The organism is Georgenia soli (assembly GCF_002563695.1).
Taxonomy (GTDB): Bacteria; Actinomycetota; Actinomycetes; order Actinomycetales; family Actinomycetaceae; genus Georgenia; species Georgenia soli.
Genome location: NZ_PDJI01000004.1, coordinates 3,637,123 through 3,694,793, shown reverse-complemented (window position 1 = coordinate 3,694,793; position 57,671 = coordinate 3,637,123). Strand labels below are relative to the sequence as shown.

Below are 57,671 nucleotides of genomic sequence, written 5' to 3'. Positions count from 1 at the left end.
GCCTGCTGTGGAAGATGCAGGGCTTCCACTGGGGCTTCGGGCTCGCGGCCCTCGGCATGGCTGCGGGTCTGGTGCAGTACCTCATCCTGCGCCGCTCGACCATCGGGTCGGCGGGCCACGAGGTCACCAACCCGCTGCCCACGAACCAGCGCGTGCGGTACGCGGGCGTCGCGATCGCCGTCGTCGTGGTGGTCGCCGCCCTCTCCCTGCTCGGTGTCATCACCGCTGAACGTCTCGCCGCGATCGTCGTCGTCCTGACGCTCCTCGCGGCGGTGGCGCTGTTCACCCTCATGCTGCGCTCGCGCAAGATCGACGAGATCGAGCGCGGCCGCGTCGTCTCGTTCATCCCGATGTTCATCGCCAGCGCCGCGTTCTGGTCGCTCTTCCAGCAGCAGTTCACGGTGGTCTCGGTCTACGCCGACCAGCGCCTGGACCGCACGTTCTTCGGCTGGACCATGCCGCCGAGCTGGGTGCAGTCCATCAACCCCATCTTCATCATCATCTTCGCCGGCGTCTTCGCGGCGATGTGGCAGCGCATGGGGCCGCGCCAGCCGACCTCCCCGTGGAAGTTCGCGATCGGGACCATGGTGATGGGCGTCGCGTTCCTGCTCTTCATCCCCTATGCCGGCGGGGGCGCGAACAGCACGCCGCTGCTCTGGCTGGTGCTGATCCTGTTCCTGTTCACGATGGCCGAGCTGTTCCTCTCGCCGGTGGGGCAGTCACTCTCCACGAAGCTGGCGCCCCGGGCGTTCCACACGCAGATGATCGCGCTGTTCTTCCTCTCCGTCGCCGTCGGCTCCGCCGCCGCCGGCTGGCTCGCACGGTTCTACGACCCGAACAACGAGGTGCCCTACTTCCTGTTCCTCGGCGGTACCTCCATCGTCATCGGCATCGTGATCGCCGTGATGAACCGGTGGATCACCCGGAAGATGGCGGGCATCCACTGACCGTCTCGGGCGGGTCGGCGGGCAGCAGCACGGTGGCGAGGATCCGCCGCCTCCTCCCCTGCGCCGGCGGCAGCTCGCGGTAAGGGGCGACGACGGCACGCAGGTCGGCGACGAGCCGCGCGGTCTCCTCGTCGCTCAGGTGGAGGGCGGCGCGGCGGTAGCCCACCTGGTCGCGCGCCAGGTCGACGTCCTCCCCGGCGACGTACCGGTCGTGGTCCGCGACGAGCCCGAGTGCGAACGTGAGGAACGCCTGCTCGTGGTCGCGCCGGCTCATGCCCTGCGCGTCCTCCGAGCCGACCGCGACCGGCGCGTCGGCGGCGAGCCGGTAGGTCCGTTCGACGGCGCCGCGCACCGGCCGTTCGGCGACCGTCTCGAGCACCCCGCCCGCCACCAGCGCCGCGACCTGGCGGTACAGGGTGGCGGCCGGGACCTCCGGAAGCTCCCGGCGCAGGTCAGCCGTCGTCAGCGAGCGTCCGCCGAGGAAGGCGTGGACGACCTGCAGCCGGACGGGGTGCAGAAGGATCTCCGTCGGGCGCACGAGCCCATCTCCTCCTCGGGAACGATGACACCGTTCTCACTTGTGGGAACGATAGCAGCGCCAGACCGGCGGCGCCCGAGCCGCTGGCACTCCCCGAAGGACCGACATGACCGCGACACGGACCGACACGGCCGAGATCAGCATCCGCTCCGGCGAGCACATCCTGGCCGGGACCCTCACCGTCCCGGAGGGGGCGGGCCCGTTCCCGGCGGTCCTCCTCGTTCCGGGCTCCGGCCCCGTGGACCGGGACTCCAACGTCAAGAGGCTTCCCCTGGACGTCACCGGGCAGCTCGCGCGGGCGCTGGCCGGCGCCGGCCTGGCGACCCTGCGCTACGACAAGCGCGGCGTGGGCGCCAGCACCGGGGAGTTCCGCAGCGCCGGGTTCCTCGACGGCGCGGACGACGCCGAGGCCGCGCTCGAGGTGCTCGCCGCCGCGCCCGGCGTCGATCCCGAGCGCGTGCTGGTGCTCGGTCACAGCGAGGGGGCGCTGCTCGCCGGCATGGTCGCGGCACGCTCGGGCGTGCCCGCCGGGGTGGTTCTCCTCTCCGGCTCGGCGACGCCCGGGGAGGAGCTGCTGCGCTGGCAGGCCCGCCAGATCGCGCCGACGCTGCCCGCTGCGGTGCGTGCGGTCCTGCGACTGATGCGCACCGACCTGGAGAAGCGGGTCGCGAAGAACCACCGGACGATCAGGGCGACGACGACGGACGTGGCCCGCGTCGACGGCACCCGGCTCAACGCCCGCTGGCACCGGGAGTTCATGGCCTACGACCCGCGCGTCGACCTCGCCCGCATCCACGTCCCCGTCCTGGCGGTCACGGGCACCAAGGACCTCCAGACGCCGGTCGGCGACCTCGCCACCATCGCGAGCACCGTGCCGGCTGCCGTGGAGACGCACGAGGTCCCTGACGTCACCCACATCCTGCGCCGTCAGGACGGACCTGCGTCACTGAGCGCCTACAAGAAGGAGGTGCGCCGGCCGCTCGACGACCGCGTGGTCAGGCTGGTCACCGACTGGGCCGTCCGGCAGGTCGGGGCCGCCGTCGGCCGAGGCTGACGCCACGTCGGGGGCGCCCTCGGGCCGGACCTGACGGCGCGGCGCCGACCGAGGCGGCCCGAGGGCGTGCCGCGCTCAGCGGCGGCCGGCCCGGCCGACGAGGACGCCGGCCGCGAACCCCGCGACCCCGACGGCGAGCGCCCCCGCGTACCGCTGGAGCAGCACGGGCAGGACGGCGGACCCGAGGTCGATGGCGTCGTCGCCCGGCGGCGTCGCGGTCGGTTCCCGGCGCGGCGCGGAGGAGGGCGCGGGACGCGGGGCGCCGTCGGCGGCGCGCTGCGGTCGCTCCGCCGGCGCCGCCTGCGGCGAGGGTGACGGGGCCGCCCGCGGCGGTGACGTCACCGGAACGCCGTCGGACGCCGCCGCGTCCGACTCCGCGCCCGTCCCGCCGTCCGGCTCCGCGGTGGCACCGTCCCCGGCGCCGGCGGAGACGGCAGCCGGCACCGCCGGACGGGTGCGCGTGGCCTCACCGTCGCCGCTCTCCGCGAACTGACCCTCGATGCAGGCGACGAACTGCCCGAGCAGCTTGTCGGAGACGTCCTGCATCACGCCCCGGCCGAACTGGGCCGGCTTGCCCGTGACCGACAGGTCCGTGAGGACCTCCGCCCGGGTGCCGTTGCCGTCGCCGGTCAGCGACACCGTCACCGTCGCCGACGCGGTGCCGTTGCCGCGCCTGTCCTTGCCCCGGGCCTCGATGACGGCCCGGTGTCCGGCGTCGTCGCGCTCGACGAACTTCCCGGACCCCGCGTACGTCAGGGCGATGGGCCCGAGCTTGACCTTGACGGTCCCGGAGAACTGCTCGGCGTCGGCCTCGGTGACCGTCGCGCCGGGGAAGCAGCTGCCCACCCGGTGCAGGTCGGTGAGCAGCTGCCACGCCCGGTCCGGGTCGGCCGGGACGGTGAAGGAGTGCGTCAGCTCCATCGGCTCAGGCTCCCGCGCCCACGGCCGACAGGACAGCCCTGCGCGTGAGCACGCCGGCGAGGTGCCGGCGGTAGTCGGCGTCGCCGTTGAGGTCGGACGGTGGCTGCGTCCCCTCCCCCACCCGCGCGCAGATGTCCCGGAGGTTCTCCGCCGTGGCCGCGACGCCGAGGAGTGCGCGTTCGACGTCGTGGGCGCGCACCGGCGTCGAGCCCATGTTCGTCAGCGCCACCCGCGCCTCCGCGATGGTTCCGCCCTCGGCGCGGGCGGTGACGGCGACCCCGACGATCGCCCACTGGTGGGCGACGCGGACGAACTTCTCGTACGCGCTCCCCCAGCCGGTGTGCTTGGGGATCTCGATCGCGACGAGCACCTCCCCCTCGCCGACCGCCGTCTCGAAGAGGTCGACGAAGAACTCGGTCGCGGGCACCCGCCGCTCGGCCCCGCCGGGCCCGCCGATGACCATCGTCGCGTCGAGGGCGAGGACCGGGGCGCCGACGTCACCGGCCGGGTCCGCGTGGGCCAGCGCCCCGCCGAGCGTGCCGCGGTGGCGGATCTGCGGGTCGGCGACCGTGGTGACCGCCTTGACGAGGACCCCTGCGTGCTCGGCCACCGAGGGGTCGTCGAGGAGCTGCTGGTAGGTGGTCATCGCCCCGACCCGCAGGTGGTCGCCGGCGTCGGTGATCCCGGCGAGGCCGGGCACCCGGCTCAGGTCCACGAGCACCTCAGGGGTGTTCAGCCGCATCCGCAGCACGGGCAGCAGTGACTGCCCGCCGGCGATCACCTTGGCGTCGTCGCCGTGCTCGGCCAGCGTCGCGAGAGCCTCCTCGAGGCTCGCGGGCGCCACGTAGTCGAACGTCGCGGGGATCATCGCGCACCACCTTCCGGGTCGTCCTGGTTGGGCTGGCCGGGCGCGAAGTGCGGTGGCGCCTCGGGCCGGCCGGGGTCGTCGGGCGCGGTGCCGGCGGTCGGTCCGGCCGGGGCGGCTCCGGAGTCCGTGCCGGCCGTCGTGCCCGCGCGGATCGCTTCGGCCATGGCGTCCGGTCCGTCCGCCGCGCTCGCCCGCGCCGCGGAGGCCCCGACGGCGGAGGCTCCGCCGTCGGCGTGAGCGCCCTTTCCGGTGGCACCGGCGTCCTGGACGGCCCGCCACACCTTCGCCGGGGTGAGCGGCATGGTGATGTCGTCGACCCCGAGGTGCCGGACGGCGTCGAGCACGGCGTTGACGACGGCGGGGGTCGAGGCGATGGTGCCTGCCTCGCCGACGCCCTTGGTGCCGAGATCGTTCGTCGTCGACGGCGTGACCGTGTTGTCGGTGACGAAGGAGATCGTGTCGGCCGTCGTGGGGAGCGTGTAGTCGACGAACGAGCCGGTCACGAGGGTGCCCTGCTCGTCGTAGACGGCCTCCTCCCACAGCGCCTGCGCGATGCCCTGCACCAGCCCGCCGTGGATCTGTCCCTCGACGAGGAGCGGGTTGACGATCGTGCCGACGTCGTCCACGCAGACGTAGCTGCGCATCTTCGACTGCCCGGTCTCGGTGTCGACCTCCATCGCGCACAGGTGGGTGCCGTGCGGGTAGGAGAAGTTCACCGGGTCGAACGTGGCGTCGGCGTCGAGGCTCGGCTCCATCCCGTCGGGCAGGTCGTGGGCGCCGAAGACGGCCAGGGCGAGGTCGGTCAGCCCGATCGCGGTGTCGGTGCCCTTGACCTGGAACTTCCCGCCCGCGAACTCCAGGTCCTCCTCGGCCGCCTCGAGGACGTGCGCGGCGAGCGGCCGCGCCTTCTCGATCACCTTGTCGGCGGCCTTGACCACGGCCTGGCCGCCGACGACGAGGGAGCGGGAGCCGTAGGTGTCCAGCCCCTTGTGGGAGATCTGGGTGTCGCCGTGCAGGACCTCGACGTCGTCGAACGGCACGCCCAGCCGGTCGGCGACGATCTGGCTCCAGGCGGTCTCGTGCCCCTGGCCGTGCGGGGAGGACCCCGTGATGACCTCGACCTTCCCCGAGGGCAGCATCCGGATGGAGGCGTGCTCCCAGCCGCCGGCCCCGTAGCTCAGCGCGCCGAGCACCCGGGAGGGCGCCAGCCCGCACATCTCCGTGAAGGTGGAGATGCCGATGCCCAGCTGGACCGGGTCGCCGCTCGCCCGCCGCTCCGCCTGCTCCCGGCGCAGCCCGTCGTAGCCGAAGAGCTCCTTGGCCCGCGCCGTCGCCGCCTCGTAGTTGCCCGAGTCGTACTCCAGCCCGGCCACGGTGGTGAACGGGAACTCCTCGTGCCTGATCCAGTTCTTCTCCCTCACCTCCAGCGGGTCCATGCCCAGCTCGACGGCGAGCTCGTCCATCATCCGCTCGATCGCGAAGGTGGCCTCGGGCCGGCCCGCACCGCGGTAGGCGTCCGTCCACGTCTTGTTGGTGAAGACGTTGGTGCAGGTGAAGTGGTACGCGGGGAACTTGTAGATCGCGTTGAACATGAACGCGCCGAGGATGGGCACCCCCGAGGTGACGAGCCCGAGGTAGGCGCCCATGTCCGCGGTCAGCTCCACCTTCAGGCCGGTGACGGTGCCGTCCTTGCGCGCGGCGAGGGTGAGCTTCTGCCACTGGTCGCGGCCGTGGTGGCCGGAGAGCAGCGACTCGCTGCGCGTCTCGGTCCACTTGCACGGCTTCCCGGTGTGACGGGCCGCGAGGAAGGTGATGACCTCCTCCGGCGTGACCTGCAGCTTGCCGCCGAACCCGCCTCCGACGTCGGGGGCGATGACCCGGACCTTCGACTCCGGCACGCCCAGGGTGAGGGCGAGCATGAGCCGCAGGATGTGCGGCACCTGGGTGGCGGACCACATGGTGAACTGCTCGCCCGTGGGGTCGACGACCGTGGAGCGTGGCTCCATGTAGGACGGGATGAGGCGCTGCTGGCGGAACTCCCGCTCCACGAGCACCTCGGCGTCACGGATGGCGTCCTCGACGTCCGAGCCAGTCCCGGCCTGCGCGGAGTCGAACGTCCACACGGCGGAGACGTTGGTGCCGAGGTCCGGATGGGCGAGCACCGCGCCAGCTGCCGCCTCCTTGAGGTCGACGGCGGCGGGCAGCTCCTCGTAGTCGACGTCCACCAGCTCCGCCGCGTCCCGGGCGGCGGCCGCGCTGCGCGCGACCACCACGGCGACGATCTCGCCGGCGAAGGCCACGCGGTCGACGGCGACCGCCGGGTGCGGTGGAGCCTTCTGGTCCGGGGTGATCGGCCAGGCGTTGGGCAGAGAGCCCTGCACGTCGGCCACGTCGCGCCCCGTCAGGACGGCGACGACGCCGTCGGACTCCCGGGCCGCGGCGGTGTCGACCGACGTGATCCGCGCGTGCGCGAACGGGCTGCGCACCATCGACAGGTGCAGCATGCCGGGCAGCACGATGTTGTCCGTCCAGCGGGTGCGGCCGGTGATGAGCCGGCGGTCCTCCTTGCGCTTCCGGGCGGCGCCGACCTCGGTGGTCGGGCGGTCCTCGACGGCGGTCACGGCTGCACCTCCATGACGGGCACGGGGCGGGCGGCCGCCTGCTGCACGGCCTTGACGATGTTGTGGTAGCCGGTGCACCGGCAGAGGTTGCCCTCCATGCCCTCGCGGATCTTCTCCTCGGTGAGGTCCTCGGTGTGGGCGATCAGGTCGGCGGCCTGCATGATCATGCCGGGCGTGCAGTAGCCGCACTGCAGGGCGTGGCAGTCGTGGAACGCCTGCTGGACGGGGTGGAGCTCGCCGTCGGTGGCGAGCCCCTCGATGGTGGTGACCTCGCGCCCGTCGGCCTGGACGGCGAGGACGTTGCAGGACTTCACGGAGCGGCCGTCGAGGTGGACGGTGCAGGCGCCGCAGTTCGAGGTGTCGCACCCGATCACCGTCCCGGTCTTCCCGAGCGTCTCACGCAGGTAGTGGACCAGGAGCGTCCTGGGTTCGACCTCGTCGGTGTACCGGGTGCCGTCGACAGTCACGCTGATGCGGGTCATGGATCCTCCAGGTAGGGACGTCGTCGTCACCTCGGATCATGTCGGGCATCGCCGGAACGGGCAAGCATTTCGGTGACCCGGATCACACACGACGGTCACGAGCGGGTCATGGCGCCGTCGTCGTCCGGGTCACGGTCGTCGTCGTCCGAGGCCGCCTCCGCGACGGCCGCGAGCTCGGCCTCGTCCTGGATCGCCGCGAGCTCGGCGTCCTCGTCGAGCCGCGGCTCCGCGTCGTCCACGAACGCCGCCGCGTGCTGGTGGATCGGGCCGGAGGTCTCGGTGAGCCGCTCGCCGTCGCCGCCCCACTGCAGGGCGATGATCTCCGCGGCGATGCTCACCGCGGTCTCCTCCGGCGTGCGCGCCCCGAGGTTGAGCCCCACCGGGGAGGAGAGCCGGGACAGCTGCTGCTCGGTCAGCCCGTTCTCCCGCAGCCGCCGCAGGCGGTCGGTGTGCGTGCGGCGGCTGCCCATCGCCCCGACGTAGGCGACGTCCGGCCCCGTCAGCGCGGCGGTGAGCAGCGGGACGTCGAACTTCGGGTCGTGCGTGAGGACGCAGACGACCGTGCGGGAGTCGACCCGGCCGGCCGCGATCTCCTCCGCGAGGTACTCGTGCGGCCAGCGCACCACGACCTCGTGGGCGTGCGGGAACCGGGACGCGGTGGCGAAGACGGGGCGCGCGTCGCACACCGTGACCTGGTAGCCGAGGAAGGCCCCGATCCCGGCGACGGCGGCCGCGAAGTCGATCGCCCCGAAGACGAGCATCCGCGGGCGAGGGGCGTAGGAGGAGACGAACACGCGCATGCCCTGGCCGCGACGCTCGCCGTCGGGCCCGTACTCGAGGGTCTCGGTGCGTCCGGCGGCCAGGAGGCCCCGGGCGTCGTCGGTCACGGCGTCGTCGGCGCGGTCCGACCCCAGGCCGCCCTGGACGGGGGCGCCCTCGGGGCGGATGACGAGGCGGCGGCCCACGCGGCCCGGGTCGGGGTGCGTCACGACGGTGGCGACGGCGACGGGCCGCCCCGACCGCACGTCGTCGGCCACGTCCCCGAGCTCGGGGAAGTCGGCCTGCGAGACCCGTTCGACGAAGACGTCGAGGATGCCGCCGCAGGTCAGCCCGACGGCGAAGGCGGACTCGTCGCTGACGCCGTACCGCTCGAGGGTCGGGGTGCCGGAGGCGATCACCTCCTCGCCGGTGGCGTAGACGGCACCCTCGACGCAGCCGCCGGAGACGGAGCCGACCGCCTCCCCGCCCGGACCGACCAGCATCGCCGCACCGGGCGGCCGCGGCGCGGAGCTGAAGGTGGCGACGACGGTCCCCATCGCCACCTCCTTGCCGGCCTGCCACCACCCCAGGAGCTCGTCGAGAACGTCACGCACTGCCCACCACCTCCAGCAGCTCGGTGAAACTGGCCAGCGAGTGGCCGGGGACGAAGACGTCGACGTGCGGCAGGGCCGCGACGATACCGGCCTGGACCGGCCGGTAGCCCGGCCTTCCGCGGTGCGGGTTCGCCCACACGACCGTGTGCGCGAGAGCGTGCAGGCGGCGCATCTGCTCGGCGAGCAGGTCCGGGCCCTGCCGCTCCCAGCCGTCCGAGCAGATGACGACGACGGCCTGGCGCGCGGTGCCCCGCCGGCCCCACCGGTCCAGGAACGCGCCGAGGGTCTCCCCCAGGCGGGTCCCGCCGGACCAGTCCGGGACGGCCTCGCCGGCCGCGGCGAGGGCGCGCTCGACGTCGCGCTCGCCCAGGGCGGCGCTCACCCGGGTCAGCCGCGTGCCGAGGGTGAAGACCTCGGTGGTGCGCGGGGCCGCGCGCACCATGGTGTGGGCCAGGCGCAGCAGCGAGTCGGCGTAGGGGGCCATCGAGCCGGAGACGTCGAGCAGGACGACCACCCGGCGGGGCGTGGTCGACCGGCGCCGGTGGTGCACAGGGCCGGGCTCGCCCATGCGGCGCAGCTGCGCCCGCAGGGTGGCCCGCCCGTCGACGGCGCCGGTGCGCGCGGGCACGTGCCGGTGGGCGCGGCGAGCCGGCGGCCGGGGCCGCAGGGTGGCGAAGAGTCGGGCGAGCTGGGCCCGTTCGGCGGCGGCGAGCGTGGCGACGTCGCGGTGGCGGAGCACCTCGGTCCCCGACGCGGCGGCGGAGAGCGGCTCCCCCGCCCCGCCCTCGCCGTCGGCGGTCGGGGTCAGGGACGCCTGCGGCGTCGTGGACGACGGCGGACGCGGGCGCGGGGTCAGGTGCATGGCGGTGCCGCCGAACCAGGCGGTGAAGACCTGGTCGTAGACGGGGGCGTCGGCGGGGTCGGCGGTCATCGTGGCGCGGCCGGCCCAGTACACGCCGGAGCGGTCGTCGAGGGTGACGAGGGCCGCGGCCTGGAGGAAGGAGCGTTCCCGGTCGGCGGTGACGGGCAGCCCGGCGGCGCGCAGGGCACGGGCCAGGCCCAGCAGGGTCTCGGTCGCGGTCCACATGCCGGCCTACCGGGTGAGCATCTTGTCGAGGAGCTGGCGGACCCGTTCGGCGTCCTCCCGGTACTTCACGGCCGTCCCGAGGGTCCGGGCCGCCGACTCCACGTCGACCTCGCTGGTGCCGAGCGCCGCGAGCGCGCGGGCCCAGTCGAGCGTCTCGGCGACGCCCGGCGCCTTGATGAGCTCGCCCTGGCCTCGCAGTGCCTGGACCAGGTTGACGACCTGCTCGCACAGGGCGGGGTCGACCCCCGGCAGGCGCGTCCGCACGATCGCCAGCTCGCGTGCCAGGCCCGGGTGGTCGATCCAGTGGTAGAGGCAGCGACGCTTGAGGGCGTCGTGCAGCTCGCGGGTGCGGTTGGAGGTCAGCACCACGAACGGTGGCCGCGCGGCGGCGACCGTGCCGAGCTCCGGGATGGTCACCTGCCACGTGGACAGGACCTCGAGGAGGAAAGCCTCGAACTCGTCGTCGGCGCGGTCGATCTCGTCGACGAGGAGCACGCAGGGGCTCTCGCGCAACGCGCGCAGGACGGGCCGGGCCAGCAGGAACCGCTCGTCGAACAGCTCGGCCTCGAGGTCCTGGGCGGTGGGCGGGGCGGGCGCGCTATCGGTGAGGTCGTCGCCGCTCCGGCCGTTGACGGGGACGGCCCGCGCGCGGGCGGCGGCGAGCGCCTCCACGGCGCGCAGGTGGAGGATCTGGCGCGGGAAGTCCCAGTCGTACAGCGCCTGGGTGGCGTCGATGCCCTCGTAGCACTGCAGGCGGATCAGGGGCCGGCCGAGCACCTCGGCGAGCGCCTCGGCCAGGGCCGTCTTGCCGGTGCCGGGCTCGCCCTCCAGCAGCAGCGGCCGGGAGAGCTGGTGCGCGAGGTACGTGACGGTGGCCAGACCCGGGTCGGCGAGGTAGCCGGTGGTCTCCAGAGCGGTCGTCACGGCGGACGGGCTGGCGAAGACCTCCGTTGGCTCCATGGCCCGAGCATGCCGACCCGCGGCATCTGCGTCCACCGAACCGCGCACCGGCGCCTCGATCATGTCGCGGATCCGGGAAGGGGACGCGGCCCCGGACCGGCACCTAGTAGACCTTCGCCGGGACCGCGATGAGCTTGTCGTACAGGGATCCGGCGTTGAGGGACTGGATGTAGTCCATCATGTACTCCTGGCCGACGTCGACAGGGAACCGGTCCGCGAAGTTCACCCGTTCGATCGTCTCCTCACGGCTCCAGCCCTGGGCGATGGCGTCGGCCACGGCGCTCTTCCACTCCATGAGGATGGCCCGCTGCTTGTTGACGTAGCCGAGGGTTGTCACGGGACCGTGCCCGGGGACGACATGGTCGACGTCGAGCGACCTGATCCGGTCCAGGGACCTCAGCCACTCGTCCACGTCGGACGTCATGAGCCACGTCTGACAGTCGTTGAAGATCGTGTCTCCGGTGAAGACGACGCGCTCCTCCGGGACGTGGACGGCGATCTGGCCCGGTGTGTGACCAGGGGTGTGCAGGAGGTTGAAGGTGTGGTTGCCGACCCGCAGGGTCAGGTCGCCTGTGAAGACGACCTGGCCCTTGTTGGGGTCGCGGTAGTACTCGTCCCTGTCCGGGAAGAGCTCCTCACCGCCCGGGTCGTCCGGCAGCGCTTCCCGGGCGTACTCGAAAGGGTCCAGCTCGGGGTAGACCGTCATGAAGTTGTCATACACGCCCTGGTGGTGGACGACGGTCCCCGCACCGCGGAAGTAGTAGTTGCCGAAGATGTGGTCGACGTGATGCTCGGTGTTGATGACGTACCGGACGGGCCCCCAACTCTCCACCTCCTTCCTCATGGCGACCGCTCTGGTCGGCAGCTGCGGGGTGTCGATGACGACGGTCCCGTCGGAGGTGACGACGTAGGCGGGGTTGCTTCCTCGGACCTTCGTCTCGACGAAGACGTTGTCGGTGACCTTCTCCAATGGACGTACCTCTCTGTGCGTCGAAGCGTGGTGGTGGCGGCTTACGGCCGGGCGGGAGCGTTGGCGCCGACCGGATCGGAGTGCCGACGGACCAGGTTCCCGAAGAACTCGATGTGGGCGCGCGCCTCGGAGCCGGCGAGGGCCGGGTCCTGCAGCCGGAGCGCCTGCAGGACCGGGCGGTGCATCTCGCAGACCATGTGCAGGTCCCACTCGGACCTGATGACGCTGACCAGCGTGCCGGTCTCCACTCGCAGGGCCCGCCAGGTGTCCAGGAGGACCTCGTTGCCGGCCGTCTCGACGATGATCTCGTGGAACCTCGTGTCGTGGACCATCTGTGCGCGCGGGTCGTTGTCGCTCGCGGCCTCGCGCATGGCCTCGACCTCCACGGCGAGAGCGTCGAGCACGTCGTCGGTCATCCTGGACGCCGCCTCCTGCGCCGCCAGCTCCTCCAGGGCGGCCCGGACGGGATAGACCTGGAAGAGCCGCTCCGGCGACAGCTCGCGCACGCGAGCGCCCTTGTGCGGCCTGCTCTCGATGAGGTGCTGTCCCTCGAGGTCACGCAGGGCCTCGCGCACGGGCGCCTGGCTCGTGCCGAACTCCTTCGCAAGCTGGCTCTCGACGATCCGGTCCCCCGGCCCGTACGTGCCGTCGACGATTCGCTCGATGATTCGAGCCTTGATCTCCTCGCGCAGCACGGTGCGCACGATGGGCTGTTCCATGGGACTTCCCCCTTCTGGTCCGTCACCGCACAGTACCGGAGCAACCGATTATCGATGATCGCGAGACCGGCCGTCAAGGAGGAAACGCGCGAAACGTGAGCTTGGGAACCACTTGACGTGACGGGCGCCACTCCGCAATCATCGATATTCGCATATCGGTGAACCGCCAGGCCGTCCGGCCAGGCGCAAGACCAACGATGGAGTGGGTTCATGACCGACAGCACGCCCTCTGTCCCGACGTTCTTCGGTGACGACGACTTCCCCGTCGAGTGGGAGGACGGCCAGAAGGACCTCTTCTGGGTGCACGACGACCTGCACATCCCCAACCCGATCTCGCCGATGTACGCGGACATCGGGGGCTGGTGGCTCAAGTGCGACTACATGTTCCGGCGGTTCGGCACCCCGTTCGCCTCCGACTGGATCATGAAGATCATCAACGGGTACGTGTACACCGCCGCGGTGCCGGCCAAGGCGGGCCTGCACGCCGAGGGCAACGAGTTCGGCGCGCGCTACACCCCGCGTGTCCCGCTGGACCCGGAGTATCCGAACCAGATCGGCGCGTACCTGGGGTGGACGCTCCCCTACTACGCCGACAACTTCCTCGTGTGGTGGCGCGAGCGTCTTCGTCCCGAGATGGAGCGCAACTTCGAGCGGTTCGACAACTACGACCACGACGGCGCGAGCCTGCTGGAGCTGGCGATCCTCCTCGAGGACGTCATCGACATGCACGACCGGCACTGGCAGATCCACTGGGTGCTTAACTTCGCCCAGTTCTCCTCCACGACGGCGCTTAACGCGGCGATCGCGGAGGCCAAGGGAGAGGGTGACCATTCCGCCCTGATGGGCCGGCTGCAGAGCTCGACCGAGAACCGCAACTGGGACTCGATCAACGAGCTGTGGAAGATGAAGGAGAAGATCAAGGCCGACGGCGGCCCTGTAGCGGAGGCCTTCGAGAAGGCGACCGCCACGGACATCCTCGCCGCGCTGAAGGAAACTGAGGCCGGCCGCGCCTTCATCGCCGACCAGCTTGAGCCGTACCAGAAGGTCTACGGCTACAAGTCCATGTGGGCTCACGAGTTCTCCTTCAAGACGTGGCGGGAGAACCCGGCCCCGATCGTCGAGGCGGTCCGCGGGTATCTGGAGAACGACTACGACTTCCCCGCCGAGATCAAGGCCGTCGCCGAGGACCTCGAGGCGGCGAAGCGCGAGGTCATGGAGGGCGTCCCCGAGGGCGAGGCGCGAGACAGACTGACCTCCGCGCTCGAGCTGAGCCTGAAGATGAACCCGCTCACCCCGGACCATCACTTCTACATCGACCAGGGCACGAACGCGCGCGTGCGCATCGTGCTCGTCGCGATCGGCCGCAAGCTTGTCGAGGCGGGGGTGCTCACGGACCCGGAGGACGTGATGTACCTGCGGTACAACGAGCTGCGCGCCGTCATGGCCGGCGGCTACCCCGGCGACGCCGCCGAGCTCGTCTCCGACCGTCGGGACGCACGTGAGGACGCCTACGAGATCCGCCCGCGTGACTGGGTGGGCACGGCCGACCCGGAGCAGGTCGCCTTCCCCTACTGGTCGCTGTGGGCGTTCCCCGAGAAGCTCGAGCGCAAGCCTCCGGAGTCGGAGGACCTCGTCACCGGGTTGCCCGCGTCGTCCGGGGTCGTCGAGGGCACCGCCCGCGTCGTGGTCTCTCCAGAGGAGTTCGACCAGGTCCAGAAGCGCGAGATCGTCGTGTGCCGCATGACCTCGCCGGCCTGGGTCGTCCTGTTCACCAAGATCGGCGGCCTCGTCACGGACGCCGGCGGCATGGCCTCCCACCCCGCGGTGGTCTCCCGGGAGTTCTCGATCCCCGCCGTCGTCGGAACCTCTGACGCGACGCGCCGTATCAAGACCGGTGACCGCATCAGGGTCAACGGCTCGACCGGCCAGGTGGAGATCCTCGAGGGCTTCGAGCGCTCCTCCGAGCACCGCGCCGTCCGCGACCTCTCCGCCCACATCTGAGAAGGAGGACGACAGCCGTGACCGAACCACTGGTGCTGCCCTTCACCGACCCGCGGGCCCGAGAGGTGGCCCTGAGCGGCGGGAAGGGCGCCTCGCTCGCCACGATGACATCGGAGGGCCTCCCGGTACCGCCCGGGTTCATCATCACCTCGGCCGCGTTCTCCGCGGCCGTGGACGAGGATGCGCTGCGGGAACGCGCCAGGGCCAAGGACATGGCCGGCGCCCGGTCGATCGTCGCCGCGGCGAGGCCACCGGTGGAGCTGGTCACCGAGCAGTACAACGACCTGACCGGGCTGGTCGCCGTCCGGTCGTCCGCGTGCGCCGAGGACTCCGAGGGGGCCAGCTACGCCGGTCAGCAGGAGACGTTCCTCAACGTCGACGGCCTCGACACGGTGCTGGACAAGGTCGTGGAGTGCTGGCTCTCCTTCTTCACCGACCGAGCCGTCTTCTACCGGGAGGAGAAGGGCTCGCTCGAGGACGTGGCCATGGCGGTCGTCGTCCAGCAGATGGTCGACTCGAAGAAGTCAGGGGTCATGTTCACCGTCGACCCGGTCCACCAGCGCAAGGACCGGATGGTTGTCGAGGCCGCCCTAGGCCTCGGTGAGAACGTCGTCAACGGGGAGATGACGCCCGACCACTACGTCCTGGACCGTAAGGGCACGATCAAGCGAAGCAAGATCGTTTCCGAGCCGGTCCTGGGCCCGGAGGAGTCGGCCGAGCTCGCCGCGATGGGCCAGCAGCTGGAAAACCTGCACGGGTGCCCGCAGGACATCGAATGGGCGATCGACGACAACGGCGTCCTGTTCCTGCTCCAGTCCCGCCCCATCACGACGGTCTAGGGAAGGGCGACATGAAGTACGTGACCTACACGACCGGCAGCACCCCGCGCGTCGGGATCCTGGACGCCGACACGGTGCTCGACGCCGGCTTCGACGGCGACATGGTCGCCTTCATCGAGGCCGGTGCCCCCGTCGGGACGACCCGGCCCGTCCCCGACGCCGGGCTCCTCGCACCGCTCCGCCCACGCACGCTGCGCGATTTCCTCGCCTTCGAGGGGCACCTGAAGAACGCGTACCGCATCCTCGGCCGGGAGATCCCCGCCGAGTGGTACGACGTCCCGGCCTGCTACAAGGGCCTGCCCGACACCGTCATAGGACCCGACGAGGAGATCCCGTGGCCCTCCTACAGCGACCAGCTCGACCACGAGCTGGAATTGGCGGCGGTCATCGGCCGGCCAGGCCGGAACATCCCGGCGGACCGGGCCGCCGAGCACATCTTCGGGTACACCATCTGGAACGACATGTCAGCACGTGACACGCAGCGCCGGGAGCTCCCGGTCGGCATGGGCCCCGGTAAGGCCAAGGACTGGGACGGGTCCAACGTCCTCGGTCCCTGCATCGTCACCGCCGACGAGCTCGACGTCACCGACCTCACCCTCACCGTGCGCGTCAACGGCGAGACGTGGGGGTCGGACACGACGGCGAACATGCACCACACCTTCGCCACCATGATCGAGTACACCTCCCGCGACCTCACACTGCGCCCAGGCGAGGTCCTGGGCTCGGGCACGGCCGCCGGCGGCTCAGGCCTTGAGCTCGACCGCTGGCTCAGTCCCGGCGACCTCATCGAGATGGAGGCCGAAGGCATCGGCGTCCTCCGGAACCGTGTCGGCCACAAACCCTGAAAATCAGCAACCCCTACGAAAGGACACCGAAGTCATGGCATTCGTCGTCGCCGCCATCTGGAAGGCCAAGCAGGGCGAGGAGCACCGCATCGTCGACGTCATCAAGACGATGACGCCCCTGTCGCGGGAGGAACCCGGGAACCTCTACTACCAGGCGCAGGTGGACCCGGAGGACCCCACGAAGTTCTTCCTCTACGAGCAGTACACCTCCCCGCAGGCCTACGAGGACCACAAGAACACCGACCACTTCCAGAAGCACGTCTTCGGGTACGCGATCGACTACCTGGAGAAGCGCGAGGTGGCCACCTACGAGACGATCGATGCCTGACGACACAGCTGCCGTGCCGCAGCGACTCCTGCTGCTGCGGCACGGCGAGGTCGAGTCCCACCGGGGCGACGTGCCAGTCACCCCCGCGGGCCGCGAGCGCGCGGCAGAGGTGGGCCGCCGTCTCGCCGCCGAGTCACCCGAGAAGATCTCCGTCCTCACCGGCGAGACCCGGCGCACGCGCGAGACCGCCGAGTCCATCGCCACCGGTGCCCGGGAGGCCGGAGCCGAAGTCGACGGACCCGCCACCGCGTTCGCACTGCGCAACCCCGACCTGTACGTCGCCGGGCAGCGGGTCAACATGGTCTCCTCCGTGACGGCGCTGGCGGAACAGCTCGACGGCCTCGACGAGCAGGGCGCCGCGCGCGTACCGTTCTTCGCCGGCTTCCTCGCCGCACCGGACCGCATCGGGTGGTGGCTGCACCACGCCTCCCCGCCCGGTGACGACGCCGCGACCGTCGCCCGCCGCATCCGCGCCTTCGCCGGCAGCCTCGCCGACCGCCCCCGCCCCGGCCTCACGGTCGCGGTCACCCACTCCCCCGTGCTGCGGGCCGTCGCACTCGCCGAGCTCGGTGAGGACACGGGCGAACCCCCGTGGGTGGCGGGCCTGGTCCTCGAGATCCAACCCGACCGGTCCGTTCGCACGGCCGTGCTCGCCGCCGCACCCTGACCTGACGCACCACCCTGAGGAGCGACATGCCGCAGATCACCACCGTCAACCCGGCGACCGGGGAAACCCTCGCCACCTACAAAGCCTTCACACCTCAGCAGGTCGAGGCCGCCGTCGCCGAGGTCCACGCCGCTCAGCCGGCCTGGGCCGCCCTCGACATCGCCGAGCGGGCCAGCCGCGTGAAGGCGTTGGGTGCGGCGATCCGCAGCCGGCGTGAAGAGCTCGCCCGCCTGGCCGTCAACGAGATGGGCAAGCCGATCGGCGAGGCGCTTGCCGAGGTCGACAAGTGCGCGTGGGTCTGCGACTACTACGCCGAGCACGGCCCCGGTTTCCTCGCAGACCGAGAGGTGACGACGGACGCCGAGCGCAGCTGGGTCTCCTACGAACCGCTCGGCGTCGTGCTCGCGATCATGCCGTGGAACTTCCCGTACTGGCAGGTGCTGCGCTTCGCCGCGCCCACGCTGCTGGCCGGCAACACAGCCCTGCTCAAGCATTCGCCCAACGTCACAGGCTGCGCGCTCGCCATCGAGCAGCTCGTCCGGGACGCAGGCCTGCCCGACGGCGTCCTCCGCACGCTGGTCATCGCCGAGGACGACGTACCAGCCACGACCGCCTCCCTCCTGGCCGACGACCGGGTCGCCGCCGTGACACTCACCGGCAGCGAACGTGCGGGGTCCGCCGTCGCCGCAGAAGCCGGCCGGCACATCAAGAAGAGCCTCCTCGAGCTCGGCGGCTCCGACCCCTTCGTCGTCCTCGACGACGCCGACCTCGACACCGTCGTCGCCGCGGCGGTCAAGGCCCGCTTCATCAACTCCGGGCAGAGCTGCCTGGCCGCCAAACGGTTCATCGTCCACGAGGCCGTCGTGGCCGAGTTCCTCGACCGGTACGCCGACGCCGTCGACGCTCTCACCGTCGGCGACCCGTCGGACCCGGGAACCAACGTCGGTCCCCTCGCGCGCGAGGACCTCGCCACCGCACTCGAGCGCCAGGTCACCGACTCCGTCGCCATGGGCGCCACCGTCCGCTCCGGCGGCGCCCGGCTCGAGCGTCCGGGCGCCTGGTTCGCCCCCACCGTCCTGGCAGACGTCGACCTGGACATGCCGGTCATGCAGCAGGAGACCTTCGGCCCGGTCGCGGCCGTGGTCGCCGTGCGCGACGACGAGCAGGCCGCCCAGGTCGCCGACGCCACCACCTACGGCCTAGGGGCCAGCGTGTGGAGCGCCGACCCGAACCGGGCCCTCGCCGTCGGCAAAAGGATCACCTCCGGCGCGATGTTCGTCAACGCCGTCGTCGCCTCCGACCCGCGCCTGCCCTTCGGCGGGACACGACGCAGCGGCTACGGTCGCGAGCTCGGCGAGGCCGGCGCGCTCGAGTTCACCAACGCACGCACGTACTACGTCGGCGCAGGGACACCTGCGCCCGGACCAGCCACAGAGTAACCGGTGCTGCCGTTCGACTACGCCCGCCCCCAACGGCTCGACGAGGCCGTGGCGCTGCTGGCCGCTCACGAGAACGCCCGCGTCCTCGCGGGCGGCACCGACCTCACGGTCGGGCTGCGCGACGGCAAGATCCGACCCGGCATCGTCGTCGACATCAAACGGGTGATCGAGCTCGCTCCGGCGGTCGCCGTCGACAACGGGACCGTCAGCGTCTCTGCGACGACGCCGCTCAGCGACGTGCTGCTCCACGACGCCGTCCGGAAGCACTTCCCCGCCCTCGTCGAGGCGGCGAGCGTCGTCGGCTCCGCACAGATCCGCCATCGCGCCACCCTCGCCGGCAACGTCTGCAACGCCTCCCCCGCCGCCGACACCGCTCCCGTCCTGGTGATGCACGACGCCGCCCTCACCGTTCAGGGACCGGACGGGGACCGCGAGATCGCGGTCGTCGACTTCATCCAGGGCAACCGCCGCACCGACCTGGGCCGCGGTGAGCTCGTCACGCGGGTCCGGCTGCCGGTCCCTAGCAGGCCCTACGGCGCCGCGTTCGAGCGGATGACGCGCCGCCGCGGGGTCGACCTTGCGACCATCAACGTCAGCTGCATGGCCGACAAGCTCGGCGTGACGTTCGTCCTCGGCGCCGTCGCCCCCGTACCGGTCGTGGTGCGCGACGACAGCGGTGCGCTGTCCCAAGGCGCCGACCCGGCGGACCGGGCCGCGGCCCTCGACGCGGTCGCGGACCGCGCCACCCCCATCAGCGACGTACGTGCCAGCGCCGAGTACCGGCGCGCCATGGTGGGGGTGCTCCTCCGGCGAGCACTGCACCGAGCTCAGGCGAACCTCGCCACGCAGGAGGAGAGATGAGCGACATGCACCGCATCACGATGACCGTCAACGGCACGGACAGGATCGTCGACGTGCCAGCGAACCGGGCGCTCCTCGACGCGCTGCGCGACGAGTGCGGGCTCCCCGGGACCAAGGAGTGCTGCGCGGTCGGCGAGTGCGGCGCCTGCACCGTCACCATGGACGGTCGCACAGTGAACTCCTGCCTCGTGCTCGCCGTCGAGGCCGACGGCGCCGACGTGCGCACCGTCGAGGCCCTCGCCGCCGACGGCGAGCTGAGCCCGCTCCAGCAGGCCTTCCTCGACCACGGCGCCGTCCAGTGCGGCTTCTGCATCCCCGGCATGCTCATGTCCGCCGAGGCACTTCTGACCGAGAACCCCGACCCGAGCGAGGAGGAGATCAGGGAGGGCCTGTCCGGCAACCTGTGCCGCTGCGCCGGGTACGCGCGAATGTTCGCCGCCGTGCGCGCGGTGGCCGACGGAACCGTCACGGCCCGCCGCCGGGACTCCGTCCCCATACTTGCCACCAACTGGGAAGGGGCGATCGCCGACGCCGCCACGCACGGGCCGAAGGAGACCGGACGATGAGCGTGCACGGCGGTGCGGGCATCAGCACCGGCACAGGCAGCGCAGTCAGCGACGGCCTCAGCGTCGGCACAGCGGCCCGGCGTCTGGGCGGGCGCGAACGCGTCACGGGCAGCCAGGAGTTCCTCGCCGACATCAAGCTCGACGGCATGCTGCACGTCAAGCTCGTCACGATCGACGCTGCCCGGGCCAGAATCCTGCACATCGACACCTCGACGGCCCTCGCCGTGCCGGGCGTCGTCGACATCATCACCCCGGCGGATCTCCCCAGCCCCATGCCGCGCTTCGGGCCCGCGTACCAGGACCGGCCGATCCTCGCGGACGGCATCACGAGCTACCACGGCGAACCGGTCGCCGCCGTCGCCGCAGAGACGAAGGAGGCGGCCGAGCTCGCCGCCTCCCTCGTCGTCGTCGAGCACGAGGTCCTCCCGGCCGTCACGACGGTGGCCGCCGCTCTCGCGCTCGACGCACCCCTCGTCCAGGGCCCGGGGATCCGGGCCGACGGCGACCCCTTCGCGAGCACGAACATTCTCAAGGAGCGTCGCTACGGCTGGGACCGCGACGCCGTCGACACGGCGCAGGCGGACCTCGTCGTCGAGAACACCTACACCTTCCCGATGGTCACGCACTTCGCGATCGAACCGCACGGGTTCATCGCCCACGCAGACGCCGACGGCATCCGGCTGTGGAGCCCCGTCCAGCACCCCTACCTGCTGCAGAAGATGATGGCGGCCCTGTTCGGACTGCCGCTCACGCAGGTGCGCGTCTTCGCCCCCGACCCCGGCGGCGGCTTCGGTGGCAAGCAGAACCCCAAGCTCGAACCCGTGGTCATCTACCTCTCCATGCGCACGGCACGCCCGTGCCGTCTTGTCCTGACCCTGGAAGAGACCTTCCAGGCGGTCCGCCGCGCCGCGTGCGAGGTGCACGTGAGGACCGGGTTCACCAGCCAGGGCGACCTCGTCTTCCAGGACATCGACGCCAGCTACCTCATCGGCGCCTACGCCGACATCGCCGAGCGCGTCATGACAAAGAGCGCCTACCTCGCGTGCGGCCCTTACCGGGTCCCCGCAGCCCGCATCGACGCCCGCGCCGTCCTGTCCCACACCACCCCCTCCACCGCCTTCCGCGGCTTCGGCACGCCGCAGATGATCTGGGCGGTCGAGTCCCAGATGGACGCCGCCGCACGCGAACTCGGGATCGACGGACTCGCCATCCGGCTGCGCAACCTCGCCGGCCGCGGCGATGAGATCGTTCGTGGGGACATCCCGGCCGACGGCGACTGGCCCGCCTCACTCCGCCGCGCTGCTGAGCTCGTCGGCTGGGACAAGCCCCTGCCGGAAGGCCGGGGGCGAGGCATCGCGGTGGGCATCAAGTCCGGCGCGACGACCGGCTTGTCGAACTCCACGGTGCGCCTCCTCGCCGACGGAAGCGTCATCGTCTACGCAGGTACCTCCGACATGGGCCAGGGAGCCCGGACGATCTTCGCCCAGCTCGCCGCGGACGCCCTCGGCGCCCCGCTGGAGAAAGTCACCGTCGTCATGGGCGACACCTCCGTCGTCCCCTTCGACCTCCAGACCTCGGCAAGCCGGTCCACTGTCTTCATGGGAAACGCGATCACTCGAGCATGCCAGGACATCCACACCCAGCTGCGCGAGTTCGCCGCCGAACTGCACGGCCTGACCGAGGAGGACGTGCGGGTCGAAGGCGGGCATGTCGTCCTACCGGACGGGCGGCACCCGATCGCCGAGTTCGTCCAGGTCGGCCTCGGCAGATGGAACGGGGAACTCATCGGCAACGGCCGCATGCGAAAACCGCACATGCCCGACCACCCTCTCGGGGGCACGCCGGCGTTCTTCGAGTTCAACTGCACCGCGTTCGAGCTAGAAGTCGACAACGAGACCGGCGAGATCCTCATCCACAAGCACGTCACCGTCTCCGACGTCGGCAAGGCACTCAACCCGCTGCAGGTCGAGAGCCAGGACGAGGGCGCAGCCATCATGGGCCTCGGACACTCCCTCATGGAAAACATCGTCCTCGACGATGCGGGCCGAATCATCAACCTCGGTGCCCTCGACTACCGCATCCCGACGACCAAGGACGTCCCGGCGGAGCTCTTCACCGACATGATCGAGAACGGCGACGGTCCCGGCCCCTTCGGCGCCAAGGGAATAAGCGAGGGGGCGCTGCTCTGTACCGCCCCCGCTCTGGCGGCTGCTGTCGCCGCGGCGACCGGCGTGACCGTCCGCGAGCTGCCGCTCACGCCGGAACGCGTGTGGCGGGCGCTGCGGGAGCGCGAAAACCGGGCGACCGCGAACACCTCGGCCTCCTGAGACCGGCCTGGCCACCGATACCTGGAGGTGGGAGAAGCCCGGGACGTCCGCCTGTCAGAGCTGCTTGCGCACCCCCGCCTCGTGCGAGATGTTCTCGAGCTCGTCGTCGATCGAGCCCGTCATGACGTCGCGGCCGGCGCCGCGGCGCAGCACCGGCAGCACGGTGCGGTGGTTGGCGTCCTCGAGCTCCAGGGCGAGGGCGGCGTAGAGCGCGGCGGCGGCGAGCACGAGCCCCGCCACGCCGGCCGCGGTCTTCCAGCCGGGGTCACCGGTGAGCTCGGCCAGACCGGTCAGCCAGAACCGCAGTGCCGTCAGGACCATCACGCCCGCGGCGGTGAGCTTGGTCAGAGCCGCGGCCGCCGGGACGAGCATCGCGGCGCCTGCGGCGAGGAACAGCACGCCGAGGCCGGCCGAGGCCGCGCCGGGCGGCGAGGTCAGGGTGACGAGTGCCGCCGCGCCCCAGGTGCCGAAGAGCACCCCCATGCCTGTGCCGGCCACGGGGTCGCGTGCGAGAAAGCCGTACAGCGAGGAGACGAGCTGGGTGGGGACGGTGAGCGCGAGCACGCCCAGCGCGACGTTGCGTCCCTGCTCGGGAGGCAGCCAGCCGAGCTGGAGCGCGCTGAAGCCCACGGTCGCGACGAACAGTCCGAGGAACCCGAGCGGGAGCGGCGTCCCCATCGGCCTGACGACGACGCGGCTCACGTCCGTGCCGGAGCGACCTCCGCCCCGGCTGTCGCCCGCCTGCCCCGCCTGACCGCCAGCACGTGCCACAACAACCTCCATCTACGTCATTGCCCGGGGCCACGATGCCCCGCACGCCGACATCACGCATCCGGCGGCATGCGGTCGACGTCGCGCCCGCCGGCGAGGTCACCGCACTCGACGAGCGCTGGCCGGTGGCGGCGCAGGTACTCGCGAGCCCCGCTGTCCCCGACGGCGAGCTCGGCGACGCCGGGGAGGTGGTCGCCACCGATGAGCACGGGATGGCCCGGGACGCCGTCGTACGCCGCCCGGGCGAGTGCGTCCCGACCCGTCGCCGCCGCGAGGAGGCGCCGGACGACGGCCGCTCCGACGTCGGGAAGGTCGACCAGGTGGACGAGTGCCGCCTGCGCGGACCGCGCCTGCAGGGCGGCGATCCCGCTGCGCAACGACTCGCCCATGCCGCGCTCCCACGTCGGGCAGACGATGACCGTGAGGCCCTCCTCGACGTCGGCAAGGGCCTCCCGTGCCTCCGGCTCCGCGGCGCCGAGGACGACGACGACCTCGGCACAGCCCCCGTCGAGGAGAACCTCCGCCGCCCGTCGGACCCACGGGACGCCGTCGGTGCTGACCAGCGCCTTGGGCATCCCCATGCGCCGGCCGGCGCCCGCAGCGAGCAGCAGGCCGGTCACCGTCAGGGGGTCGGGCGTCGGCACGCGCCCAGTGTGGCCCATGCGCCATGGTGGAGCCGGACGGTAGGAAAGAGCCATGGACGACGGCACGCGGTGGGACGAGCGGTACCGCGACGCCCCCGATCCGGTCCCACGCCCGCCGGACGGGCTCACCGGTCTCGTGCACCTCCTGCCGGAAGAGGGCCGCGCCCTCGACGTGGCGTGCGGCCTCGGCGCGGTGACGCTGTGGGCCGCGGGGCGGGGCCTCGCCGTCGACGCGCTCGACGTCTCCGCCGTCGCGATCAGGCGGCTCACCGCCCGGGCCGACGCCCTCGGGCTCACCGGCGTCCACGGCCGGGTGGCGGACCTCGCCGCGGGTCTGCCCGAGCACCTCTCCGGCCCCTACGACCTCGTCGTGTGCCAGCGGTTCCGGGACCCGGCCCTCCACCGCTCGCTGCCCGGGCTGCTGGCGCCCGACGGCGTGCTCGTCCTCACGGTGCTGTCCGACGTCGGTGCGACGGCGCCGTCCAGGTTCGCGGCCGAGGCCGGGGAGCTGAGCCGGCTGGCGCGGGCCTCCGGGTGCGAGGTGCTGCGGGACGTCGAGCGGCACGGCGAGGCCACGGTCGTGCTGCGCCGCCCAGGACCTCGATCCGGCTCCGCGTGCGGCGCCGTGCGGGAAGATGGCCGGGACGGGCGGAAGCCGGCACGGGAGGGGCCATGAGCATCAAGGTGGATCTCGCCGGGCTGGGTGCCGCGATGGCGGAGCACGACTTCGCGTACCTGCTCAGCCCGGGTCGCGAGCGCCCGCACGTCGTCGCGGTGGTGCCCCGCCTGGTCGACGGCACGCTCGTCGTCGACGCCCCCGGCCGGTCCGCGACCGAACTGGCGGCCGAGCACCCCGCTGTCACGCTCGTGTTCCCGCCGCGTCAGGCCGGTGGGTACACCCTCATCGTGGACGGCGACGCGTCGGTCCCCAGCACCGAACCGGCCCGCGACGGCGGCGGTGGCGCCTCCGGCCTGTCGGTCCGACCCGGGCATGCGGTGCTGCACCGCCCGGCCACACCGACCTCCGAGCCGTCGCCCACCGGCTGCGGCAGCGACTGCCGACCGCTCGACGTGCCGGGCGAAGCGGCCGGGCTGGACGTGCCCGACTGAGCGGTCGGCTGCACGAGGTTGTCGATCTGGTCGTGGATCACGGGCCAGATCGGCAACCTCGTCGGCTGTCCCGAAGCCAACCTGTGTCCGCAAGGTGAGATACGGACACCGGCGGAAATCACATGCCGTTTTTGGGCACGGTCGGGACCTGTGTGGCGCATGATGGGTGTTACAGATGTGACAGATGGTGCGTGCGCCTGGTCCCTGCCCGCGTCGCCAGCTGACGCTCCCGCACACCTCGTGCCCTATCGGAAGTACTCGCATGCGCCCTCACCCTGCTCGGCTCGTCGCCGGGATGCTGCTCAGCTCCGCTCTGGTCGCCCTCTCCGGCACCACGGCCTCGGCCGCCCTGCCGGCCGCAGGCCCGTCCCCGGAGCGCTGGTCCGTCGAGGCGCCGCCATCCGGTGCGGCGTCCGGGCCGAGCGAAGCGCCTGTGCCCGACGGAACGCAGGCGCCCGCCGAGGCGACCGCGTCCAGCGAGACGGTCGCGGCGGGCGAGGCGGACGGGCGCAGCGAGACCCCCGCGCCCGACGAGGCGCCTGAGTCGACCGACGCACCCCAGTCCGTGGCGCCAGAGTCTGTCGCGCCAGAGTCTGTCGTGCCGGAGTCCGCGGCGGCGGCGTCGGCGCCAGAGACCGCCGTCGAGCCGGTCGTCATCCCGCTGACCGACGCCGCCGGCGAGCGCACCGAGGTCGCCACGAGCGGCCTCGAGGTGAGCGTCCCGGCCGGCGAGTTCTCCACCTCGTCCGAGAAGGCCGTCGTCGGCACCGACGCCGTGCTGACCCAGCCGATCCCGACCGAGGAGTTCCTCGTCGCCGGCCTGACCTGGGAGGCGGGGCAGCAGCTGGCCGCCGACGCCCAGGTGTTCGTGCGGGTGGAGGAGGACGGCGTCTGGTCGGAGTGGGAGGAGACCTCGCACGAGGAGGGCATGACCGGCGGCTCGGAGACGGCCGCGGGGACGGACCCGTTCGTCACCGGCGGTGCCGAGACCATCCAGATCCGCGTGACGGGTTCCGCGGCGGAGCTGCCCGACAACCTCGCCATCACGGTCCTCGCCACCGAGGCTCTCGAGACGCCCGCGGTGGCCGCCGAGGCCCCGGAGAGCACCCCCGTCCCCGTACCGACCGTGACGCCGGCGGCGCCCGGCTCGAACGCCGTCGTCCCTGCCGGCATGGTGGGTGCCAGCGTGGCGGCCTCGCCCGTCGCCACGACGGTCGTTCCGCCCCGGCCCTCGATGATCTCCCGCGCCGGGTGGGGTGCGAACGAGACGCAGATGAACTGGCAGCCGACCTACCGGGCCCTGAAGGCCGCCGTCGTGCACCACACCGCGGGGACCAACACCTACAGCCAGAGCGAGGCCGCCTCCGTCGTGCGCGGCATCTACTACTACCACGCCGTCACCCGCGGCTGGGGCGACATCGGGTACAACTTCCTCGTCGACAAGTGGGGCCGCGTGTACGAGGGTCGCACCGGCTCACTGGCGTCGCCCGCGGGGATGATGCCCCAGGGGGCGCACGCCGCCCCGGTCAACAACGGCACGGTCGGCATCTCGGCCATGGGCGACTACACGAAGGTGGCCGTCCCGACGGCGGTGATCGACTCGATGACCAACGTGCTCGCCTGGCAGTTCGGGCGCGCCGGCCTCAACGCGACCACCACCAGCGGCATCTACTCCCCCGGCACGCCCGCCCTGGTCAAGGGCGTGAACCTGCCCCGCATCTTCGGCCACATGGACGTCTCCGCCACCGCGTGCCCCGGCAAGGACATCTACGGGCGCCTCGCCACCATGCGCACGGCCGTGGCCGCGAAGACCCACCCGCCCTTCTCGCTCGAACGGGTCGACGGGGCCGACCGGTTCGCGGTGTCGGCCGCGACGTCCCGGGCCAACTTCGCGCCGGGTGTCGCGGTCGCCTACGTGGCCAACGGCCTGACGTCCGCCGACGCGCTGACCTCTGCCCCGGTCGCCGCCATGAAGGACGCCCCGGTCCTGCTGACCCAGACCGGCGCACTGCCGGCCAGCATCGCCGGGGAGCTCGCCCGGCTCCAGCCCCGCAAGATCGTCGTCCTCGGCGGCACGGGGGCCGTCAGCACGAACGTCGAGCAGCAGCTCGCCCGCTACGCCCCCACTGTCACCCGGGTGACCGGTGCGGACCGCTACGCCGTCTCCGCGGCCGTCTCGCGGGAGAACTTCGGTGCCGGTGTCGCGGTGGCCTACATCGCCAACGGCCAGACCTCCGCCGACGCTCTCTCGGCCGCTCCGGTCGCCGGGGCGAGCAGTGCACCCGTGCTGCTGACCCAGGCCGGTGGCCTGCCCGCCGCGATCCGCACCGAGCTCGCCCGCCTCAAGCCCCGCAAGATCGTCGTGCTCGGCGGCACGGGCGCGGTGAGCTCGACGGTGCAGGAGGACCTGGCCCGGTACGCGCCCGCCGTGGAGCGGTGGTCGGGGCAGGACCGCTACGCGGTGTCGGCAGCGGTGTCGGCGTCGAGCTTCGCGGCGGGCGCACCGGTCGTGTACGTCGCCAACGGCCTGACCTCGGTGGACGCCCTCTCCGGCGCCCCGGTGGCCGGCATGAAGGGTGCCCCTGTGCTGCTCACCCAGCCGGGTGCGCTGCCCGCATCGGTGCTCGCGGAGCTCCGGCGGCTCGACCCGCGGAAGGTCGTGATCCTCGGCGGTACCGGGGCGGTCAGCAGCGACGTGGAGAAGCAGCTCGGACGCCTGTGACAGCACCTGACAGCTGATGTCCGACCCGGCTCACCCGATGGTGTTGCCCACCGGGCAGCGTTTCCGGACACCCCTCGGGCGCGGCCCTAGAATGACGGGCGCGGTGGTCCAGGACTGACGCTCCGCGCCACCGTTCACCCACCGGAGCTCGTCGCCATGGCCGCACCCACCGGCACCGCAGTCACCGCGCAGATGCGCCGCGCTCGCGCAGCGGTGTCCGCACTCTTCTTCCTCAACGCCGTGCTGTACGCGAACCTCGTGCCTCGCCTGCCGGAGGTGAAGGAGAAGCTCGACCTGACCAACGCCGCGCTCGGGACCGGCATCGCAGCGATGCCCGCCGGGGCGCTCCTCGCCGGGCTGCTCGCCCCTGCACTCATCAACCGCCTCAGCTCGGCGAGGGTCGCCTCCTTCGGGCTGGTCGGCCTGGCCCTCGCCGTGTGCGCGGTGCCCCTGTCGGGGTCCTGGTGGGTCTTCGCCGCGGCGATGCTCGTCGCCGGTGCGTTCGACGCCCTGGTGGACGTTGCGCAGAACGCCCACGGTTTCCGCGTGCAACGGCTGTACCGGCGCTCGATCGTCAACGCCTTCCACGGCCTGTGGAGCGTGGGGGCCGTCGCCGGCGGCCTCCTCGGCTCCGCCGCGGCGGGGATGCACGTGCCGCTGGGCGTCCACCTCGCCGTCTCCACCGTCGTGTTCAGCGTGACGGCTGTCGTCGCCTACCGCTTCCTCCTGCCCGGACCGGAGGACGCCGAGCGCGTGGCAGGACGCAGCGCCGAGGTCGGCGCTGGGCCCGCTGACGCTCACGGGCCCGACGGCGGCGACCGGCCCGACGGCGGACACGGAGCACCCGTGGCCGACTCCGCCAGCCACGGCCCCCGCCGCACCGCCACCCGAACCGCGGTCCTGCTCGCGGCCCTCGGTCTCCTCGCCGCCTGCGAGGCGTTCGTCCAGGACGCCGGCTCCTCCTGGGGAGCCCTCTACCTCCGCGAGGAGGTCGGCGCGAGCGCTGCCGCCGGCGGCCTCGCCTTCGTCGCGCTGCAGGTCGCGATGGTCTTCGGTCGGTTCACCGGCGACCGGGTGATCAACCGCTACGGGCAGCGCCGCGTGGTGCGTACCGGCGGGGTGCTCATCGCACTCGGCATGGCTCTGGCGCTCGCCGTACCGTCGCTGCCGACGACGCTGGCCGGGTTCGCCCTCGCCGGCCTCGGTGTCGCCACGCTCGTCCCCGCGGTGATGCACACGGCCGACGAGCTCCCCGGCCTGGCGCCCGGCGTCGGCCTCACCGTCGTCGGCTGGCTGCTGCGGGTCGGGTTCCTCGTCTCGCCGACGATCATCGGCCTCCTTGCCGACGCGATCAGCCTGCGCGCCGCGCTGGTCAGCGTCGCCCTGGCCGGTCTGGTGGTCCTGGCGCTGGGGCGGGTGCTCGAGACCGGCGCGCCGCAGCACGCCGTGCTGCCCCACGACGCCTCGTCCGCCGACGCCGCCGCACGGACCCGGACGGACGGCTGAACCGACGTCGCGCCCGAGCGCGTCCCCGCTCTGCCGAACCACGAGGCGGGCGTGCGTCGTCGTCAGGAGCCGCCGCCGGCGGGATCTCCAGAGGAGGTCCCGTCGAGGACTGCGGGCGCCACGGTGGGCCGTGCGGATCCACGCGTCCCCCGTCGGTGCGCCCGGGCCGGCAACAGCCGAAGGGCCGTACCGCCGCGCGGTACAGCCCTTCGGATGGTGGCCGGCGGATGGTGTCCGGGCCGGACGAACGGCGCGTCAGCCCTGGCGCACCGGGGCGGCGCCCCTTTCCTCCGCGACCGCGGCCGCACGGGCGGCCGCGGTACGGCGCGGCACTGCAAGGATGACGAGCAGACCGATCACGGCCGGGACGATGAAGGAGTAGAAGTTCCACCGGAACCCGAGGTCGGACTCCATGATCAGTCCGACCATGATCGGGGCGACGACGGCGCCGATCCGGCCGATGCCGAGGGTGACCCCCACCGCGCTGCCGCGCGCCCAGGCGGGGAAGAACGCCGCGGCGTAGCCGTTGACGAGAATCTGCGTGCCGATCGAGCCGAGTCCCGCGACCGCGACGAAGAGGTACAGCAGCGCGGCGTGCGGCTGCAGGCTCAGGGCGACGAGGGTGACCGCGGCGGCCCCGAACGCGAGGCTGACGGCGAACTTCGGCCCCATCCTGTCCGCCAGCGCGGCCGCGGCGACGCTGCCGACGATCGCGCCGAGGTTGAGCACCAGCAGGAAGGCGATCGAGGATCCGAGCGGGTACCCGGCGCTGCGCATGATCTGGGGCAGCCACGTGTTGAGCCCGTACACCAGCAGCAGCCCGGAGAACGACGCCACGGAGAACAGGGCCAGCGGGCCGCGGTTGCTCGCCGAGACGAGGAACCGCAGCGCACCCGGCGCCTTCTTCGACCCGCCGGCCGAGCGCACCTCGACCTCGACGCCGTACTCGCGAGCGAGCTCCTGTGCCTCGTCGTTGCGCCCCTTGCCGGCGAGGTAGCTCATCGACTCAGGCAGGTGGCGGTAGACGAGCGGCACGAGGATCAGGGCCGGCGCGGCGCCCAGCCAGAGCAGCAGGCGGAAGCCGTGGTCCTCGAGAAGCGCCATCGCCGCCAGTGCGGCGAAGACCCCGCCGAAGGAGTACCCGACGAACATCATGGCGTTGTAGAACTGCTGCTTGCCGCGCGGGGCGTACTCGACGGTCAGGGCGATGGCGGTCGGCATGACGCCGCCGAGACCGATCCCTGCGACGAGACGGAAAAGCCCGAACAGCTCCGGCGTCGGCGCCATGGCGGTGGCGGCCGTGGCCGCGCTGAACCAGATGATGCTCGCGATGATGATGCGCCGACGGCCGAGGATGTCCGTCAGGGCACCGACGCCGAGCGCGCCGACGAGCATGCCGAAGGTGGCGTAGCTGCCGATCAGGCCGACGTCCGCGGGGGTCAGCTCCCAGGTGGGGTGCTGGAGGAGGGCTGGCACCATCGCCCCGTAGATCATGAGGTCGTACCCGTCGAGCACGATGGCTGCGAAGGCGAGCGCGACGACGACGAGGCCCTTGCGGGACCCGGGCCCCGCCGGCGCGGCGGAGGATGCTGACATCGTTGTCTCCTGCGGTGAGGTGGTTCAGGGGGATGAAAGGTCATGCCGGCAGACGGTCGCCGCGGGCGCAGGACGAGCCCGTGGTGACGGGCACCTGCCGTGGTCATGGAGGGCGAGGCAGTGGTGTGCACCACCTCACTCCCGGTAATGTGTACGGCATCTGAACGACGGTCGTCAAGCATTCGAATCAGATTTGAGGAGCACCATGAAGCCGCGGTCCATCGTCATCGACCTCTTCGGCGGCTACCTGCGCTACCGCGGAGGGGCCGCGCCGCTGCGCGACCTCGTGGCGCTCCTGGAGAAGTTCGGCGTGGGGGCCTCGACCGCACGGGTGACGATGGCGCGCCTGAAGAAGGAGGGATGGCTCGACACCCGGCCGGGAGCCGACGGCCGGGAGGTCGTCTACGCCCTCAACGAGCACAGCTGGCAGATGCTCGACGAGGGGCGCGAAAGGATCCTCGGCACCCCGCGAACCTCCTGGGAGGGCTGGTGGCACATGGTGATCTACTACGTGCCGGAGTCTGCGAGGTCCGCCCGCGAGAGCCTGCGCAAGGAGCTCGCCTGGCTCGGCTTCGGCCCGCTGGCGGCCTCGACCTGGATCTCCCCCCACGACCGGCTCGCGCGCGTGGAGGAGAAGTTCGCGCACCACGGCGACATCCGGCTCGACCTGCTGCGAGCCCGCTCCAAGGGCCTCCCGGCCGACCGCGACATGGCCGAGCGCTGCTGGGACCTCACCACGCTCAACGCCGACTACCAGGCGTTCCTCGAGCGCTACCGGGCAGAGCTCCCCCGCTACCGCTCGGGCCGGGTGGGCCCGGACGAGTCGCTCGTGGCGCGGATCGAGCTCTTCCGCGAGTGGCGCAAGTTCCCCTTCCGCGACCCCGCGCTGCCGCTGGAGCTGCTCCCCGCCCGCTGGCTCGGCCACGACGCCTACGACCTCTTCACCGAGGCCTCCGAGCTGCTGCGCCCCGCCGCCGAGCGCGCCGTTGACGAGGCGACGGGCACGCGGCGCACGGACCCGGAGCCACCGACGGTTCCGGTGACACCCACGGCCCCGACCACCCCCGCCCCACGCACCGCCGCGGCCGGCGCGGACGACATTCCTGCGTCACTCACTTGACGGCCGTCGCCCATGTGTCACACACTCGGTGAACGAGGTCATCACGACCGCACGACGACGTGACGCGTAGGAGAATCCATGTCGCTCTCTGTAGCCTGCATCGGCGGCGGCCCAGGCGGGCTGTTCGCCGCCACGCTCATCAAGCAGCGCCGGCCGGACGCCCGCGTGACCGTCTACGAGCGCAACCGCGCCGACGACACCTACGGCTTCGGCGTCGTCTTCTCGGACGCCACCCTGAAGAAGATCGACGACGCCGACCCGGTTCTCATCGACGCCCTGCGCGAGCACGGGAGGCACTGGGAGAACATCGAGGTCCGGCTCAAGGGCGAGCGGATCACGGTCGGCGGCAACGGGATGGGCGCGATCTCCCGCAAGACCCTCCTGCTCCTGCTGCAGGAGCGTGCCCGCGCCGAGGGCGTGGACCTGCGCTTCGAGACCGACGTCGACGTCGACGACGTTCTCGCCGACCATGACCTCGTCGTCGCCTCCGACGGCGCGAACTCCCGAACCCGCGAGCGACTCGCCGGCGAGTTCGGCCCGTCCGCCGTCGAGGCGAGCGCGAAGTTCATCTGGTTCGGGACGTCGTACATGTTCGACGGGCTGACCTTCGTGCACAAGGAGGGCCCGCACGGAGTCTTCGCCGTCCACGGCTACCCGATCTCCGACGACGTGAGCACGTTCATCGTCGAGACCGACGAGGAGACCTGGCGCCGCGCGGGTCTTGACGAGTTCGACGTCACCCAGCCGCCCGGGGCGAGCGACGAGAAGAGCCGGAAGTACCTCGAGGACCTCTTCGCCGACGAGATCGACGGGCAGCCGCTGCTGGTCAACAACTCCCGCTGGGGCAACTTCCGCACCCGCCGCGCCGCCACCTGGCACGCCGGCAGGGTCGCGCTCCTGGGCGACTCCGCGCACACGGCCCACTTCTCGGTCGGCTCGGGCACCAAGATGGCGATGGAGGACGCGATCGAGCTCGCCCGCGCCGTCGCCGAGCACGACGACGTCGAGCAGGCCCTCGTCGCCTACGAGGCGGCTGCCCGCCCGTCGGTGGAGAAGATCCAGGGATCGGCGCGCCCGAGCCTGTCGTGGTGGGAGCACTTCGGCCGCTACCACGCCGCGTTCGACCCCACCCAGTTCGCGTTCCACTTCATGAGCCGGTCCATCGGCCGCGCCAAGATCGCCCGCCGCGACCCGGACTTCGTTGCCGCCGTCGACGCCGCCTGGCGCGAGCGCCACGGCAGCGACCCGCTGAGCACCCCGCTCGACCTCGGCGACGTGGTCTTCCCGGGCCGCACCGCCCGCATCGTCGAGCGCGACGGCGCCCGGTTCGTGGCCGACGGCGTCGGCAACCAGGTCCCGCTGGCCGGCTGCCCGGCGGACGACGGCGGCACACCGGCGCGTCACCTCGGCAAGGACGAACCGTGGGGCCTGTGGCTCGCCGCCCCCGAGAGCGAGGACGGCGTCGCCGGTGCGGCGGCCGTCGTGGCCGCCTGCCGCACCGAGGCGCCGACGCTCGTCGCGGTCCACGGAGGCACCCCCCTGACCCGGGTGCTGCTCGCGGAGGAGGCCCGGCTGGCCGCCGGCCTGCCGGTGGCCCTGGTGGAGGAGCAGGCCGACGAGGACCGCGCCGCCACCCTGGTGCTCTCCGGCCGCGCCGACCTCGTCGTGACCACCGGAGGCACCGATGTCTGACCTGCGCCCGCTCTTCTCCCCTCGCGGCGTCGCCGTCGTCGGGGCCTCCCGCTCCGGCGCCAAGCTCGGCGCGGTCATGGCCCGCTCGCTGCGGAGCTTCGACGGCGCCCTCGGGCTCGTCAACTCGCGCAACCCCGACCCGGGCGCCGGTCTGCACGCCTCCGTGGCTGCCGCGTCGCAGGCGCTGGGCGCCCCGCTGGACCTCGCCGTCCTGTGCGTGCCGGCCGCGGCGTGCGCGTCCGCCGTCGAGGACGCCGCCGCGGCCGGGACCAGGGCCGCCCTCGTCTGCGCCGGCGGGTTCGCCGAGTCCGGCGCGGACGGCGCCGCCCACCAGGCGGCCCTTCTCGCCGCGGCGCGCCGCACCGGGGTCCGCCTGCTCGGGCCGAACACCTCCGGCTTCTTCTCCCCCGCCCACAAGCTCACCGCGAGCTTCGTGCCGGCGGCGGGCGACGTCCCGGCCGGCGGGGTCGCCGTCGTCGCGGCGTCCGGCGGGATCAACCACGCCCTGTCCTTCCTCCTCGCCGACGCCGGCCTGGGCGTCAGCCTCGCGGTGGGACTGGGCAACGCCACCGACGTCACCGCCGCCGACGTCCTCGATCACCTCCGCGGGGACGACGCCACCCGGGTGGTCGCGCTCCACGTGGAGTCGGTGGCCGACGGGCGCCGCCTCGTGGAGTCCGTCCGGGCGCTGACGGAGCGGGTGCCCGTGGTGGCACTGGTGGTCGGCCGCAACGACGTTGCCGAGTTCGCGCAGTCGCACACCGGTGCGCTGGCCACCTCCTGGCGCACCACGCGCGCCGCGCTCCGGCAGGCCGGCGCGGTGCTGGTCGACGACGAGCAGCAGCTCGTCGACGCGGTCGCGGCGCTCTCCCACGCGCGTCTCGCCCCGGCCGCGGACCCCGGTGTCGGCATCGTCACGGCGCAGGCCGGCCCCGGTCTGCTGCTCATGGACAGCCTGCGCGGGCACGGCGTCGCCGTGCCCGGCCTATCGGACGGCACGGTCGCACGCATCGGCGAGCTCCTTCCGCCGCTGACCTACCAGCGCAATCCCGTCGACACCGGTCGCCCGAGCGAGACGTTCGGCGCCGTGCTGGAGGCCGTCGCCGCCGACCCCCGCGTGGACGCCGTCGCCACGTACGCCCTCACGGAGCCGGACAGCATCGACCTGGCCGCCACGGTCCCGGCCGCGTCGGCCGGCTCCGCGGTCCCCACTCTCGTCGGGCTCGGCGGCGCGCCGGAGGAGGTCCGTCAGATCCGCCGTCGTCTCCACGCCGCCGGCGTCCCCGCGTACGGCGCCCCCACGTCGCTGGCCACCGGGGTGGCCGCGCTCGTCGAGGACGCCCGGCGGCAGCACGCCCGCCGGGACGCCGCACCCGTGGGCGGCGGCGGAGCGGCACAGGCCGACGGCGGAGAGGACGGCCCGTCGCCCGTCGTGACCCGGTCGGCGTGGGACGAGGACGAGGCCAAGGCTCTCGTGGAGCGGCTCGGCTTCCGCACCATGCCCCGCCGCGCCTGCGCCACCGACGCCGAGGCCCACGCGGCGCTCGACGCGATCGGCGGGCCTGTCGCCGTGAAGCTGCTCGACGCCGCCGTGCTGCACAAGACCGAGATCGGCGGCGTGCGCCTGGGCGTGCGCACCCACGACGAGCTGGACGAGGCCCTCACCGCCCTGCGCGCCGCGGGGGCGGACCGGGTCCTCGTCGAGAGGATGGCCCCCTCCGGCGTCGACCTCATCGTCGGCGCCCGCCGGGACCCGGTCTTCGGCCCCGTCGTCCTGCTGGGGCTCGGCGGCACCGTTGCCGAGGCGTTGCAGGACGTCAGCCTGCGCGTCGCGCCGCTCTCCCCCGCCGAGGCCGCCACCATGCCCGACGACCTCGCCGGGCGCGCCCTGCTGGAAGGCTTCCGCGGCTCGCCCACCCTCGACCGGTCCGAGCTCGCCGGCCTGCTCAGCGCGCTCGGCACCCTGCTGCTCGATCACCCCCACCTGGGCGACGTCGAGATCAACCCGCTGCGGGTCACCGCGGACGGGCTCGTCGCCCTCGACGCTGTCGTCACCACGAAGGAGTCGTGATGGTCCGCCCCATCGCCGAAGGAATCGTCCCCTGGCCCGCCGAGCTCGTCGAGCGGTTCACCGCCGCCGGCTACTGGGAGGGCAGGACCCTGGGTCACCACCTCTGGGCCGCCGCCGACGAGCGTCAGGCCAGGACCGCCGTCGTCGACGGCGACGTGCGCATCACCTACGCCGATCTCGTCGCCCGTGCCGACGCCGCCGCCTCCCGGCTCCGGGACCTCGGCGTGGCCCGTGGCGACCGGATCGTCGTCCAGCTGCCGAACTGCTGGGAGTTCGTCGTCCTGACGCTCGCCTGCTTCCGCGCCGGGATCGTGCCGGTGATGGCCCTGCCCGGGCACCGCCGCCACGAGATGTCCTACTTCGTCGAGCACGCCGAGGCGGTCGCCGTCGCGGTGCCCGACGTGGTGAAGGACTTCGACCACCAGCAGCTCGGGTTCGACCTCACCGCCGAGCACGCGGTCCTCGAGCACGTGCTCGTCGCCGGGGAGCACGTCGCGGAGGGGGCGGTCGACCTGCGGGCGCTCTGCGCGCCGCCGGTCGACGGCGTCGAGGCCGCCTCCCTCAGGGCGCGGTGGGACGCGGAGGAACCGGCGAGCTCCGACGTCGCCCTCTTCCTCCTCTCCGGCGGCACCACCGGGATCCCGAAGCTCATCCCCCGCTCGCACGACGACTACGCGTACAACGCCAGGGAGTCCAACCGGGTGTGCGGCTTCGACGCCACGACGGTCTACCTCGTGGCCATCCCGGCGACGCACAACTTCCCGCTGGCCTGCCCCGGCGTGCTCGGCACCCTGCTAGCCGGGGGCACGGTGGTCATGCTGCCCAGTCCCTCGCCCGTCCGGGCTTTCGCCACCATCGAGGCCGAGGGCGTCACGCACACCGCCGTCGTCCCCGCCGTCGCCAAGCGGTGGCTGGACGAGCAGGCGGCGCACCCGACCGACCAGCTCGCCTCGCTCCAGGTGCTCCAGGTGGGCGGCTCGCGGCTGGCCGACGAGGTGGCGCGCCGCGTGCCCGGAACGCTGGGCTGCACCCTGCAGCAGGTGTTCGGCATGGCGGAGGGACTGCTGAACTTCACCCGCCTCGACGACCCCGAGGAGGTCATCTTCACCACCCAGGGCCGGCCGATGTCCCCCGCCGACGAGGTCCTGCTCGTCGACGAGCACGACAACCCGGTCCCGCAGGGCACCCCGGGCTCGCTCGTCACCCAGGGCCCGTACACCCTGCGCGGGTACTACCGGGCCGAGGAGCAGAACGCCCGGGCCTTCACCGCGGACGGGTGGTACCGCTCCGGCGACATCTGCCGCATGGACGAGATGGGCAACCTCATCGTCGAGGGCCGCGACAAGGACATGATCAACCGCGGCGGGGAGAAGATCTCCGCCGAGGAGGTCGAGAACCTCGTCTACCAGCTGCCCGCGGTCCGGCTCGTGGCCGCCGTGGCCATGCCCGACGACGTCCTCGGCGAGCGCGTGTGCGTCTACGTCGTCCCGCACGACGGCGCGACCCTCTCCCTCGAGGACGTCAACGCCGCGATGGAGGCGGCCGGGGTCGCCCGGTACAAGTGGCCCGAGCACCTCGAGGTCACGGACGAGCTCCCGACGACGAAGGTCGGCAAGATCAACAAGAAGGCTCTGCGCAACGACATCGCCGACCGGCTCGCCACAGGCATGGGCATCCGCGCGGCCATCTGAGCAGCCCCGCGGCCGCGCCAGGGACGAAGGAGCCTGGCGCGGCCGTGGTCCCGGAGAACGGTGGAGGGAGCGCGAGGTGCTCCCTGGGCGGGCGCACCCGTGGCGTGCTGACCACGAGGTGAGCATGCGGTGGCCGTGACGGGTCGGGTCCGGGCGCACCCGGTGCTGGCGTTCTGCACCGGCACAGCGCGCTCACCGTGAGCCTCGTCGTCGGCGCGCTGTGGGCGCTGTGGCACCTGCCGCTCATCATGGGCGGGGACCCGACGATGTCCGCCTGTCCCGTGCTGCCCTTCGTCGTCTGGATGATCGCCGAGGCGGTGCTCTGCACCTGGCTGTACAACAGCGCCCGCGGCAGCCTGCTCGTCGCTGTCCTGCGCCACGGCATCTCCAACGTGCTGGACGTCCTCAGCTCGGCCCCATGGATGACCGCCACCGTCACGGTCACGGCGGCGGTGCTCGTCATCGCGGTCTTCGGACCCGAGCGCCTCTGCCGGACGGGTCGCCGGGCGATGCGGCCGACGACGACAGCCTCCTCGGCTCCCACCGTCGGCACGTAGCGTGCCGGCGCACGTCAGCTCCTGCCGCGCGGGTCCGCGACGACCACGCAGGTCATACGGGCAGTGCACAGGCGACGGCCCTGCTTGTCCGTGACCGCAACCTCGTAGCTCGCCAGCGTGCGGCCCAGGTGGAGCGCGGTCGCGACCGCGGTGACGGCACCTTCGGAGGCGCTGCGGTGGTGACTGGCGTTCAGCTCAACGCCGAGAGCGACCTTCCCCTGGCCCGCATGGACGTTCGCGGCCGCCGAGGCGACCGTCTCGGCGAGCGCCGCGGAGGCGCCGCCGTGCAGGATGCCGTGGGGTTGGGTGTTGCCCTCCACGGGCATCGTCGCCACGGCCCGCTCCGGGCCGAGCTCGCTGAACGTGATGCCGAGGCGGTCGCTGAGTGCCCCGCCGTCCGTGACAGGCCAGCCGTCGGGACGCGCGCCGGGGGCCGTGGTGGTGTCCTGCTTCATGGTGGTCAGCGTGCCACGGACAGGGCGTTCTCCGACTCTTCCGTCACCGAGTGCCCCGGAGGCGCGCCGCTGAGGCCGGACGACGAGTTCTGCCGATCGCCCCGGTGTGTTCACGAGGAACGGCGGCTCCCGCGTAACGCAGGCGCACTTCCGACCACCACTGTCTAGCGCAGCTCGGGAACCATCGCGCGGTACTGCTCGATCATCTCCATGTTCGTCGGTCCGGTCGTGTTGGCGCTGCGCCAGAACGGGGTCTGCGGCTCCAGCTCCGAGCACAGCACGAGAAGCGCGTCCCACAGCAGGGCGTCGCACAGCGACGACGGTGTCGTGATGACCGACCGCGGCGTCCTTGACGAGCCTGTCGCCGAGCCCAGGTCGCCGCTCCGCGACGGTGGAGCGGTCGGCCCCGTTGAGTGGTAGCAGCTCGGCGTCCCAGAGCGGCCGGACGAAGGGCAGCCCGCCGGCACGGTAGAAGGTCTCGAGCACGCTCGCGAGGGAGTGTCCCGAGCCTGCCGCGTACACGAGACCACCGTGCCGCGCCGACTCGAGGACCGCCGCGGCCGCCAGCCGCAGCTGACCGGCATTCGCGTCGACCATGCCATGGAGGTGCTCGGTGCTGGCGCGGGCGAACCGCTGCAGAGCGTCCACCTGCGTGGGACTCGAGCGGGGCCGCCCTCTCCCCCCGTGAGGACGGCCCCGCGTCACTCACCCGGCGTCGCCGCCGGGCAGCCTCACGCCCCGCAGCCCCACGGCGGCCTGCCGAGCCCGCGCTCGAGCGCCTTGGCGTTGCCGCCGGAGCCGCCGGGCGGCGTCGTCGGCGCGTGGCCGGGCGTCTCGCACTCCGGCACCTCCGCCTCGGGCACGGTGACGGTGACCTCCTCCGTCACGCCGTTGACCGTGAGCCGCACGGTCGCGGTCCCGGAGCCGACGGCGGTGAGCTCGCCCGTGGCGGGGTTGAGTCGCAGCACCGACGCACCGCCCTCGAGCTCCGTGCCCGAGGCAGGGGCGATCGTCACGCCCTCCCCCGACCAGTCGGCGCTCATCGGCCAGGCGACGGGCACCTGGCGCCCGCCGTCCTGCGTGACCGTCCCGGTCACGACGGCGGTCTCGCCGAGCGCCAGCTCCGCCGGCACGTCGAGCACGAGCGAGTCGACGCGGGCGTGGACCTCGGCGCGCAGCCACTGCAGCCGGTCGGTCACGGGCACAGGGTTCGCCCCGACGACGCCCTCGGCCGGGTCGACGCCGAGCAGCGTCCATCCGGTGAAGCCGCCCTTGTCCGGCGTGGAGGCCGGCGACTTGCCGGAGTTGCCGTTGACGACGTTCGAGACGCCCTCGAAGCTGCGGGCGTGGAAGGCGCCGACGTGCGCGTTGACCGCCGCGACGGACTTCCCGGACCTCGCCCGGAAGTCACCGAGCAGCGCGTCGAGCGCCGCGGCCTCGTGCCGGTCGGAGATCTGCGAGGCGTCCGCGGGCAGCGGGTCCTCGGTCGGGTGGTGGAAGAACACCACCACGCCGGTGAGCGTCGGGTCGGACGCGACCTCGGCGAGGGAGTCCTCCAGGAGCCGGATCTGGTCGAGCCCGCCGGCCCGCAGCGAGCCGGCAGAGGTGTCCAGGGTGATGACCCGCGTGCCGTCAACGTCCACCACGTTCTGCGCCGGCCCGAACGCCGCCTCGAACTCCTCGATCGAGCCGCCCATGATCTCGTGGTTGCCGGGCACGTAGAGGTACGGCACGGCGTCGCCGACCTCCTCGTCGAGCACACGCCTCGCGAGGTCGAAGTCGACCGGTGCTCCCTCGTCGACCAGGTCGCCGTTGATGACCAGGAGGTCCGGGTCCTCCGCGACGATCTCCTGCAAGGTGCGCCGCGCGGCCGCGACGGTGTCCGACCCCGGCGCCCGGCCGACGAACTGCGCGTCGGACATGACCGCGATCCGCTGGGCGAAGCCGTCCACGGTGCCGTCGGTGACGATCACCGGATCGTGCACGGGCACGGCCACCGGCTGCTCTACGTCGGGCGCGACGACGGCGCGGATGTCGGTGAAGGTGATGTCGCCCCGGTAGCTCGCGGTGGACCGCGTCTCCATGATCCGCACCCGCTCGAGCGTGAGGGGGAACGGTGTGCCCGCCGGGACGGTGAACGTGGTCTCCTTCCAGCCCTCCCAGGTGATCATGGGGCCGTCGAGCTGCTTGACCACCCCGTCGCCGTCGCGCACCTGCAGGCGCGGCCAGGCGCCGGTGGCGTCGCCGTCGATCAGCATCGTGATGGCCTGCGGCTGGCCGGGCACGGGGATCGGGGCCGGCGCGACGGCGTAGGAGCCGCGCGTCGCCGTCGAGGTGGTGAAGTCGTGGGTCAGTCGGAGCGCGGGCTGGCCGTCGGGGCCCTGGGCCACCGTGAGCGCCCCCGAGGCGCGGGCCTGCTCGAAGCGCCAGGACGCGCCGTCGGCAAGGTCCGTGACGGGCTTGGTGGTCAGCCCCACGGTGACGGGCACCTGCACGACCGTGCCGGCGACCGCGAGCTGGACGACGGCGGAGCCGGACGCGGTCGTCGCGGTGACCGTGAAGGCGTCCAGACCGGCCGGCTCGATGGTGAAGCCGCCGGGAACGGATGCCTCGACGTCGGCGATCTCGATCGGCGCGGAGAACCCGTCGGCGTCGTGGCCGGTGAGGCGGATGGTGGCGGTGTCACCCTCGCCCTCCATGGCGATCTGCTGCGTGGAGGCGGTGACGTGGTCGAGCGGGCCGAGCACCGTGAGGTTGGTGGCACCGGTGAGGCCGGACGCCTTGAACGTGACGGTGGCCGGACCGGGCGTGACGCCTTCCAGGACCGCGCCGGTCCTCGTCTGCTCCGCAACGACGGCGTTGGCGTCCTTGCCGTTCGGCAGCGAACCGGGCGAGGTGACGGTGAACCGCCCACGGGCGTCGGTGCCGGCGAGCTGCTCCGACAGCCCGACGCCCTCGACGGTGCGGCGCAGCCCGGGGAGGACGTGGTGGGCGTCCTCGCCGTCGAGCACCGGGCGGACCGCGACGTCAGTGAGCTTCGCGGTGTCCGCGGAGGAGAAGAAGGCCAGGGAGTTCGCGACCACGCGCTGCGAGCCGTCCGACGGCACGTTGACGAGCTCGACGTCCGTGCCGCCGGCCGGGCGGGCGACCATGGTGGTGGACCCGCCGCCGTCGATGTTCACGGCGTTGTGCGCGCCGAGGTCGATCATGAGCTCGGCCATCTCCACGCGCGTCAGACCGCGGGCCGTCGCGCTGCGGCCGTCGACCGTGGCCACGATGAGCTCGGAGCCGTCCTCGGTCAGCCCCAGCACGGTGCGGGCGGCGACGGGCTCGTCGGGGAAGTCGGCGAGCGCGCCGTCGAGGACCAGCGGGACGTTGCCGCCGATGCCCAGGTCGACGTCGGAGCTCGGCTCCACCGTGATCTCGACCGCCTGGGCGACCTCGAGGGCCCGGAGTGCCCGGGCGCCGGCGCCGCGGCCGAGGAGGATCTGTCCGCCGTCGGGGAAGACCGGCTCGCCCGCGGTGTCGGCGACGGCGGTGACCACCCCGCCGGAGACGACGGCGGTCGCGACGTCGGTCTCGCCGGGCAGGCCGGCGGGCCGGTCCAGGGAGGCGCTCCCCCACCGTTCGTTGTAGACCCCGATCGAGTTCGCCGGGACCGTGGCGCGGTTGAGGCCGGCGAGCTCGTGGGTCACGTCGCCGGCGGTGAGGGTGCCGGAGGCGGAGAGGTACTCGACGGCGGCGACGCCGTCGGTGAGCGTGAAGGCCGGGTAGGGCTGGCTGTAGCCGTTGATGATCTCGCCGTCGCTGACCGTGGTGAAGATCGGCGCGTTGGTGAAGTTCATGTCGAAGTGGTTGCCGTTGACGGCGGCGACCGCCCCGGAGCCCTTCACCTGGTCGAGCACGGTGGCCGGCGCGGTGGTGGTCCCGGAGTCGAGGACCCTCATGCTCAGGGTCGGCTCCGTGAGGTCCGCCCGGAGGATGTTGCCGGACGTCCAGCCCTTCTCCTCCAGGCGCTGGAAGCTCGTCAGGTCCAGGCCCGGCGCGACGGCGGTGGTGGAGACCTCGTGGAGCACCGAGCCGTCGGCCCCGAGGTCGAAGCCGCCGTCGTCGCCGACCGTGACGAGGTCGGCGAGGGCCTCGGCGCCGGCGATCTCGGCGGAGTCTGTGGTGGCGAGCGCGGGCAGGGCGCCCACGGTGGCGAGGCAGAGACCGGCGCCCGCGAGCGCGGCGGTCAGTCTTCGGGCGGGCAGGTGCACGGTTCCCCCGGGTGCTCGGACGTTCGCTGTGGTGTGCCCGGACGTCGTCGTCCGGCACGGTTCCCGACCGTAGTGAGCGCACATGGCCCGCGGGTGAACGGCCGGTGTGCGCTTGCGGTCACGGCCGGTTGCTGCCACCCGGTCCCCGGCCCGCCGGCCGAGAGGCGGCTCCCTCTCGAGGAGGAGGCGGCGTCGGCCCGTCGTCCTGAAGTCCCGCGCCAGGTCCGTTCTTCCGCGGGATCTGCCGGCACGCCGTCGTCCCTAGCGTCCTCCTCAGCAGCGACAGTCGCTGGCAGAGGCAGACAAGGAGCGGACCGTTGACGACGTCCACCACCCCGGCAGTACGGCGGAGCACCGCTCCGCAGCAGCTTCCCCCCGACTCGGTCCCCGCGGCGGCACGCGCCGCGGGCCTGACCAAGGTCTACGGCGACGGTGAGACCCGCGTCGTCGCCCTCGACGGCGTCGACGTCGTCTTCCCGCGCGGGGTCTTCACCGCGATCATGGGCCCGTCCGGGTCCGGCAAATCGACGCTCATGCACTGCATGGCCGGGCTCGACGAGGCCACCAGCGGCACGGCCTGGATCGGCGGGGTCGACCTGACGACGCTCAAGGACAGGCAGCTCACCGACCTGCGGCGGGACAAGGTCGGCTTCATCTTCCAGGCCTTCAACCTCATCCCCACGCTCACCGCGCTGGAGAACATCACCCTGCCGATGGACCTGGCCGGCCGGCGCGCGGACCAGGAATGGCTGGACGCGGTCGTCACCGCCGTCGGGCTGCAGCAGCGGCTCAGCCACCGGCCCAACCAGCTCTCGGGCGGCCAGCAGCAGCGGGTGGCGTGCGCCCGGGCGCTGGCCAGCCGGCCGGAGATCATCTTCGCGGACGAGCCGACGGGGAACCTCGACAGCCGCTCCGGCGCCGACGTCCTGGGCTTCCTGCGCACCTCGGTGCGCGAGCTGGGCCAGACCATCGTCATGGTGACGCACGACCCGGTCGCGGCGTCCTACGCCGACCAGGTGCTGTTCCTCGCCGACGGGCGGCTCGTCGACCAGATGGCCGACCCCACCGCCGACCGCGTCCTGGAGCGCATGAAGGCCTTCGACCCCGCCGGTGGTGCCTGATGCGCAAGCTCGCCCTCCGCAGCCTCATGGCGCACAAGCTGCGCCTCGCCCTCTCCGGTCTGGCCGTCGTGCTCGGCGTCGCGTTCGTCGCCGGCACGCTCGTCTTCACCGACACCCTGAGCCGGACCTTCACCGCGCTCTTCGAGAGCACCACCGCCGACGTCAACGTCACCGCCGCGAGCGCCTTCGACGCCCAGGGCCCCGGCATGGCCTCCGGCGTCCTGCTGCCCGAGTCGCTCGTCGACGAGGTCGCGGGGGTCGACGGCGTCGCCGCCGTCGCGGGCTACGTCCAGTCCGAGGGCGTCTACGTCATCGGCCCCGACGGCAAGGTCGTCGCCACCGGCGGCGCACCCGGCGTGGGCGTCGGCTGGAACACCGACGAGAACCTCGGGATGACCCTCTCCGACGGCCGGGCCCCCCGGGCGGACGACGAGGTCGTGCTCGACGAGACGACCGCCGAGAAGACCGGCTACGGCGTCGGCGACCGCGTCGACGTCCTGACCCCCGGCCCGCGGGTCGAGGCCACCGTCGTCGGGATCCTGCGTTTCGGGGAGAGCGGCGGCCTCGCCGGCGCGTCGCTGACCGCCTTCGAGCACACCGCCGCGCAGGAGCTGCTGGCCCGGCCCGGCACCGTCCACGGCCTGTCCGTGGAGGCGGCCGACGGCCTCGACGACGCGGTGGTGGCCGAGCGCATCGAGGAGGCCCTCGGCACGGGCTACGACGTGACAACCCGCACCGAGGAGGTGGAGGCGCAGAAGGAGCTCCTCGAGGGGCAGCTCAGCTTCATCAACATCTTCCTCATGGTCTTCGCCGGCGTCGCCCTGTTCGTCGGCAGCTTCATCATCCTCAACACGTTCGCGATGCTCGTGGCGCAGCGCACCCGCGAGCTCGCGCTCCTGCGGGCCCTCGGTGCCGGCCGCGGCCAGGTGACCCGCGTGGTGCTGGCCGAGGCGCTCGTGCTCGGGTTCCTCGGGTCGACCGTCGGTCTCTTCGCCGGCCTCGGGATCGCCTCGGGCCTGCGGGCCGCGTTCGGCACCATGGGACTGACGCTCGACGGCGGCCTGGTGATCCAGCTGACGACGGTCGTGGCCTCCTACGTCATCGGCGTCCTCGTCACGCTCGCCGCCGCGTACCGGCCGGCCCGCCGCGCCGCCAAGGTGGCGCCCGTGGCGGCGCTGCGCGACGACCAGGCGATGCCGGAGCGATCCCTGCGGCACCGCGCGGTCGGCGGCTCGATGCTCCTGCTCGCCGGCGGGGCCGGCCTGGTCGCCGGGCTCGTGCAGGACGACACGACGACGGCCGCGGCCCTCGTCGGTGGCGGCTCGCTCGCGCTGCTGGTGGCGGCGATCGTGCTCGGCCCGGTGCTGGCCGGCCCGTTCGTGCGGGGGGTCGGTGCGGTGCTGCCGCGGGTCTACGGTCCCGCCGGCAGGCTGGCGCGGGACAACGCGCTGCGCAACCCGCGCCGGTCGGCGGCCACCGCCTCGGCGCTCATGGTCGGCGCGACCCTGGTGTCGGCGTTCAGCATCATCGGTGCGTCGGCCGACGAGTCGATCGGCACCACGGTCGACGAGACGCTGCAGGCGGACTTCATCGTCTCGACGTCGGTGGGCCAGCCGTTCTCGCCGGCGATCGCGGAGGAGATGCGGAAGATCGACGGGCTGTCCTCGGTCGGGGTGTCCCGGCTGGCCTCCGCCCAGCTCGACGGCGAGGTCTCGACGTTCATGGCCGCCGACGAGGTCACCATGGCCGAGAGCATGGTGCTCGCCATGGTCGACGGCGAGCCCACCGGCGGCATGCTCGCCGACACGGCGACCGCGGAGGACCGCGGCTGGGAGATCGGCGACATCGTGCAGGCGGTCGGGGTCGACGGCAGCGAGCGCGGGATCACCCTGGTGGGCACATTCGAGGCCAACCCCGCCGTCGGCCCCATCGTGGTGCCGCTCGAGGACGTCGAGCAGCTCGGCGGCGACGCGCTCGACCGCTGGCTCTTCCTCGAGATGGCCGACGGCGCCGACACCGGGGCCGTGCGTGACGCGGCCGAGGCGGTGCTGGTGGACTACCCTGTCGTCACCGTCAAGGACCAGGCCGAGTTCACGCAGGAGCAGCAGGCCCAGGTCGGGCAGATCCTCATGCTGATCAACGCGATGCTGGTGCTCTCGGTGCTCATCGCGGTGCTGGGGATCGTCAACACCCTCGCGCTGTCGGTGATGGAGCGCACCCGCGAGGTCGGCCTGCTGCGGGCCGTGGGGATGTCCCGGCGGCAGCTGCGCCGGGCCGTGCGGCTCGAGGCGGTCCTGATCGCGCTGTTCGGCGCCACGCTCGGCCTGGTGCTCGGGGTCGCCTTCGGCACCAGCCTGGTGTCGGTGATGGAGGGTCAGGGCATCAGCGAGCTGGCCGTGCCCACGGTCCGGCTCGGCGGGCTCGTCGTCATCGCCGGCGTGGTCGGTGTGCTGGCGGCGGTCTGGCCCGCGCGCCGGGCGTCGCGGATGCCGGTGCTGGAGGCCATCGCGACCGCCTGACCGGTGGCCGCAGTCAGCCCGGAAGGGGCGTCCCGTGCGGGGCGCCCCTTCCGGCGCGTGCGGCGCCCCTTCCGGCGCGTGCGGCGGCGTCCCGCTCCCGCCGCACCAGCGCTGAGCGCGCCGGCGACCGGGTGCACGGGCCGGCGAGCACCGGGTCCGGCTGCGTCAGTCGACCCGTCAGTGACCCTCCGGAGATGAAGTCGGCCCACGCACACTAAATCTCCGGAGGACGACTTACGGACGGCAGAGGTGTGCGAGAAGCGACCGTGGTGTGACCTACGGGAGCGGCAGGTACGCGGTGACCTCGGTGCCCGCGCCCGGTTCGGAGGTGACCGTGAGGCTGCCGCCGCACAGGGTCATCCGTTCGCGCATGGTGCGCAGGCCGTGCCCGCCCGCGGCGCCCGTGGTGGGTGCGCCGCCGCGGCCGTCGTCACGCACGGACAGCATGAGCTCGCCGGGCCCGACACCGCCACTCGTCCCGGCACCGCCACTCGTCCCGGCACCGCCACTCGTCCCGGCACCGCCACTCGTCCCGGCACCGGCACTCCCCCCGGCACCGGCACTCCCCCCGGCAGCGACACCGCCCGCCCCGGTATGGGCGCCTTCACCGCCACTCTCCCCGGCACCGCTCCCGGCGAGGGTGAGCGAGATCGTCGCCCGCGCCGCCCGCGCGTGCTTGGCGGCGTTGTGCAGCGCCTCGCCCGCGACCCGCTCCAGGTGCTCGCAGGTGCGGCTCTCCAGCGAGGCCGCGTACGTCTGCGCGACGGGGTCCACGTCGACGTCGACCTCGAGGCCGTGGCGCTGCCACACCTCGCCCGCGAGCTTCCGCAGGTCCGCGACGAGGTCCCGGCCCGCCGTGGTGGTCGGCCTCAGCTCCGCCAGGAGGGCGCGCATGTCGGTGATCGCCTGCTGGGAGACGTCCTTGAGGCTGGCGGCCGCGGCCTGCAGCAGCGCCTCGTTGCCCGTGTCCAGCGCCTTCTCGATGATCTCGGCGCGCTGCCGCAGCACGAAGAGCGCGTGGCTGACGGAGTCGTGCAGGTCCCGGCCGATGCGCAGGCGCTCCGCGGCCGCGGCGGTCGTCTCGGCCTGCGACCTGAGCCTGGCCGAGGTCAGCGCCGCGCTGGCCTGGTCGGCGAGCGACGCCCAGAACTCGGTCTCCTCCTCGCTGGGCGACGTCACCTCCGGCGGCAGCAGGGCCACGAGGACGCCGACGAGGCGCCCGTCCGCGCGCAGCGGCACGAGGGCGGAGCCCTCCCACGGCACGTCGGTGCCGCCGACCAGTGCCGCCGTCGCCGGGTCGGCGAGCAGCCGCCGTCGGTGGTCGGCGAGCAGCACGGGTCGACGCCCGGTGAGCAGGTGCCGTTCGGGGAACTCCGTCAGCGGCAGCGCCAGCCCCTCGACCGCGGCGACGAGCGCGGGCCCCCAGGTCTCGCCGTCGTCGCTGTGCCCGATGATCCGCAGCGGCCCGAGACCGTCACCCGTGATCGCGTCGGACGCGGCCAGGACGAGGCACACGAAGGCCCGGGTGGTGGCCACGGCCGCCTGCGCGAGGGCGTTGATGATCCCCCGGGGGTCGCTCCCCTCGGCCAGGCGGGCCGCCGCGTCGGCCAGCGCGGACGCCTCGCGCTGGGCGCGGCGGATGCGGCTGGTGTCGTGGAAGATCGCCGGGGCCACCTCGCCGAGGGGCGTGCGCACCGCCGTCCCCGACCAGGTCATCTCGCGCTCCGTGCCGTCGTCGCGCACGACCGTGTTGGTGTAGAAACCGGTGTCGCCGTCGCGCTGGTCGATCTCCAGCGCGAGCAGCGCGTCACGCTCGTGCGGTGCGAACGAGAGCAGGTAGTCCTCGCCGTAGAGCTCCTCGAAGGACCTGCCCACGAGGCGGGCGCCCGCCGGGTTCAGGTAGAGCCAGGTGTGCTCGTCGCCGGTGATGCAGACGCCGTAGGAGCTCTTCTCAATGATGTCGACGAGGACGTCGATCCCGAGCGAGCGCAGCACCTCGTGACTCGCCGGTGGGCGGGCCCGTTCGAGGGTTCGCGGCGGCGGTTCGGCGGAGACCCCGTGGACCACAGCTGGATGCTAGCGACGGATCCTCCTTCAGGATGAGGTTTCGGGCTGCGCGGTCTTCATAAGGTTCTGGTGTGCGTCAGGAGCTGTGGGAGCGCTGCCGCCGGTGGCTGGGGCAGTCGCCGGTGCTGATCGACGCGCTCCTCGCCGCGTTCGTGACGCTGGTGGGGCTCGTCTCGCTCGCCGGCACCCAGGCCGGCCAGCACGCCCCCGACCTGCTCGGCGTCGTCCTCGTCCTCCTCAGCGGCCTGCCGGTGATCGTCCGCACGGCGGCCCCGATCGCCACGCTGGCCGTGACGCTGCTGGCCTCCCTGACGGTGTTCGGCCTGGGGTACGCGCAGGTCAACGGCGGTCTCGGCGCCCTGTTCTGCCTCTACTCCGTCGCTGCGCTGCGGCCCCGCCGGACCAGCGTCCCGGTGGGCCTCGCCACGCTGGTCGTTCTCGGGTTCGCGCTCGCGCTGGCGCCGGTGCCGGACGTCGCGCCGGTCGACGTGGCCGTCAACGTGCTGGCCTCCGCCCTGTTCTGGGGCGCGGGCGCCTGGTCCTACACCCGACGTCGGTACGTGCGCGGGCTGGAGGAGCGCAACGCCGCTCTGTTGCAGGCGCGGGAGTCGCAGGCGCGGGCGTCGCTCGTCGAGGCCCGCGGCGCCGTCGCCCGTGAGATCCAGGACGTCGTCGGCCACAGCGTGATGGCCATGACCGTCCAGGCGACGGCGGCCCGGCGTCTCCTGGCGCGCGACCCCCAGGCCGCCGACGCGGCACTCGCCCAGGTGGAGGGGCTCGGCCGGACCGCGATCGACGAGGTGCGCCGCGTGCTCGGGCTGCTCGGCGACGCCGCCCCGGCCGACACCCGGCCGCAGCCGGGCATGGACCAGATCGACAAGCTGGTCGACGACGCGCGCCGGGGCGGTCTGGACGTCGAGCTCCAGATGTCGGGCTTCGACTCCCCGGTCCCTCCCGGGGCCGGCCTGACGGTCTACCGGGTGGTCGAGGAGGCGCTGCGCAACGCGACGCAGCACGCGGGGCCGGCGCGCGTCGTCGTCACGCTGCGCCGGACCGACGCGCACGTCGAGGTCAGCGTGAGCGACGACGGACGGGGGGCGCCGAGCTGGCGTGCCGAGGAGGCCGGGCCTGCGACCGGGATGCTCTCGCTGACGGAACGGGTGGAGTCCTACGGCGGGAAGCTCACCGCGGGCCCGCGCCGGGGTGGAGGATTCGTCGTGACCGCTGCCATCCCGGCCGCGGACGCCGCTTCAGGTAGGAGTCGAATGTGATCAAGGTGCTGCTCGTGGACGACCAGCCGCTCCTGCGGACCGGGTTCTCGATGGTCCTGGAGTGCGAGCCCGACCTGACGGTCGTCGGCGAGGCCGCCGACGGCGCGGTCGCGCTGTCGCAGGTACGCGCGCTGCAGCCGGACGTCGTGCTGATGGACATCCGGATGCCCAACATGGACGGCATCGAGGCGACGCGGCGGCTCACCGCCGCCGGGCCGGTGCCGAAGGTGCTCGTGCTGACGACCTTCGACCACGACGAGTACGTGGTGGAGGCGCTGCGCGCCGGTGCCTCGGGCTTCCTGCTCAAGGACGTCCCTGCGGACGACCTTGTCGAGGCGGTCCGCGTCGTGCACCGCGGTGAGGCGATCGTGGCGCCCAGCGTCACCCGCCGGCTGCTGGACCGGTTCGCCGAGCAGCTGCCGACGGCGACCGCCCCGACAGTGGCGCCCGACTTCTCCGACCTCACCGAGCGCGAGCACGAGGTGCTGCTGCTGGTCGCGAAGGGCATGTCCAACGCCGAGATCGCCGCGCACCTCGTGGTCAGCGAGACCACCGTGAAGACCCACGTCAGCAACGTCCTGGCCAAGCTGGGCCTGCGCGACCGCGTCCAGGCCGTCGTGCTGGCCTACGAGTCGCGGCTGGTGGCGCCGAGCTGACGGGCACAGCCGGCGACGTGAAAGGGCCGATCCCGGAGGCAAATAGGGTTCACGCGTGACCGCGGTCGCCGCTACGGTGCCTCGATGACGTCGGTCAGCAGGTCCAGGTCACGTTCGACTGCGCGGAACCGGAACGCCTCGCGCGTTTCTGGTGCGAGGTGCTGGGGTACGTCGTCCCGCCACCGCCGGAGGGATTCGGCACCTGGGCCGACTACGAACGGACGCTCCCTGCCGAGCAGCGGGGGTCATGGTTCGCCTGCCACGATCCCTCGGGGGTGGGGCCGCGGCTGTACTTCCAGCGTGTCCCTGAGGGCAAGGTCGTCAAGAACCGGGTGCATCTCGACGTCCGGGTCGGCACCGGGCTCGTGGGCGAGGAGCGCCTCGCCACCCTCCTGGCCGAGTCCGAACGACTGGTCTCGCTGGGCGCGGTACGCGTGCGCGTGCTCGAGGCCGACGAGGAGAACGAGTCCTGCATCCTCATGCAGGACGTCGAGGGCAACGAGTTCGACCTCGACTGACAGGCCGTCGCCTGCGCGGGCGGGGCCGGTGAGCACCGTGCCTGGGGGCGCCTCCGCCCCGATCCCGGAACTCGCGTCAGCCGGCCGGTGACCACCCGAACGCCGGGGCCACGTGCCGGGCGATGCTCTCCAGCAGGTGCGCGTTGTAGGCCACGCCCAGCTGGTTCGGCACGGTGAGGAGCACGGTGTCGGCGGCCAGCACGGCGGCGTCCTTGCTCAGCTCCTCGGCGATGACGTCGGGCTCGCCCGTGTAGCTCTTCCCGAAGCGGGCACGGACGCCCTCGAGCATGCCGACCTGGTCGTGCCGCTCGTCGTCGCGGTCGCCGAAGTAGGCGCGGTCCAGGTCGGTGGTGATCGGGATGACGCTGCGGCTGACCGAGACGCGCGGCTCGCGCTCCCAGCCGGCCTCCCGCCACGCCCGGCGGTAGACCTCGATCTGCTCCGCCTGCAGCTCGTCGAACGGCACGCCCGTGTCCTCGCTGAGCAGCGTCGAGCTCATGAGGTTCATCCCCTGCTCCGCCGTCCACCGGGCGGTGGCGCGGGTTCCCGAGCCCCACCAGATCCGGTCCGGCAGGCCCGGCGAGAGCGGCTGGACCGCCAGCGGTGCGTCGGTGCCGGTCCGCCGGGGGTCGGCACGCGCCACCCCGGCGCCGGCGATCGCGGCCCGAAAGATTTCGGTGTGCCCGCGCGCCATGTCGGCGTCGGTGCGCCCCTCACCCGGCACGTAGCCGAAGGACTCGTACCCGCGCAGGGCGGTCTCGGGCGACCCACGGCTCACCCCGAGCTGGAGGCGGCCGCCGCTGATGAGGTCCGCGGCCGCGGCCTCCTCGGCCATGTAGAGCGGGTTCTCGTAGCGCATGTCGATGACGCCCGTGCCGATCTCGATACGGGTGGTGCGCGCGCCGATGGCCGAGAGCAGCGGGAACGGGGACGCGAGCTGGCGGGCGAAGTGGTGCACCCGCACGTACGCGCCGTCGATGCCGAGCTCCTCCGCCGCGACGGCAAGCTCAACCGTCTGCAGCAGCGCGTCGGCCGCCGTACGGGTCTGGGAGCCGGGCACCGGCTGCCAGTGGCCGAAGGAGAGGAAGCCGATGCGCTTGCGGTGGGTCTCGCCGTCGACGCTCATTCCAGCATCCTGTCAGTCCCCGCCGACGTCGAGCAGCCTGAGTCGGACCCGGGCGGTGTCCCCGGTCTGAAGCTGCTCCGCCCGCCGCACGGCCTTCTTGACGGGCAGCACGTAGGTGCGCCTCTTGCCGTCCGGGAAGATGGACGTCCGCCACGACGTCGATCCGACGGTGACCTCCACGCGCACGGACCCGAAGCCGCGGGCGAACGGGGCGGTCAGCTCGAGCACCTCGTCGGCGATGTCCACGGGGACGGACACGAACGTCCAGCTGTCCGTGCGCCGCGCCTCCCACTCCCACAGGTCGGCCTCGAACTCGTAGCTCACGTCGGCATGCTCCTGGGGCCTCGTCGACGGGTCAACCGGTTTCCCGGGCGAGGACGAGGCATCACGTCCAGCTGAGTCGCCGCGATGCGCGCCCCGGTCGGAGCGGTGCGCAGACGCGGGAGCGGAGCTCGCGGCGCTGACGCCGCCCCCACCGGCGCCCGGTCCACGAGGACCTGCCGCCCGGGTCCCGCTTGTGCTCCCGGCTGCCAGGACGACGGCGGAGAAGGAGTGAGAAGGTGGGACGGTGACCGACCACACCGCCCCGCCCGCCTCCGCCGCGCGCCCTCGAACGCTCGTCGTCACCGGCGCCGAGACACCGATCGGCGCCGATCTCGTCGTGCTGCTCCGCTCGGCCGGGGACCGGGTGATCACCTGCGGCCGGGGCGACGCGGTCGACGTGCGCGCCGACCTGTCGACCGCACGCGGACGGGCCTCCCTGGTGGCTGCGGTCGAGCGGCTCGCTGCCGACGGTCTCGACGGCGCCGCCCTGGTCGCCGAGGTCGACGAGCCGGGGCCTCCCAGCGTCGCCGTCAACTACTTCGGCACGATCACGGTACTCGACGGGCTCCGTCCCCTCCTCGCCCGCAGGCCCGCGCCGCGCGCCACCGTGGTCACCTCCGCCGCGGCGCTCTCGGCGGGCGACCTCGAGATCGTCGACGCCTGCCTCGCCGGCGAGGAAGCGTCGGCGAGGGCGGCCGCCGGGGCCGCCGTCGTGCAGGGCCGCGGCAGCGTCGTCTACCGCTCGACAAAGATCGCGCTGAACCGCTGGGTACGCCGTCAGGCGGCGGAGGCCCGGTGGGCCGGCGCCGGCATCACGCTGAACGCGGTCGCCCCGGGGGTCGTCGAGTCCCCAGCCTCCGGCGAGGCCCCAGCTGGTTCGGCGGTCCAGGCGCAGTACGTCGCGCTCGCGCTGCCCCAGCCGCTCGGCACGGCGGGACCGGTCCGCGCGGTCACGAGCGCGATCGCCTGGACGTTGGCGGAGGAGAACGCCTTCATGACCGGGCAGGTGCTCTTCGTCGACGGCGGGACCGATGCCGTGCTGCGGGGCGAGGGCCCGTACGAGGACGGTGTCCGGCACAGCCCCGCGGCGTTGGGGCGGATGCTGTTCCGGGCGGCGGTGGAGCGCCTGCGCCGCTGAGCGCCGCTACGCCGAGTCCCGTGCCCGTGCGCCCTACGCCGAGTGCCCGTGCGCCCTACGCCGAGTGCCCGTGTGCCCTACGCCGGGAACGCCCTAAATGCCCTTCTGGGTTGAAAGACGGGCACTTAGGGCGTTGTCGGCACGGTGGTGGGCCTGCCGGCGGGCGAACGAGGCGGTTGTGGTTGCGGGGTCAGCGCCCTACTTCTTGCCGTCGCCCAGCACGGCCGAGCCGATGCGGATCAGCCCCAGGACGGCGGCGTAGGTCACCAGCGCGATGGTGGCGATCTCGACGACTGCCGGGGCCCGCCTGCGTCCGGCGACCCGTGCGGTCCCGGAGGTCCGGCCGCGGTCGTCGGCGCCGACCTTGACGTGCTCCGCCGCCGGGCAGGTCTCCTCCGGGCCGTCGACCAGGTAGTGGTGACCGTCGGGTGTCGTGTGGACGTGCATGGCGGCGGTGGGGTCGGTCATCCTTCAGGTCCTTCGGCGTCAGGCGGGGTTCTGTTCCTCCGGTATATCCGACAACGATCGACGAGAGCACGTCCGTCCGCCAGTCGCGGAGGCGGAGATAGGTCACACCGGACGTGGAGGCGGAGGCCCATGTGCCACCGTGGCGGCACGCCACCGGCTGTGCTCATCCGGTCGCGAGGACGTTCGTCCGTCGCGTCCGCCCACGGCAGGAGCAGAGTGGAGAAACCCGACGAGCGGAGCCAACGATGACGACGGCGACCCGAAGGTCCCCGGCCGTCCCTGCGGCCGCCCGGTCGGACTGGGAGGACCTCCTCTCCCCCACCCCGGACCCTGAGCCGTACGACTCCGCCATGGGTGCGGCACTGCCGGCCGCCGCGAGGCGGTGGCTCGACCACGCCGTCGCCCCCGGGACGCCGCTGCGCCGTCGGGTCGAGATGCGCCAGCACGGCCAGCTGCGCCTGGGCGGCCGGTGGTGGGCGTTCCGTTCGCGTCAGGCGCTGGACCCGCTGCGCGGCTACGTCTGGCCCGTCAGCACCAGCCTGTTCGGCGTGCCGATGGTCGGGGTGGACCGCCTCCACGGCGAGAGCGCCGAGATGACGCACCGGCTGCTCGGGCTGGTCCCCGTGGTCCGGGCGAGCGGCGCCGACCTGGCGCGCAGCGCGGCCGCCCGCGCCGCGAGCGAGATCTGCTGGTCCCCGGCCACCGCGCTGGACCCGTCGGTGCGGTGGCGCGAGGTATCGGACACCGAGGTGGTGGCGCTCGTGCCCGTGGGCGGCGAGGTCCACGAGTGCACGTTGCTCGTCGCCGGCGACGGCGCCCTGCCCGGGGGCACCACGCGGCGCTGGGCCCAGGTGGACGGCGGGCCGTGGCGGTGGCACACCTTCGGCGCGCGGACGCTGGCCGAGGGCACCTTCGGCGGGTTCACCGTGCCGACCCGGGTGGTGGCGGGGTACGGCGATGACTACGCCGGTGAGGGCGCATTCATCCAGCTGATGGTCGACGCCGTCACCCACCGCTGACCCGCGGACCGCCGCTTCCAGCGCAACGCCGAAGCGGCTGTTACCCCTTCTTCTGCTCGCCCTCCTGCTGCGCCTGCTCCAGCTCCTCGTCGGAGAGGACGCGCTCGTCAGGGTCGGCCGCGTCCGGCACGGGGTCGAACTGGAGCTTGTCCATGTACGGCGTCGGGTCGCCGCGTCGGTAGCCCGCGAACTCCTCGGCGTAGTAGGCCCGGGCCTCCTCGACGGTCCTGGCGCCGGTGACGATGTCGTGCATGAGGTTCAGCGCGAGGTTGTTGGCCTCCTCGTCGTGGCAGCGGGCCGACACCTCGCCCTGGGTCCGGTCCACCACGACGCTGCCGTCGAAGCGCGCGAGCTCGGAGACCTTCTCCGGCGGCACCCGGTACTCGAGCACCGACTCCACGGAGTCGTTGTGCGGGGCGGGGAAACGGTGCTCGTCGAAGTCCTTGGAGGCCACCATGCGCTTCCACGGGCCCGGCCCTAGCCAGATGAGGTACGACTCCGTGGCCTCCTGCGGCTCGCCGTACTTCTCGACGACGAGCTTCGCCGCCTCGCGCGACTCCTCGGGCCAGCTCGAGATGATCTCCGCGGCCGTGCGGTCCGCCATGTCTCCTCCTTCGCTCGGGGTCCTCCCCACGCTCTCCCGTCCGCCGGTCGGCTGCAACAGGGACTGCTGCGGCGCCGCTCGCGCAGCAGTGGCGTCACCTTGGGTGACGTCGGCCCCCTGCCCTACAGCCTGCGGTTGTCCGCCGCCGGGCCGAAGACTCCCGACCCGGCGAGCCAGGAGATGTCGAGCTCCCAGTCGTGGCGGGACCGCTCCTCGAACTGGGCCATGGCGGCGTTGTAGTCGCGGCGGGCCTGCGCCGTGCTGACCCCGTTGACGCGGGCGTAGTGGTTCAGGGTCTGCTCGAGCCTGCCCTGGGTGCCGGCGAAGCCGGGGTGCTTGGCGGCGTGGCAGTCCGGGCACAGGGCCACCAGGCCGCGCAGGTGCTGGACGTGCCGGTCGTCGTCGTAGCCCCACACCTCGTGGCACTCCACCGGCCACCTGCTCCCGCGGCCGCCGCAGACCTCGCACCGGTCGCCAGAACGACGGCGCACGAACCGCTTGCACATCTCCCACCCCTCCGGCGGCAGGAGAAGACGGAGGTTGAACTCCCAGCACGGTCCCGGGACGAGCTCGATGGGGAGCGAGGTGACGTAGTCGGACAGGACGATCGGGTCGGACGCGGATGGCACGTGCTCCATCATGTGCGGTCGCCGTCGGCTCCGCTGCCGCGAGGTCGGTCCGACGATGCCGCCGCGGCGGGTCCGACGGCACGACCGAGGCAGGTCCGACGGCGGACCCTCCCGCTCCGGACCGGCCCGGCGGATACTGGCCCCGTGGGCCGCGACGAGCTCCTCGGGCAGGCCCGGGCGGCGCACGCCGACCGGCGCTGGCTCACGGCGTTCGACGCCTTCCAGGCGGCCGAGAGCGCCGCCCCGCTGGGGCCGGAGGATCTCGGCCTCATGGCCGAGTGCGCGCACCTGCTGCACCGCCTGGACGACTTCTTCGCCGTTCGAGAGCTGGCGTACCACCGCGAGCTCGATACCGGAGACCCGGTCGCTGCCGCGACGAGCGCCTTCTGGATCGGCGCCCAGCACCTGCACGAGGGCGAGATCGCCCAGGGCACCGGGTGGATGCAGCGAGCCTTCCGACTCGCGGCGACCGTGAAGCAGGACGACCGCCTGCGGGGATATCTCAGCTTCGCCAGCTCGTTCCGGGCCGAGGCGGCTGGCGATCTCGACGCCGCCGCCCGTATCGCCGACGAGGCGGTGGAGGCGGCCCAGCGCTGCGACGACGCCGACCTCACCGCCCTCGCGCTCCACCAGGCCGGGCTCCTCCACCTCCGGGCGGGGCGCCTCGACAAGGGACGGGCGCTCCTTGATGAGGCGATGGTCGTCGTCACGGCAGACCATGCCACGCCGATGGTGACGGGCATCGTGTACTGCGGCGTGATCGCCGGCTGCTGGAGCGTCTACGACATCGGCCGCGCCCACGAGTGGACCGACGCCCTCACCGGCTGGTGCGCCGCCCAGCCGGAGCTGGGCAGCTTCGTCGGCGAGTGCCGCGTGCGCCGCGCCGAGCTGCGTCTGCTGCACGGTGAGTGGGGCGAGGCCATGGCCGAGCTCGGGGGCATGGAGGACGACGTCGACCGGCAGTCTGCCGCCCTCGCGATCTACGTGCGCGGCGACCTGGAGCGCCTGCAGGGCAGGTGGGAGGACGCCGAGCGGTCCTTCGCGACCGCGGCCCGGCTGGGCCAGGAGCCCCAGCCTGGTCTCGCCCTCCTCCGTCTGGCACGCGGCAGCACGCAGGCGGCCGCGGCGATGGTGCGGCGCTCCCTCACCGAGACGGCAGAACCCGATCGCCGGGTCGCGGTGCTGGCCGCGGCGGTCGAGGTCCTCCTCGCCGTCGGGGACGAGGCCGGCGCCACCGCGGCAGCGACCGAGCTGGACACGCTCGCCGGCCGGCAGGACAGCGACGTCGTTCGCGCCGTCGCCGCCCAGGCGCGGGCCCGCCTCGCGGTCGGCACGGGGCACCCCGAGCGGGCGGGCGAGCCGGTCCGCACCGCGCTCGAGACGTGGCTGCGGGTCGGCGCACCCTACGAGGAGGCCCGCGCCCGGCGCCTGCTCGAGGCGGCGTGCCGGGCGCTGGGCGACACCGAGTCCGCGGCCCGTGAGGAGCGCACCGCCCGCGAGATCTTCGAGCGGCTCGGCGCCCGGCCGGACCTCGACGCGCTGGACCACCACGCCCGGCAGACGCTCAGCGCGCGCGAGGTCGAGGTGCTCCGGCTCGTCGCGAC

Annotated in this window: 47 protein-coding genes and 3 pseudogenes (2 of these 50 only partly in view); 28 read left to right on the top strand and 22 right to left on the bottom strand. The window is 72.9% G+C overall.

From position 1 onward, the window contains the following. A protein-coding gene (locus ATJ97_RS18055; protein ID WP_098485588.1) for a peptide MFS transporter crosses the window boundary here: on the top strand, window positions 1-947 show its 3' portion. Its footprint begins 517 nt before the window's first position; only the last 947 of its 1,464 coding nucleotides appear in the window; the start codon falls outside the window, past its left edge; the stop codon is at window positions 945-947. Here the strand turns inward: ATJ97_RS18055 and ATJ97_RS18050 are convergent. Then, complete coding sequence (locus ATJ97_RS18050; protein ID WP_098484933.1) at window positions 919-1,485, bottom strand: helix-turn-helix domain-containing protein; 567 nt, start codon at window positions 1,483-1,485, stop codon at window positions 919-921. The two genes, ATJ97_RS18055 and ATJ97_RS18050, sit on opposite strands and share 29 nt — an antisense overlap. Window positions 1,486-1,591: 106 nt before the next feature. On the opposite strand from ATJ97_RS18050, the gene ATJ97_RS18045 reads away from it, so the two are divergent. Beyond that, window positions 1,592-2,539, top strand: a complete 948-nt coding sequence (locus tag ATJ97_RS18045; RefSeq protein ID WP_098484932.1) for an alpha/beta fold hydrolase — start codon at window positions 1,592-1,594, stop codon at window positions 2,537-2,539. A 75-nt stretch (window positions 2,540-2,614) separates the two neighbouring features. Here ATJ97_RS18045 and ATJ97_RS18040 read toward each other — a convergent pair whose 3' ends face one another. From ATJ97_RS18040 to ATJ97_RS18000, 9 genes are all read right to left on the bottom strand, one after another. Beyond that, window positions 2,615-3,460 carry an SRPBCC family protein gene (locus ATJ97_RS18040; protein ID WP_098484931.1) on the bottom strand — a complete coding sequence of 282 codons (846 nt, stop codon included), beginning with the start codon at window positions 3,458-3,460 and terminating at the stop codon, window positions 2,615-2,617. Between the two features lie 4 nt (window positions 3,461-3,464). After that, on the bottom strand, window positions 3,465-4,328 hold the full coding sequence (locus tag ATJ97_RS18035) for an FAD binding domain-containing protein (protein WP_098484930.1): 864 nt from the start codon (window positions 4,326-4,328) through the stop codon (window positions 3,465-3,467). Continuing rightward, window positions 4,325-6,949, bottom strand: coding sequence for a xanthine dehydrogenase family protein molybdopterin-binding subunit (locus ATJ97_RS18030; RefSeq protein WP_245862714.1), 2,625 nt, complete (start codon window positions 6,947-6,949; stop codon window positions 4,325-4,327). Before ATJ97_RS18030 ends, ATJ97_RS18035 begins: the two co-directional genes overlap by 4 nt. Continuing rightward, window positions 6,946-7,431, bottom strand: a complete 486-nt coding sequence (locus tag ATJ97_RS18025; RefSeq protein WP_098484929.1) for a (2Fe-2S)-binding protein — start codon at window positions 7,429-7,431, stop codon at window positions 6,946-6,948. Before ATJ97_RS18025 ends, ATJ97_RS18030 begins: the two co-directional genes overlap by 4 nt. Before the next feature lie 95 nt (window positions 7,432-7,526). Beyond that, complete coding sequence (locus ATJ97_RS18020) at window positions 7,527-8,804, bottom strand: XdhC family protein (RefSeq protein WP_098484928.1); 1,278 nt, start codon at window positions 8,802-8,804, stop codon at window positions 7,527-7,529. Then, complete coding sequence (locus ATJ97_RS18015) at window positions 8,797-9,891, bottom strand: vWA domain-containing protein (protein WP_098484927.1); 1,095 nt, start codon at window positions 9,889-9,891, stop codon at window positions 8,797-8,799. The genes ATJ97_RS18020 and ATJ97_RS18015 overlap by 8 nt, the downstream gene beginning before the upstream one ends. 6 nt (window positions 9,892-9,897) lie before the next feature. Then, the gene (locus tag ATJ97_RS18010; RefSeq protein WP_098484926.1) at window positions 9,898-10,851 is read right to left on the bottom strand and encodes an AAA family ATPase; all 954 of its coding nucleotides are present in this window, start codon (window positions 10,849-10,851) and stop codon (window positions 9,898-9,900) included. Between the two features lie 103 nt (window positions 10,852-10,954). Further along, window positions 10,955-11,821 carry an MBL fold metallo-hydrolase gene (locus ATJ97_RS18005; RefSeq protein ID WP_098484925.1) on the bottom strand — a complete coding sequence of 289 codons (867 nt, stop codon included), beginning with the start codon at window positions 11,819-11,821 and terminating at the stop codon, window positions 10,955-10,957. Between the two features lie 41 nt (window positions 11,822-11,862). Further along, complete coding sequence (locus ATJ97_RS18000; RefSeq protein WP_098484924.1) at window positions 11,863-12,540, bottom strand: GntR family transcriptional regulator; 678 nt, start codon at window positions 12,538-12,540, stop codon at window positions 11,863-11,865. 210 nt (window positions 12,541-12,750) lie between these two features. On the opposite strand from ATJ97_RS18000, the gene ATJ97_RS17995 reads away from it, so the two are divergent. From ATJ97_RS17995 to ATJ97_RS17955, 9 genes and pseudogenes are all read left to right on the top strand, one after another. Beyond that, window positions 12,751-14,541, top strand: coding sequence for a PEP-utilizing enzyme (locus ATJ97_RS17995; RefSeq protein ID WP_098484923.1), 1,791 nt, complete (start codon window positions 12,751-12,753; stop codon window positions 14,539-14,541). A 17-nt stretch (window positions 14,542-14,558) separates the two neighbouring features. Next, the gene (locus tag ATJ97_RS17990; RefSeq protein ID WP_211287278.1) at window positions 14,559-15,380 is read left to right on the top strand and encodes a PEP/pyruvate-binding domain-containing protein; all 822 of its coding nucleotides are present in this window, start codon (window positions 14,559-14,561) and stop codon (window positions 15,378-15,380) included. 11 nt (window positions 15,381-15,391) lie between these two features. Further along, window positions 15,392-16,225: a fumarylacetoacetate hydrolase family protein gene (locus ATJ97_RS17985; protein ID WP_098484922.1), complete on the top strand. Its 834-nt coding sequence runs from the start codon at window positions 15,392-15,394 to the stop codon at window positions 16,223-16,225. A 34-nt stretch (window positions 16,226-16,259) separates the two neighbouring features. After that, entirely contained in the window at window positions 16,260-16,553 is a 294-nt protein-coding gene (locus tag ATJ97_RS17980; protein ID WP_098484921.1) for a putative quinol monooxygenase, read from the top strand. Further along, entirely contained in the window at window positions 16,546-17,220 is a 675-nt protein-coding gene (locus ATJ97_RS20135) for a histidine phosphatase family protein (RefSeq protein ID WP_098484920.1), read from the top strand. Before ATJ97_RS17980 ends, ATJ97_RS20135 begins: the two co-directional genes overlap by 8 nt. A gap of 26 nt (window positions 17,221-17,246) precedes the next feature. Further along, window positions 17,247-18,659 carry an NAD-dependent succinate-semialdehyde dehydrogenase gene (locus ATJ97_RS17970; protein ID WP_098484919.1) on the top strand — a complete coding sequence of 471 codons (1,413 nt, stop codon included), beginning with the start codon at window positions 17,247-17,249 and terminating at the stop codon, window positions 18,657-18,659. Window positions 18,660-18,662: 3 nt separating this feature from the next. Beyond that, window positions 18,663-19,520, top strand: coding sequence for an FAD binding domain-containing protein (locus ATJ97_RS17965; protein ID WP_098484918.1), 858 nt, complete (start codon window positions 18,663-18,665; stop codon window positions 19,518-19,520). Continuing rightward, window positions 19,517-19,978 (top strand): annotated as a pseudogene (locus ATJ97_RS17960) ((2Fe-2S)-binding protein); the annotation flags it as partial. The gene ATJ97_RS17965 and the pseudogene ATJ97_RS17960, both read left to right, overlap by 4 nt. A 104-nt stretch (window positions 19,979-20,082) precedes the next feature. Beyond that, a complete protein-coding gene (locus tag ATJ97_RS17955; RefSeq protein WP_098484917.1) occupies window positions 20,083-22,413 on the top strand; it encodes a xanthine dehydrogenase family protein molybdopterin-binding subunit in 2,331 nt (776 codons plus the stop codon). Between the two features lie 54 nt (window positions 22,414-22,467). Here ATJ97_RS17955 and ATJ97_RS17950 read toward each other — a convergent pair whose 3' ends face one another. Continuing rightward, the gene (locus ATJ97_RS17950; RefSeq protein ID WP_211287277.1) at window positions 22,468-23,184 is read right to left on the bottom strand and encodes a hypothetical protein; all 717 of its coding nucleotides are present in this window, start codon (window positions 23,182-23,184) and stop codon (window positions 22,468-22,470) included. Between the two features lie 53 nt (window positions 23,185-23,237). After that, on the bottom strand, window positions 23,238-23,846 hold the full coding sequence (locus ATJ97_RS17945; protein ID WP_098484915.1) for a nucleotidyltransferase family protein: 609 nt from the start codon (window positions 23,844-23,846) through the stop codon (window positions 23,238-23,240). Between the two features lie 34 nt (window positions 23,847-23,880). On the opposite strand from ATJ97_RS17945, the gene ATJ97_RS17940 reads away from it, so the two are divergent. From ATJ97_RS17940 to ATJ97_RS17925, 4 genes are all read left to right on the top strand, one after another. Beyond that, a complete protein-coding gene (locus tag ATJ97_RS17940) occupies window positions 23,881-24,504 on the top strand; it encodes a class I SAM-dependent methyltransferase (protein ID WP_098484914.1) in 624 nt (207 codons plus the stop codon). Continuing rightward, on the top strand, window positions 24,501-24,938 hold the full coding sequence (locus ATJ97_RS17935; protein ID WP_098484913.1) for a hypothetical protein: 438 nt from the start codon (window positions 24,501-24,503) through the stop codon (window positions 24,936-24,938). The genes ATJ97_RS17940 and ATJ97_RS17935 overlap by 4 nt, the downstream gene beginning before the upstream one ends. Before the next feature lie 262 nt (window positions 24,939-25,200). Further along, a complete protein-coding gene (locus ATJ97_RS17930) occupies window positions 25,201-27,660 on the top strand; it encodes a cell wall-binding repeat-containing protein (protein WP_143427072.1) in 2,460 nt (819 codons plus the stop codon). 156 nt (window positions 27,661-27,816) lie between these two features. Further along, on the top strand, window positions 27,817-29,166 hold the full coding sequence (locus ATJ97_RS17925; RefSeq protein WP_098484911.1) for an MFS transporter: 1,350 nt from the start codon (window positions 27,817-27,819) through the stop codon (window positions 29,164-29,166). A gap of 255 nt (window positions 29,167-29,421) precedes the next feature. Here the strand turns inward: ATJ97_RS17925 and ATJ97_RS17920 are convergent, their stop codons facing one another. Further along, window positions 29,422-30,762: an MFS transporter gene (locus tag ATJ97_RS17920; RefSeq protein ID WP_098484910.1), complete on the bottom strand. Its 1,341-nt coding sequence runs from the start codon at window positions 30,760-30,762 to the stop codon at window positions 29,422-29,424. A gap of 205 nt (window positions 30,763-30,967) precedes the next feature. Between ATJ97_RS17920 and ATJ97_RS17915 the strand changes: the two genes are divergently transcribed. The 5 genes from ATJ97_RS17915 to ATJ97_RS17895 all read left to right on the top strand — a co-directional run bounded on the left by ATJ97_RS17915 (window position 30,968) and on the right by ATJ97_RS17895 (window position 37,893). Next, window positions 30,968-31,882 (top strand): PaaX family transcriptional regulator, encoded by a 915-nt coding sequence (locus ATJ97_RS17915; protein ID WP_098484909.1) that lies wholly within the window; start codon window positions 30,968-30,970, stop codon window positions 31,880-31,882. 78 nt (window positions 31,883-31,960) lie between these two features. Continuing rightward, complete coding sequence (locus ATJ97_RS17910; RefSeq protein ID WP_098484908.1) at window positions 31,961-33,574, top strand: FAD-dependent monooxygenase; 1,614 nt, start codon at window positions 31,961-31,963, stop codon at window positions 33,572-33,574. Continuing rightward, complete coding sequence (locus ATJ97_RS17905) at window positions 33,567-35,645, top strand: acetate--CoA ligase family protein (RefSeq protein ID WP_098484907.1); 2,079 nt, start codon at window positions 33,567-33,569, stop codon at window positions 35,643-35,645. Before ATJ97_RS17910 ends, ATJ97_RS17905 begins: the two co-directional genes overlap by 8 nt. After that, complete coding sequence (locus ATJ97_RS17900) at window positions 35,645-37,336, top strand: (2,3-dihydroxybenzoyl)adenylate synthase (protein ID WP_098484906.1); 1,692 nt, start codon at window positions 35,645-35,647, stop codon at window positions 37,334-37,336. The genes ATJ97_RS17905 and ATJ97_RS17900 overlap by 1 nt, the downstream gene beginning before the upstream one ends. Before the next feature lie 197 nt (window positions 37,337-37,533). Then, the gene (locus ATJ97_RS17895) at window positions 37,534-37,893 is read left to right on the top strand and encodes a CPBP family glutamic-type intramembrane protease (RefSeq protein WP_170037564.1); all 360 of its coding nucleotides are present in this window, start codon (window positions 37,534-37,536) and stop codon (window positions 37,891-37,893) included. A gap of 14 nt (window positions 37,894-37,907) precedes the next feature. Here the strand turns inward: ATJ97_RS17895 and ATJ97_RS20520 are convergent, their stop codons facing one another. The 3 genes and pseudogenes from ATJ97_RS20520 to ATJ97_RS17885 form a co-directional block, all read right to left on the bottom strand. Continuing rightward, entirely contained in the window at window positions 37,908-38,348 is a 441-nt protein-coding gene (locus tag ATJ97_RS20520) for a PaaI family thioesterase (protein WP_170037689.1), read from the bottom strand. Between the two features lie 321 nt (window positions 38,349-38,669). After that, window positions 38,670-38,996: pseudogene (locus tag ATJ97_RS20790) on the bottom strand (SIS domain-containing protein); the annotation flags it as partial. An 83-nt stretch (window positions 38,997-39,079) separates the two neighbouring features. Further along, the gene (locus tag ATJ97_RS17885) at window positions 39,080-42,607 is read right to left on the bottom strand and encodes a phosphodiester glycosidase family protein (RefSeq protein WP_098484903.1); all 3,528 of its coding nucleotides are present in this window, start codon (window positions 42,605-42,607) and stop codon (window positions 39,080-39,082) included. A 317-nt stretch (window positions 42,608-42,924) separates the two neighbouring features. Between ATJ97_RS17885 and ATJ97_RS17880 the strand changes: the two genes are divergently transcribed. After that, the gene (locus ATJ97_RS17880; protein ID WP_098484902.1) at window positions 42,925-43,728 is read left to right on the top strand and encodes an ABC transporter ATP-binding protein; all 804 of its coding nucleotides are present in this window, start codon (window positions 42,925-42,927) and stop codon (window positions 43,726-43,728) included. Then, window positions 43,728-46,247, top strand: a complete 2,520-nt coding sequence (locus tag ATJ97_RS17875; RefSeq protein WP_098484901.1) for an ABC transporter permease — start codon at window positions 43,728-43,730, stop codon at window positions 46,245-46,247. Before ATJ97_RS17880 ends, ATJ97_RS17875 begins: the two co-directional genes overlap by 1 nt. Window positions 46,248-46,523: 276 nt before the next feature. Here the strand turns inward: ATJ97_RS17875 and ATJ97_RS20615 are convergent, their stop codons facing one another. Beyond that, on the bottom strand, window positions 46,524-48,314 hold the full coding sequence (locus tag ATJ97_RS20615) for a histidine kinase (protein WP_098484900.1): 1,791 nt from the start codon (window positions 48,312-48,314) through the stop codon (window positions 46,524-46,526). A 71-nt stretch (window positions 48,315-48,385) separates the two neighbouring features. On the opposite strand from ATJ97_RS20615, the gene ATJ97_RS17865 reads away from it, so the two are divergent. The 3 genes and pseudogenes from ATJ97_RS17865 to ATJ97_RS17855 form a co-directional block, all read left to right on the top strand. After that, complete coding sequence (locus ATJ97_RS17865; RefSeq protein ID WP_098484899.1) at window positions 48,386-49,585, top strand: sensor histidine kinase; 1,200 nt, start codon at window positions 48,386-48,388, stop codon at window positions 49,583-49,585. Continuing rightward, a complete protein-coding gene (locus ATJ97_RS17860; protein WP_211287276.1) occupies window positions 49,582-50,241 on the top strand; it encodes a response regulator in 660 nt (219 codons plus the stop codon). The genes ATJ97_RS17865 and ATJ97_RS17860 overlap by 4 nt, the downstream gene beginning before the upstream one ends. Window positions 50,242-50,336: 95 nt before the next feature. Beyond that, a pseudogene (locus ATJ97_RS17855) lies at window positions 50,337-50,759 on the top strand (VOC family protein); the annotation flags it as partial. Window positions 50,760-50,835: 76 nt separating this feature from the next. Here the strand turns inward: ATJ97_RS17855 and ATJ97_RS17850 are convergent. Together ATJ97_RS17850 and ATJ97_RS17845 are read right to left on the bottom strand one after the other, a co-directional pair. Continuing rightward, a complete protein-coding gene (locus ATJ97_RS17850; RefSeq protein ID WP_098484898.1) occupies window positions 50,836-51,885 on the bottom strand; it encodes an LLM class flavin-dependent oxidoreductase in 1,050 nt (349 codons plus the stop codon). A 12-nt stretch (window positions 51,886-51,897) separates the two neighbouring features. After that, complete coding sequence (locus tag ATJ97_RS17845) at window positions 51,898-52,209, bottom strand: DUF1905 domain-containing protein (protein ID WP_098484897.1); 312 nt, start codon at window positions 52,207-52,209, stop codon at window positions 51,898-51,900. 244 nt (window positions 52,210-52,453) lie between these two features. Here ATJ97_RS17845 and ATJ97_RS17840 point away from each other — a divergent pair, with 244 nt between their 5' ends. Continuing rightward, window positions 52,454-53,347, top strand: a complete 894-nt coding sequence (locus ATJ97_RS17840; protein WP_098484896.1) for an SDR family oxidoreductase — start codon at window positions 52,454-52,456, stop codon at window positions 53,345-53,347. A gap of 198 nt (window positions 53,348-53,545) precedes the next feature. On the opposite strand, the gene ATJ97_RS17835 is transcribed toward ATJ97_RS17840, so the two are convergent. Then, window positions 53,546-53,815 (bottom strand): hypothetical protein, encoded by a 270-nt coding sequence (locus ATJ97_RS17835; RefSeq protein WP_098484895.1) that lies wholly within the window; start codon window positions 53,813-53,815, stop codon window positions 53,546-53,548. A gap of 245 nt (window positions 53,816-54,060) precedes the next feature. Between ATJ97_RS17835 and ATJ97_RS17830 the strand changes: the two genes are divergently transcribed. Next, window positions 54,061-54,834 (top strand): DUF6544 family protein, encoded by a 774-nt coding sequence (locus tag ATJ97_RS17830; protein WP_098484894.1) that lies wholly within the window; start codon window positions 54,061-54,063, stop codon window positions 54,832-54,834. 40 nt (window positions 54,835-54,874) lie between these two features. Here the strand turns inward: ATJ97_RS17830 and ATJ97_RS17825 are convergent, their stop codons facing one another. After that, window positions 54,875-55,438, bottom strand: a complete 564-nt coding sequence (locus ATJ97_RS17825; protein ID WP_098484893.1) for a hypothetical protein — start codon at window positions 55,436-55,438, stop codon at window positions 54,875-54,877. A 122-nt stretch (window positions 55,439-55,560) separates the two neighbouring features. Beyond that, entirely contained in the window at window positions 55,561-56,067 is a 507-nt protein-coding gene (locus tag ATJ97_RS17820) for an HNH endonuclease (RefSeq protein ID WP_143427071.1), read from the bottom strand. A 144-nt stretch (window positions 56,068-56,211) separates the two neighbouring features. Here ATJ97_RS17820 and ATJ97_RS17815 point away from each other — a divergent pair, with 144 nt between their 5' ends. Next, window positions 56,212-57,671: the 5' portion of a LuxR family transcriptional regulator gene (locus tag ATJ97_RS17815; protein ID WP_098484891.1), read on the top strand. Its footprint extends 145 nt past the window's final position; the window shows 1,460 of its 1,605 coding nt (coding positions 1-1,460); its start codon is at window positions 56,212-56,214; its stop codon lies beyond the right edge, outside the window.

Coding starts and splice junctions, on each gene's coding strand:
- ATJ97_RS18045 (WP_098484932.1), top strand. CDS start 1,592: ATGACCGCGACACGGACCGACACGGCCGAGATCAGCATCCGCTCCGGC.
- ATJ97_RS18040 (WP_098484931.1), bottom strand. CDS start 3,460: ATGGAGCTGACGCACTCCTTCACCGTCCCGGCCGACCCGGACCGGGCG.
- ATJ97_RS18035 (WP_098484930.1), bottom strand. CDS start 4,328: ATGATCCCCGCGACGTTCGACTACGTGGCGCCCGCGAGCCTCGAGGAG.
- ATJ97_RS18025 (WP_098484929.1), bottom strand. CDS start 7,431: ATGACCCGCATCAGCGTGACTGTCGACGGCACCCGGTACACCGACGAG.
- ATJ97_RS18015 (WP_098484927.1), bottom strand. CDS start 9,891: ATGTGGACCGCGACCGAGACCCTGCTGGGCCTGGCCCGTGCCCTGCGC.
- ATJ97_RS18010 (WP_098484926.1), bottom strand. CDS start 10,851: ATGGAGCCAACGGAGGTCTTCGCCAGCCCGTCCGCCGTGACGACCGCT.
- ATJ97_RS18000 (WP_098484924.1), bottom strand. CDS start 12,540: ATGGAACAGCCCATCGTGCGCACCGTGCTGCGCGAGGAGATCAAGGCT.
- ATJ97_RS17995 (WP_098484923.1), top strand. CDS start 12,751: ATGACCGACAGCACGCCCTCTGTCCCGACGTTCTTCGGTGACGACGAC.
- ATJ97_RS17985 (WP_098484922.1), top strand. CDS start 15,392: ATGAAGTACGTGACCTACACGACCGGCAGCACCCCGCGCGTCGGGATC.
- ATJ97_RS17980 (WP_098484921.1), top strand. CDS start 16,260: ATGGCATTCGTCGTCGCCGCCATCTGGAAGGCCAAGCAGGGCGAGGAG.
- ATJ97_RS20135 (WP_098484920.1), top strand. CDS start 16,546: ATGCCTGACGACACAGCTGCCGTGCCGCAGCGACTCCTGCTGCTGCGG.
- ATJ97_RS17970 (WP_098484919.1), top strand. CDS start 17,247: ATGCCGCAGATCACCACCGTCAACCCGGCGACCGGGGAAACCCTCGCC.
- ATJ97_RS17955 (WP_098484917.1), top strand. CDS start 20,083: ATGAGCGTGCACGGCGGTGCGGGCATCAGCACCGGCACAGGCAGCGCA.
- ATJ97_RS17945 (WP_098484915.1), bottom strand. CDS start 23,846: ATGGGCCACACTGGGCGCGTGCCGACGCCCGACCCCCTGACGGTGACC.
- ATJ97_RS17940 (WP_098484914.1), top strand. CDS start 23,881: ATGGACGACGGCACGCGGTGGGACGAGCGGTACCGCGACGCCCCCGAT.
- ATJ97_RS17935 (WP_098484913.1), top strand. CDS start 24,501: ATGAGCATCAAGGTGGATCTCGCCGGGCTGGGTGCCGCGATGGCGGAG.
- ATJ97_RS17930 (WP_143427072.1), top strand. CDS start 25,201: ATGCGCCCTCACCCTGCTCGGCTCGTCGCCGGGATGCTGCTCAGCTCC.
- ATJ97_RS17925 (WP_098484911.1), top strand. CDS start 27,817: ATGGCCGCACCCACCGGCACCGCAGTCACCGCGCAGATGCGCCGCGCT.
- ATJ97_RS17920 (WP_098484910.1), bottom strand. CDS start 30,762: ATGTCAGCATCCTCCGCCGCGCCGGCGGGGCCCGGGTCCCGCAAGGGC.
- ATJ97_RS17915 (WP_098484909.1), top strand. CDS start 30,968: ATGAAGCCGCGGTCCATCGTCATCGACCTCTTCGGCGGCTACCTGCGC.
- ATJ97_RS17910 (WP_098484908.1), top strand. CDS start 31,961: ATGTCGCTCTCTGTAGCCTGCATCGGCGGCGGCCCAGGCGGGCTGTTC.
- ATJ97_RS17905 (WP_098484907.1), top strand. CDS start 33,567: ATGTCTGACCTGCGCCCGCTCTTCTCCCCTCGCGGCGTCGCCGTCGTC.
- ATJ97_RS17900 (WP_098484906.1), top strand. CDS start 35,645: ATGGTCCGCCCCATCGCCGAAGGAATCGTCCCCTGGCCCGCCGAGCTC.
- ATJ97_RS20520 (WP_170037689.1), bottom strand. CDS start 38,348: ATGAAGCAGGACACCACCACGGCCCCCGGCGCGCGTCCCGACGGCTGG.
- ATJ97_RS17875 (WP_098484901.1), top strand. CDS start 43,728: ATGCGCAAGCTCGCCCTCCGCAGCCTCATGGCGCACAAGCTGCGCCTC.
- ATJ97_RS17850 (WP_098484898.1), bottom strand. CDS start 51,885: ATGAGCGTCGACGGCGAGACCCACCGCAAGCGCATCGGCTTCCTCTCC.
- ATJ97_RS17835 (WP_098484895.1), bottom strand. CDS start 53,815: ATGACCGACCCCACCGCCGCCATGCACGTCCACACGACACCCGACGGT.
- ATJ97_RS17830 (WP_098484894.1), top strand. CDS start 54,061: ATGACGACGGCGACCCGAAGGTCCCCGGCCGTCCCTGCGGCCGCCCGG.
- ATJ97_RS17825 (WP_098484893.1), bottom strand. CDS start 55,438: ATGGCGGACCGCACGGCCGCGGAGATCATCTCGAGCTGGCCCGAGGAG.